This window comes from Streptomyces sp. NPDC046831 (assembly GCF_040645305.1).
Taxonomy (GTDB): Bacteria; Actinomycetota; Actinomycetes; order Streptomycetales; family Streptomycetaceae; genus Streptomyces.
Genome location: NZ_JBEYXZ010000023.1, coordinates 56474 through 111108, shown reverse-complemented (window position 1 = coordinate 111108; position 54635 = coordinate 56474). Strand labels below are relative to the sequence as shown.

Annotated in this window: 55 protein-coding genes and 2 pseudogenes (1 of these 57 cut by a window edge); 32 read left to right on the top strand and 25 right to left on the bottom strand. The window is 73.2% G+C overall.

Going from position 1 to position 54635, the window contains the following annotated elements; genetic code table 11:
- Window positions 1-84, top strand: partial view of a Pycsar system effector family protein gene (locus tag ABZ920_RS20385; protein ID WP_361506595.1) — the final stretch only. Its footprint begins 336 nt before the window's first position; only the last 84 of its 420 coding nucleotides appear in the window; its start codon lies off the left edge, out of view; its stop codon occupies window positions 82-84.
- A 557-nt stretch (window positions 85-641) separates the two neighbouring features.
- On the opposite strand, the gene ABZ920_RS20380 is transcribed toward ABZ920_RS20385, so the two are convergent.
- Window positions 642-1688, bottom strand: coding sequence for a Ku protein (locus tag ABZ920_RS20380; RefSeq protein ID WP_361506592.1), 1047 nt, complete (start codon window positions 1686-1688; stop codon window positions 642-644).
- Window positions 1689-1758: 70 nt separating this feature from the next.
- On the opposite strand from ABZ920_RS20380, the gene ligD reads away from it, so the two are divergent.
- Window positions 1759-2640: a non-homologous end-joining DNA ligase gene (gene ligD, locus ABZ920_RS20375; RefSeq protein ID WP_361506589.1), complete on the top strand. Its 882-nt coding sequence runs from the start codon at window positions 1759-1761 to the stop codon at window positions 2638-2640.
- A gap of 532 nt (window positions 2641-3172) precedes the next feature.
- On the opposite strand, the gene ABZ920_RS20370 is transcribed toward ligD, so the two are convergent.
- Window positions 3173-3976, bottom strand: a complete 804-nt coding sequence (locus ABZ920_RS20370; protein ID WP_361506587.1) for a nuclease-related domain-containing protein — start codon at window positions 3974-3976, stop codon at window positions 3173-3175.
- A gap of 101 nt (window positions 3977-4077) precedes the next feature.
- On the opposite strand from ABZ920_RS20370, the gene ABZ920_RS20365 reads away from it, so the two are divergent.
- The 8 genes from ABZ920_RS20365 (at window position 4078) to ABZ920_RS20330 (ending at window position 12466) form a co-directional block, all read left to right on the top strand.
- The gene (locus ABZ920_RS20365; RefSeq protein ID WP_361506584.1) at window positions 4078-4584 is read left to right on the top strand and encodes a dual specificity protein phosphatase family protein; all 507 of its coding nucleotides are present in this window, start codon (window positions 4078-4080) and stop codon (window positions 4582-4584) included.
- A gap of 567 nt (window positions 4585-5151) precedes the next feature.
- A complete protein-coding gene (locus tag ABZ920_RS20360) occupies window positions 5152-5304 on the top strand; it encodes a hypothetical protein (RefSeq protein ID WP_361506581.1) in 153 nt (50 codons plus the stop codon).
- Between the two features lie 73 nt (window positions 5305-5377).
- Window positions 5378-6742, top strand: a complete 1365-nt coding sequence (locus ABZ920_RS20355) for an FtsW/RodA/SpoVE family cell cycle protein (RefSeq protein WP_361506578.1) — start codon at window positions 5378-5380, stop codon at window positions 6740-6742.
- 231 nt (window positions 6743-6973) lie between these two features.
- Entirely contained in the window at window positions 6974-8431 is a 1458-nt protein-coding gene (locus tag ABZ920_RS20350) for a penicillin-binding transpeptidase domain-containing protein (protein WP_361506575.1), read from the top strand.
- 167 nt (window positions 8432-8598) lie between these two features.
- Window positions 8599-9537 carry a diiron oxygenase gene (locus ABZ920_RS20345; protein WP_361506572.1) on the top strand — a complete coding sequence of 313 codons (939 nt, stop codon included), beginning with the start codon at window positions 8599-8601 and terminating at the stop codon, window positions 9535-9537.
- A 480-nt stretch (window positions 9538-10017) separates the two neighbouring features.
- Window positions 10018-10674: a TetR/AcrR family transcriptional regulator gene (locus tag ABZ920_RS20340; RefSeq protein ID WP_361506570.1), complete on the top strand. Its 657-nt coding sequence runs from the start codon at window positions 10018-10020 to the stop codon at window positions 10672-10674.
- The gene (locus tag ABZ920_RS20335) at window positions 10667-10981 is read left to right on the top strand and encodes a hypothetical protein (RefSeq protein WP_361506568.1); all 315 of its coding nucleotides are present in this window, start codon (window positions 10667-10669) and stop codon (window positions 10979-10981) included. Before ABZ920_RS20340 ends, ABZ920_RS20335 begins: the two co-directional genes overlap by 8 nt.
- Window positions 10982-11161: 180 nt before the next feature.
- The gene (locus ABZ920_RS20330) at window positions 11162-12466 is read left to right on the top strand and encodes a hypothetical protein (RefSeq protein WP_361506565.1); all 1305 of its coding nucleotides are present in this window, start codon (window positions 11162-11164) and stop codon (window positions 12464-12466) included.
- A gap of 229 nt (window positions 12467-12695) precedes the next feature.
- On the opposite strand, the gene ABZ920_RS20325 is transcribed toward ABZ920_RS20330, so the two are convergent.
- The 5 genes from ABZ920_RS20325 to ABZ920_RS20305 are packed head-to-tail and all read right to left on the bottom strand — an operon-like array spanning window position 12696 to window position 18363.
- On the bottom strand, window positions 12696-13958 hold the full coding sequence (locus ABZ920_RS20325) for a styrene monooxygenase/indole monooxygenase family protein (protein ID WP_361506562.1): 1263 nt from the start codon (window positions 13956-13958) through the stop codon (window positions 12696-12698).
- Between the two features lie 29 nt (window positions 13959-13987).
- Window positions 13988-14626, bottom strand: a complete 639-nt coding sequence (locus ABZ920_RS20320; RefSeq protein ID WP_361506559.1) for an ATP/GTP-binding protein — start codon at window positions 14624-14626, stop codon at window positions 13988-13990.
- A complete protein-coding gene (locus ABZ920_RS20315; RefSeq protein WP_361506556.1) occupies window positions 14607-15020 on the bottom strand; it encodes a DUF742 domain-containing protein in 414 nt (137 codons plus the stop codon). The genes ABZ920_RS20320 and ABZ920_RS20315 overlap by 20 nt, the downstream gene beginning before the upstream one ends.
- Entirely contained in the window at window positions 15017-15523 is a 507-nt protein-coding gene (locus ABZ920_RS20310) for a roadblock/LC7 domain-containing protein (protein WP_361506553.1), read from the bottom strand. Before ABZ920_RS20310 ends, ABZ920_RS20315 begins: the two co-directional genes overlap by 4 nt.
- Window positions 15520-18363, bottom strand: a complete 2844-nt coding sequence (locus ABZ920_RS20305) for a nitrate- and nitrite sensing domain-containing protein (RefSeq protein ID WP_361506550.1) — start codon at window positions 18361-18363, stop codon at window positions 15520-15522. The genes ABZ920_RS20310 and ABZ920_RS20305 overlap by 4 nt, the downstream gene beginning before the upstream one ends.
- A gap of 417 nt (window positions 18364-18780) precedes the next feature.
- Between ABZ920_RS20305 and ABZ920_RS20300 the strand changes: the two genes are divergently transcribed.
- The gene (locus ABZ920_RS20300) at window positions 18781-19569 is read left to right on the top strand and encodes a hypothetical protein (RefSeq protein WP_361506548.1); all 789 of its coding nucleotides are present in this window, start codon (window positions 18781-18783) and stop codon (window positions 19567-19569) included.
- A 23-nt stretch (window positions 19570-19592) separates the two neighbouring features.
- On the opposite strand, the gene ABZ920_RS20295 is transcribed toward ABZ920_RS20300, so the two are convergent.
- A complete protein-coding gene (locus ABZ920_RS20295; protein ID WP_361506545.1) occupies window positions 19593-20084 on the bottom strand; it encodes a MarR family transcriptional regulator in 492 nt (163 codons plus the stop codon).
- Window positions 20085-20397: 313 nt separating this feature from the next.
- On the opposite strand from ABZ920_RS20295, the gene ABZ920_RS20290 reads away from it, so the two are divergent.
- Window positions 20398-21216 carry a lysozyme gene (locus tag ABZ920_RS20290; protein ID WP_361506542.1) on the top strand — a complete coding sequence of 273 codons (819 nt, stop codon included), beginning with the start codon at window positions 20398-20400 and terminating at the stop codon, window positions 21214-21216.
- A 218-nt stretch (window positions 21217-21434) separates the two neighbouring features.
- On the opposite strand, the gene lon is transcribed toward ABZ920_RS20290, so the two are convergent.
- Window positions 21435-23876 (bottom strand): endopeptidase La, encoded by a 2442-nt coding sequence (gene lon, locus ABZ920_RS20285; protein WP_361506539.1) that lies wholly within the window; start codon window positions 23874-23876, stop codon window positions 21435-21437.
- 246 nt (window positions 23877-24122) lie between these two features.
- Entirely contained in the window at window positions 24123-24476 is a 354-nt protein-coding gene (locus ABZ920_RS20280; RefSeq protein WP_361506616.1) for a DoxX family protein, read from the bottom strand.
- A 218-nt stretch (window positions 24477-24694) separates the two neighbouring features.
- Here ABZ920_RS20280 and ABZ920_RS20275 point away from each other — a divergent pair, with 218 nt between their 5' ends.
- The 4 genes from ABZ920_RS20275 (at window position 24695) to ABZ920_RS20260 (ending at window position 31457) form a co-directional block, all read left to right on the top strand.
- Window positions 24695-25390, top strand: a complete 696-nt coding sequence (locus ABZ920_RS20275; RefSeq protein WP_361506537.1) for a spermidine synthase — start codon at window positions 24695-24697, stop codon at window positions 25388-25390.
- A 111-nt stretch (window positions 25391-25501) separates the two neighbouring features.
- Window positions 25502-26239 (top strand): response regulator transcription factor, encoded by a 738-nt coding sequence (locus ABZ920_RS20270; RefSeq protein WP_361506534.1) that lies wholly within the window; start codon window positions 25502-25504, stop codon window positions 26237-26239.
- A complete protein-coding gene (locus ABZ920_RS20265; protein WP_361506532.1) occupies window positions 26236-27342 on the top strand; it encodes an ATP-binding protein in 1107 nt (368 codons plus the stop codon). The genes ABZ920_RS20270 and ABZ920_RS20265 overlap by 4 nt, the downstream gene beginning before the upstream one ends.
- Before the next feature lie 281 nt (window positions 27343-27623).
- A complete protein-coding gene (locus ABZ920_RS20260; protein WP_361506529.1) occupies window positions 27624-31457 on the top strand; it encodes a multifunctional oxoglutarate decarboxylase/oxoglutarate dehydrogenase thiamine pyrophosphate-binding subunit/dihydrolipoyllysine-residue succinyltransferase subunit in 3834 nt (1277 codons plus the stop codon).
- A 218-nt stretch (window positions 31458-31675) separates the two neighbouring features.
- Here the strand turns inward: ABZ920_RS20260 and ABZ920_RS20255 are convergent, their stop codons facing one another.
- A complete protein-coding gene (locus ABZ920_RS20255) occupies window positions 31676-31855 on the bottom strand; it encodes a DUF6104 family protein (protein WP_003992906.1) in 180 nt (59 codons plus the stop codon).
- A 252-nt stretch (window positions 31856-32107) separates the two neighbouring features.
- Here ABZ920_RS20255 and ABZ920_RS20250 point away from each other — a divergent pair, with 252 nt between their 5' ends.
- The gene (locus tag ABZ920_RS20250; RefSeq protein WP_361506526.1) at window positions 32108-33016 is read left to right on the top strand and encodes a DUF4097 family beta strand repeat-containing protein; all 909 of its coding nucleotides are present in this window, start codon (window positions 32108-32110) and stop codon (window positions 33014-33016) included.
- A gap of 1 nt (window position 33017) precedes the next feature.
- Window positions 33018-33998, top strand: a complete 981-nt coding sequence (locus tag ABZ920_RS20245) for a helix-turn-helix transcriptional regulator (RefSeq protein ID WP_361506524.1) — start codon at window positions 33018-33020, stop codon at window positions 33996-33998.
- 10 nt (window positions 33999-34008) lie between these two features.
- On the opposite strand, the gene ABZ920_RS20240 is transcribed toward ABZ920_RS20245, so the two are convergent.
- From ABZ920_RS20240 to ABZ920_RS20225, 4 genes are all read right to left on the bottom strand, one after another.
- A complete protein-coding gene (locus ABZ920_RS20240; protein WP_361506522.1) occupies window positions 34009-34572 on the bottom strand; it encodes a Clp protease N-terminal domain-containing protein in 564 nt (187 codons plus the stop codon).
- Complete coding sequence (locus ABZ920_RS20235) at window positions 34572-34781, bottom strand: HTH domain-containing protein (RefSeq protein WP_018571396.1); 210 nt, start codon at window positions 34779-34781, stop codon at window positions 34572-34574. Before ABZ920_RS20235 ends, ABZ920_RS20240 begins: the two co-directional genes overlap by 1 nt.
- 110 nt (window positions 34782-34891) lie before the next feature.
- Window positions 34892-35857 carry a zinc-binding dehydrogenase gene (locus tag ABZ920_RS20230; protein WP_361506520.1) on the bottom strand — a complete coding sequence of 322 codons (966 nt, stop codon included), beginning with the start codon at window positions 35855-35857 and terminating at the stop codon, window positions 34892-34894.
- Between the two features lie 450 nt (window positions 35858-36307).
- Window positions 36308-37531, bottom strand: a complete 1224-nt coding sequence (locus tag ABZ920_RS20225; RefSeq protein WP_361506517.1) for an NADP-dependent malic enzyme — start codon at window positions 37529-37531, stop codon at window positions 36308-36310.
- A 551-nt stretch (window positions 37532-38082) separates the two neighbouring features.
- On the opposite strand from ABZ920_RS20225, the gene ABZ920_RS20220 reads away from it, so the two are divergent.
- Genes ABZ920_RS20220 through ABZ920_RS20210 form a run of 3 tightly spaced genes read left to right on the top strand, consistent with a single transcriptional unit; the run spans window position 38083 to window position 40805 of the window.
- Window positions 38083-39048, top strand: a complete 966-nt coding sequence (locus ABZ920_RS20220) for an ABC transporter substrate-binding protein (protein ID WP_361506514.1) — start codon at window positions 38083-38085, stop codon at window positions 39046-39048.
- Between the two features lie 27 nt (window positions 39049-39075).
- Window positions 39076-40005, top strand: coding sequence for an amino acid ABC transporter permease (locus ABZ920_RS20215; RefSeq protein ID WP_361506511.1), 930 nt, complete (start codon window positions 39076-39078; stop codon window positions 40003-40005).
- Window positions 40002-40805, top strand: a complete 804-nt coding sequence (locus tag ABZ920_RS20210) for an amino acid ABC transporter ATP-binding protein (RefSeq protein ID WP_361506508.1) — start codon at window positions 40002-40004, stop codon at window positions 40803-40805. Before ABZ920_RS20215 ends, ABZ920_RS20210 begins: the two co-directional genes overlap by 4 nt.
- Window positions 40806-40936: 131 nt before the next feature.
- Here the strand turns inward: ABZ920_RS20210 and ABZ920_RS20205 are convergent.
- Window positions 40937-41721 (bottom strand): annotated as a pseudogene (locus ABZ920_RS20205) (class I SAM-dependent methyltransferase).
- A 121-nt stretch (window positions 41722-41842) separates the two neighbouring features.
- Between ABZ920_RS20205 and ABZ920_RS20200 the strand changes: the two are divergent.
- The gene (locus tag ABZ920_RS20200; protein WP_361506506.1) at window positions 41843-42493 is read left to right on the top strand and encodes a CGNR zinc finger domain-containing protein; all 651 of its coding nucleotides are present in this window, start codon (window positions 41843-41845) and stop codon (window positions 42491-42493) included.
- Here ABZ920_RS20200 and sodX read toward each other — a convergent pair.
- Window positions 42376-42810, bottom strand: coding sequence for a nickel-type superoxide dismutase maturation protease (gene sodX, locus ABZ920_RS20195; RefSeq protein ID WP_361506504.1), 435 nt, complete (start codon window positions 42808-42810; stop codon window positions 42376-42378). The two genes, ABZ920_RS20200 and sodX, sit on opposite strands and share 118 nt — an antisense overlap.
- A 145-nt stretch (window positions 42811-42955) precedes the next feature.
- Between sodX and sodN the strand changes: the two genes are divergently transcribed.
- Window positions 42956-43351: a superoxide dismutase, Ni gene (gene sodN, locus ABZ920_RS20190; RefSeq protein WP_361506502.1), complete on the top strand. Its 396-nt coding sequence runs from the start codon at window positions 42956-42958 to the stop codon at window positions 43349-43351.
- Between the two features lie 52 nt (window positions 43352-43403).
- Here sodN and ABZ920_RS20185 read toward each other — a convergent pair.
- Window positions 43404-43950 (bottom strand): annotated as a pseudogene (locus ABZ920_RS20185) (tyrosine-type recombinase/integrase); the annotation flags it as partial.
- Between ABZ920_RS20185 and ABZ920_RS20180 the strand changes: the two are divergent.
- Both ABZ920_RS20180 and ABZ920_RS20175 read left to right on the top strand, forming a co-directional pair.
- The gene (locus tag ABZ920_RS20180; RefSeq protein WP_361506499.1) at window positions 43946-44110 is read left to right on the top strand and encodes a hypothetical protein; all 165 of its coding nucleotides are present in this window, start codon (window positions 43946-43948) and stop codon (window positions 44108-44110) included. The pseudogene ABZ920_RS20185 and the gene ABZ920_RS20180 sit on opposite strands and share 5 nt — an antisense overlap.
- Window positions 44111-44128: 18 nt before the next feature.
- Window positions 44129-44656, top strand: coding sequence for a hypothetical protein (locus tag ABZ920_RS20175; RefSeq protein ID WP_361506496.1), 528 nt, complete (start codon window positions 44129-44131; stop codon window positions 44654-44656).
- A 220-nt stretch (window positions 44657-44876) separates the two neighbouring features.
- Here ABZ920_RS20175 and ABZ920_RS20170 read toward each other — a convergent pair whose 3' ends face one another.
- From ABZ920_RS20170 to ABZ920_RS20160, 3 genes are read right to left on the bottom strand one after another with little or no spacing between them, the layout of a single operon-like run.
- Window positions 44877-45254 carry a hypothetical protein gene (locus ABZ920_RS20170; RefSeq protein ID WP_361506494.1) on the bottom strand — a complete coding sequence of 126 codons (378 nt, stop codon included), beginning with the start codon at window positions 45252-45254 and terminating at the stop codon, window positions 44877-44879.
- Entirely contained in the window at window positions 45251-45946 is a 696-nt protein-coding gene (locus tag ABZ920_RS20165; RefSeq protein ID WP_361506491.1) for a hypothetical protein, read from the bottom strand. Before ABZ920_RS20165 ends, ABZ920_RS20170 begins: the two co-directional genes overlap by 4 nt.
- Window positions 45937-46512 (bottom strand): sigma-70 family RNA polymerase sigma factor, encoded by a 576-nt coding sequence (locus ABZ920_RS20160; protein WP_361506488.1) that lies wholly within the window; start codon window positions 46510-46512, stop codon window positions 45937-45939. The genes ABZ920_RS20165 and ABZ920_RS20160 overlap by 10 nt, the downstream gene beginning before the upstream one ends.
- A gap of 156 nt (window positions 46513-46668) precedes the next feature.
- Here ABZ920_RS20160 and ABZ920_RS20155 point away from each other — a divergent pair, with 156 nt between their 5' ends.
- From ABZ920_RS20155 to ABZ920_RS20125, 7 genes are all read left to right on the top strand, one after another.
- A complete protein-coding gene (locus ABZ920_RS20155) occupies window positions 46669-47151 on the top strand; it encodes an Asp23/Gls24 family envelope stress response protein (protein WP_361506485.1) in 483 nt (160 codons plus the stop codon).
- 75 nt (window positions 47152-47226) lie between these two features.
- On the top strand, window positions 47227-47394 hold the full coding sequence (locus tag ABZ920_RS20150; protein WP_361506482.1) for a hypothetical protein: 168 nt from the start codon (window positions 47227-47229) through the stop codon (window positions 47392-47394).
- On the top strand, window positions 47391-47801 hold the full coding sequence (locus ABZ920_RS20145; RefSeq protein WP_361506479.1) for an Asp23/Gls24 family envelope stress response protein: 411 nt from the start codon (window positions 47391-47393) through the stop codon (window positions 47799-47801). Before ABZ920_RS20150 ends, ABZ920_RS20145 begins: the two co-directional genes overlap by 4 nt.
- Window positions 47802-47853: 52 nt before the next feature.
- Window positions 47854-48582, top strand: coding sequence for a DUF6286 domain-containing protein (locus ABZ920_RS20140; RefSeq protein WP_361506476.1), 729 nt, complete (start codon window positions 47854-47856; stop codon window positions 48580-48582).
- A gap of 32 nt (window positions 48583-48614) precedes the next feature.
- Window positions 48615-49220, top strand: a complete 606-nt coding sequence (gene amaP / locus ABZ920_RS20135; protein ID WP_361506473.1) for an alkaline shock response membrane anchor protein AmaP — start codon at window positions 48615-48617, stop codon at window positions 49218-49220.
- A gap of 196 nt (window positions 49221-49416) precedes the next feature.
- Window positions 49417-49833, top strand: a complete 417-nt coding sequence (locus ABZ920_RS20130; protein ID WP_361506470.1) for a helix-turn-helix transcriptional regulator — start codon at window positions 49417-49419, stop codon at window positions 49831-49833.
- Between the two features lie 4 nt (window positions 49834-49837).
- The gene (locus ABZ920_RS20125; RefSeq protein ID WP_361506467.1) at window positions 49838-50254 is read left to right on the top strand and encodes a VOC family protein; all 417 of its coding nucleotides are present in this window, start codon (window positions 49838-49840) and stop codon (window positions 50252-50254) included.
- 195 nt (window positions 50255-50449) lie between these two features.
- On the opposite strand, the gene ABZ920_RS20120 is transcribed toward ABZ920_RS20125, so the two are convergent.
- The 4 genes from ABZ920_RS20120 to ABZ920_RS20105 all read right to left on the bottom strand — a co-directional run bounded on the left by ABZ920_RS20120 (window position 50450) and on the right by ABZ920_RS20105 (window position 54472).
- A complete protein-coding gene (locus ABZ920_RS20120; protein WP_361506464.1) occupies window positions 50450-50686 on the bottom strand; it encodes a hypothetical protein in 237 nt (78 codons plus the stop codon).
- Between the two features lie 265 nt (window positions 50687-50951).
- Window positions 50952-51575 (bottom strand): GNAT family N-acetyltransferase, encoded by a 624-nt coding sequence (locus ABZ920_RS20115; RefSeq protein ID WP_361506461.1) that lies wholly within the window; start codon window positions 51573-51575, stop codon window positions 50952-50954.
- A 190-nt stretch (window positions 51576-51765) separates the two neighbouring features.
- Complete coding sequence (locus ABZ920_RS20110; protein WP_361506459.1) at window positions 51766-52950, bottom strand: family 2 encapsulin nanocompartment cargo protein polyprenyl transferase; 1185 nt, start codon at window positions 52948-52950, stop codon at window positions 51766-51768.
- 115 nt (window positions 52951-53065) lie between these two features.
- Window positions 53066-54472: a family 2B encapsulin nanocompartment shell protein gene (locus tag ABZ920_RS20105; RefSeq protein WP_361506456.1), complete on the bottom strand. Its 1407-nt coding sequence runs from the start codon at window positions 54470-54472 to the stop codon at window positions 53066-53068.
- Window positions 54473-54635: the final 163 nt, after the last annotated feature.

The window sequence follows — 54635 nt, the reverse complement described above, 5'->3', positions numbered from 1 at the left end:
AAGCACCGGTTCACGCAGGGCTCCCTGGTGCTGGCGGCCGCGGGACTGGTGACGGTCGCGCTTGCGGGAGCGGTCGCCGGGTAGGGGGCGGGCCACCTGCGCCGGCGTCTGGCAGCGGGCGGCTGGGCCCAGCGTTCACGCGTCCGGGTCGAGCAGCCGCTGCTGCACCTGCATGACGAGGTCCAGGAGCCGGCCTTGCCGTATACCCTCGGCCTCCCTCCACGCGTCGAAGCGGGGGCGCAGGTACCGGGTGAGGTGCGTGCCGTGGCGGCGCAGTACCGAGCGCCTGGTGGAGATCTCCTCCTGGACCTCCCTGCGGAGGTCGTCCGTCCAGCCGCGCGCGGTCCTCTTCCGTCAGGGGTGCCCTGAGGGCCGTCACCGCCTCGTCGAGGGTGGTGAGCAGGGGCATGGCTTCTCCGAGGTGTCCGGCAGGGGACGCGATGCCGCACGCCGTTCCGCGCCGGGCCTCCGTGGTCGGCGCGCGGGTCACGTGTCCCCCTGGATCAGACAGCATCCGGCAGCCCTGCCGCCGGCGGACGAGGCGGACGCCGGCCGCCGGCGTCGTACGGGCCCGGGCGGGCGGATGAGCCCCCGGGGCCGCCCGGATCGTGACCGGCGGGCCGGTGGCGTCGTCCGTTTTGCTATGCCGTGCGCTTGCGGGCCGCCGTCTTCTTCGCCGTGCTCTTCTTGGCCGCCGTCTTGCTCGTCGACGCCGACTTCTTCGAGGTCTGGGCCGACGTGGACGCCGACTTCTTGGTGGACGCCGACTTCTTCGCCGTTGTCTTCTTGGCCGTGGACGCCGTCTTCTTCGCCGCCGTGTCCTTGGGGCGCGCGCGGGTGGTCTTGCGTTGCGGGAGGTGTCTGACCTCGGCGTGCTCCGCCTCCTCGGCCGCCTTCTCCCCCACGTCCTCGCCCCTGGACTGCTTCGCCGCCCGGACGCTGTTCTCCAGGGCCGCCATCAGGTCGAGGACCTTGCCGCCCGCGGCGGGCTCGGCGGTCTCGGGGAGCGCCTCACCGGCGGTCTTCGCCGCGATGACCTCCTCGACGGCCTCGCGGTACTCGTCGTGCAGGTCCTCCAGGTCGACCTCGCCGAGGGTGTCCATGAGGGCGTCCGCGAGGTCGAGTTCCTTGTCGCGGACCGTGACGTTGGCGTCCGGGGCGATGCCCTCGGGGGCGCGGACCTCGTCCGGCCAGAGCAGGCCGTGCATGGCGATGGCGTCGCCGACCACGCGCAGCATGCCGAGGCGTTCCCTGCCGCGCAGGGCGAACTTGGCGATCGCCACCTTCTGGCTGCGCTTGAGCGCCTCCCGCAGCAGCGTGTACGGCTTGGCGGCGGGGGCGCCGCTCGCGGCCAGGTAGTAGGCGTTCTCCATCTGGAGCGGATCGATCCGGTCGGCCGGCACGAAGGCCACGATCTCGATCGTCTTCGCGGTCGGCAGCGGCAGGTGCAACAGGTCCTCGTCGGTGATCGGCACGATGCTGCCGTCCGCGTCCTCGTAGCCCTTGCCGATCTCGCCCTGGGTGACCTCGCGGTCCTCCAGTTCGCAGAACTTGCGGTAACGGATGCGGCCGCCGTCCTCCAGGTGGATCTGCCGGAAGGAGATCGAGTGGCTCTCGGTCGCGTTCACCACCTTGATCGGGATGCTGACCAGGCCGAACGAGATGGCGCCGTTCCAGATGGATCGCACGTGCAGCACCTTCCGCGTCGATGAGGGACTGTTTGACGGCTTTGTCGTCATTTCGTGGTTTTCTTATCGTATGGCGCCGATCACAGTGGTGGAGGGGCGACGGCTCGCGCTCAGCAATCTGGACAAGGTGCTGTATCCCGCGACCGGGTTCACCAAGGCCGAGGTACTGCACTACTACGCGACGATCGCGGACGTGCTGCTGCCCCATCTGCGCGACCGGCCACTGTCCTTCCTGCGCTATCCGGACGGGCCCGACGGACAGCAGTTCTTCGTCAAGAACGTGCCGGCGGGTACGCCCGAGTGGGTGACGACCGCCGAGGTGCCCAGGGCGGAGGGGCCGGCGCGGATGGTGCTCGTGCAGGACCTGCCGAGTCTGATGTGGGCCGCCAACCTGGTGACGGAGTTCCACACCCCGCAGTGGACCATCGACTCGCCGGAGGTGGCGGACCGGCTGGTGTTCGACCTCGACCCCGGGCCGCCGGCGACGGTGCTGGAGTGCTGCCGGGTGGCCCTGTGGCTGCGGGAGCGGCTGGCGCGGGACGGGATCGAGGCGTACGCGAAGACGTCGGGGTCGAAGGGGCTGCATCTGCTGGCGGCGGTGCGGGGCGCGTCCAGTGAGCGGACGTCCGAGTACGCGAAGGGGCTGGCGGTGGAGGCGGAGCGGGCGATGCCGGAGCTGGCGCTGCACCGGATGACGCGGAGCCTGCGGCCGGGGAAGGTGTTCGTGGACTGGTCGCAGAACGCGGCGCGCAAGACGACGGCGGCGCCGTACACGCTGCGGGCGCGGGCGCAGCCGTGGGTTTCGGCGCCGGTGACATGGGGGGAGGTGGAGGGGTGCCGGGGGCCGGGGGCGCTGGAGTTCCGGGCGGAGGACGTTGCTCCGCGGGTGCGGGAGTACGGGGATCTGCTGGGGGCGCTGCTGGATGGGGGGCGGGCGGGGACGTTGCCGTGAGGGGGCGTCGCCCGCCTCGGGTGATGCCCGCGGGGGGATGCCGAGCCGGGGGTGACAGTGCCCCCCTGCTCGCCTGGACGTCGGGTGGGGTGCGCGGCCCCGCGTTGACGGGGTGCCGCCGCGCCCACCCGTGCCGCCCTGGCGGCACGACTGCCCGCGGTGGGCGGTGCGGCGGCGCACGTGACCGTCTACGGAGAGCGGTGCCCGCGCTTCCCCGCGGGGACCGGCGAACGCGCCTGCCCGGGGAGCGCGCGTTCACGGTTGCCCGGGGAGTGCGGCGTTCACGGCTGCCCGCGGTGGGCGGTGCGGCGGCGCACGTGACCGTCTGCGGAGAGCGGTGCCCGCGCTTCCCCCCGGAGACCGGCGAACGCGCCTGCCCGGGGAGTGCGGCGTTCACGGCTGCCCGCGGTGGGCGGTGCGGCGGCGCTCACGGGCCGCCGCGGGGTGGGGTGCTGAGGGGTGCCCGCAGGGGGCGGGTGCCTGCCGGTGCCCGTGGTGTGCGGGCAGGCGGCCCGTGGACCCAGGGGTGGGCTCAGACGTGTTGCCAGGTGCCGCGGTCTCGGGCTGTGGCGTGCAGGGCCTCCACGTCCGCCGGTTTCAGGACGCCGCCCAGGCGGGACAGGTTCGGCAGGTCCGTGTCCGTGAGGATGCGGACTCCGTGCGCCGGCGTGGTCAGGCGGAGGTCCGCCGGACCGGCCAGGGCCAGGAGCGGGCGGACCTCCGCCGTCAGGGCGTAGGAGGCCCGGTCGGCGCAGGCGCGGACGCGGCGGAGCAGCGGCTCCGGCCGGCGGCGGCCCGGCGTGACCATCGGGTCGGCGACGAGGACCCGCTGCCTGCGGGCGTACACCGCGTGGACGGCGAACAGGCCGCCGGGGCCGATCACCAGGTGGTGGATGCGGTCGCCGCCGGGCAGCGGGACCGAGTGCAGGGTGCGCCAGCCGGCGCCGTCCAGGCGGTCCAGGGCCTCGCCGACCGTCTGCTCGGCCAGGAGCGCGCGCCGGCGCGGGTCGGGACGCAGGCGGGGAACGGAGCCCGGTTCCCGTTCGAGGGCGATCAGCAGGGCCTCGCCGGGGCGGTTGGGCGCCAGGTCGTCGTCCGGGTGGAGGCTCAGCCGCGCCAGTTCCGCGGGGTTCGGGACCGGGGGCGGGCCGACCGCCACCGGGCCCGTCAGGAAGGGGCCGAGCGCCTCCAGGACCTCGTCCCGGTCGTCCTGGCCGAGCAGGCTCACCCGGGCCGCCTCACGGTCGTACCAGGCGACGTTCCTGCCGTCCGCCCGGCAGACGTACAGACGCTCCTGACCGTGGCGCCAGGCCGGTATGACGCGCAGCCCGCTCATGCATCATCACCCCACGACCATGGGAACAGGAGGGGTGCTCCGGGGGCAAGGACCGGGCTACCTTTGAGGCAGTCCCAGAGGGGCACTCACGGGAGGCGCCGTTGCGTACCCGCAGGAAGCAACCCGACGTACCGGCTCCGGACAGCGCGTGGAACGAGATCGTGCCGGGGCTGTGGATGGGCGGGCACCAGTTCAGGGGTCACTCGGGGCATCTGGAGTTCGCCGTCGTGGGCGGTGAGTTCGATCTCGTGCAGACGCTCCTCAGGCTGCCGGGCCACGGGCCGGACCCCGGTGTACAGCACCAGGTGTGGCCCATCCCGGACGGGCCGCTGGACGGCACCCAGCTCGCCGGGGTGATGCGGCTGGCCCGGGCCGCCTGCGACGCGCTGGCGGCCGGCCGCCGGGTACTCGTGCGCTGTTACCACGGGTACAACCGCTCGGGCCTCGTCGTCGCGCACGCCCTGGTCCGGCAGGGCAGCTCCTGCAACGACGCGATCGGGCTGATTCGCGCGCGACGCTCGCCCTGGGCCCTGCACAACGAGCTCTTCGTCGACTATCTGCGCGCCGGGCTGCCGACCGCCCGGCTGCTGGAGGAGCTCAGCGAGTGAGCGGGCGGGCGGGCCCCGGGCCGGCCACCCGCGGTGAAGCCGGCCTGCGTACGGTCCGTGTGACGGTGCCGTGCCGCATGCTCCACGCCCCCACCACCCGAGCGACGACCGCACCGCTGATTCCCGCGCTCCCTCGCCCCGGGTACGGCCGCACCGCTGATTTCCCACGCTCCCTCGCCCCGGGAGCATGGCCGCGCCGCCGACTTCACGCGCTCCCCCACCCTGGAGCAGGGCCGCACCGCTGATTTCCCACGCTCCCCTGCCCCGGGTACGGCCGCACCGCCGTGCGCTCCCCGCACCCGGGCGTCGGCCGCACCGCTGATCCCCCACGTTCCCCAGGCCAGGCGTCGGCCGCACCGCCGACCTCCCGCGCTCCCCATACCCCCGGGCGACGCCTGCGCACCGCTGACTCCCGCGGTTTCCGCCGCTCGCTCGAAAGGCTCAGCCGCCCCCCTCCCACCGGCGGACAGCGCCGCCTCCGATGGCGGGGCATCACGGCTTTCCGCCCCGGTGCGCCCTTAATCTGGCGGTTGGTCAGGTTCGCCCGCCTCTGGTGGAGGTACACCCATGTCGCTGCGCTGCCCTCTCACCCGTCCGGTCCTGGCGGCCGTCACCGGTGCCGTCGTCACCGCGGCCACTGTCGCGCCCGCCGTCGCCGACGGCGCCTGGGGCTCGGCGCGCCGCATCCGGCACCTCGGTCCCGCGCCGCGCTGGTGCTGACGGCCACGGCGGGCGGGACGGACGCGGCGGAGGCGACGACCGCCTCGGGTGCGTCTCCAGGCGGGTGCCCCATATGAGCCAGGCCGGAACCGCCGGTACGGCCGCGGACCCGCCCCGGCCCGCCGCCCCCCGCCTCCCCCGGCGCCGCGGCATCGAGCTCGCCCTCATCGTCGTGGCCGTCCTGCTGCCCGTGTACGGCTACTGCGCCGTGGGCCTCGCGCAGTACGGCCGGGTGCCGCCCGGGGCGGCCGGGTACGGTGCCGGACTCGGCGGTCTCGCGCTGCTCGCGCACGTCGCGGTGCGGCTGCGGGCGCCGTACGCCGATCCGCTCCTGCTGCCCATCGGGGTGCTGCTCAACGGCCTGGGCCTGGTCCTGATCTACCGGCTGGACCTGGGCACGCCCGGCACCCGGGCGGCGCCCGCCCAGCTCGTGTGGTCCACCCTCGGCGTCGGCCTGTTCACGCTGGTCGTGCTGGTGCTGCGCGACCACCGGTGGCTCCAGCGCTACTCCTACCTCTGCGTCGTCGCCGCGCTCGCGCTGCTGACGCTGCCCATCCTCTTCCCGGCGGTGAACGGCGCCCGCATCTGGATCCGGATGGGCGGCTTCTCCATCCAGCCGGGCGAGTTCGCGAAGGTGCTGCTGGCGGTGTTCTTCGCCGCCTACCTGGCCGCCAACCGCAACGCGCTGGCCTTCGCGGGCCGCCGGCTGGGGCCGCTGCGGCTGCCCACGGGCCGCGTGCTCGGCCCGATCGTGGCGATCTGGCTGCTCAGCGTCGGGGTCCTGGTGCTGGAGCGGGACCTCGGCACCTCCCTGCTGTTCTTCGGGCTGTTCGTCGTCCTGCTGTACGTCGCCACCGGACGCACCGGCTGGGTCGCGGTCGGGCTGCTGCTGGCCGCGCTCGGGGCGGTGGCCGTCGGCTGGCTGGAGCCGCACGTGCACAGCCGCATCGAGGACTGGCTGCACCCCCTCGCCTCGATCGAGGCGGGCCGGGGCCCCGACCAGGTGGCCCAGTCGCTGTTCTCCTTCGCGGCGGGCGGGGTGCTCGGCACCGGTCTCGGTCTCGGCCACTCCCCCCTCATCGGGTTCGCGACCAAGTCGGACTTCATCCTGGCCACGGCCGGCGAGGAACTGGGCCTGGCCGGGCTCTCCGCGGTGTTCCTGCTGTACGCCCTGCTCGTCGAGCGCGGCTACCGGACCGGCCTCGCCCTGCGCGACCCGTTCGGCCGGCTCCTCGCGGTCGGCCTCGCCTCGATCGTGGCGCTCCAGGTGTTCGTGATCGCGGGCGGGGTGACGGGGCTGATCCCGCTGACCGGCATGGCGATGCCGTTCCTGGCCCAGGGCGGCTCCTCGGTCGTCACCAACTGGGCGATCGTGGCGCTGCTGATCCGGGTGAGCCACGTGGCCCGCCGGGAGTACGACGGGCACCTGGCGCCGTGAGCGGGGGCTTCGCCGTCGGTGGGCGTGCGCGTGGGGGCCTCGCGGGCGGTCGCCCGGCGAGCAGCCGCCTCGCGGGCGGCGGCTCCCCGGCCCGTGGCTGGCTGACCCGCGTCCCGGTCCGGGGGCCGGCTCCGGAATCGGAGACTCCGTGACCAGTGACCCCCGAACCGGTGACCGCGGGACCAGTGCCCCCCGGACCTGTGCCTCCGCGACCAGTGAGGAGACCGTGCCGTGACCCGGTACATCCGACACGCCACCGCCTTCTGCCTGCTGCTCCTGGTGGCGCTGCTGGTGCACACCGCCTGGCTCCAGGTCGTCCAGGCCCCGGCGTACGGTGCCAACCCGGCCAACCGCCGTCCCACCATCGCGCGTTACGCCCAGCCCCGGGGCCAGATCCTGGCCGGCGGCCTGCCGGTCACCGGGTCCCGGGACACCCGGGAGCAGCTGCGCTACGAACGGACGTACACGGACGGCCCGTTGTACGCGCCGGTCACCGGGTTCGCCTCGCAGCGGTACGGGACGACGTTCCTGGAGGACACCGAGGACGAGGTGCTCTCCGGCGCGCACCCGATGCTGTCGGCGTTCCGGCTGTTCGACGGCCTCACCCGCGCGCGGCCCCCGGGCGGCGACGTCGTCACGACCATCGACCCGGCGGCGCAGCGGGCGGCGTTCGAGGGGCTCGGCGGGCGCAAGGGGGCGGTGGCGGCGATCGAGCCGGCGACGGGCCGGGTCCTGGCGCTGGTGTCCACGCCGTCGTACGACCCGGCGGAGCTGTCGGGGAACGGGCCCGCGGTGGTGGCGGCGTGGGACCGGCTCAACCGCGATCCGGAGCAGCCGATGCTCAACCGGGCGGTGCGGCAGACGTATCCGCCGGGTTCCACGTTCAAGGTGGTCACCGCGGCGGCCGCGCTGGACACCGGTGTCGTCACGGACGTGGACGCGCCCACGAGGTCGCCGGACCCGTACACCCTGCCCGGCACGACCACGCGCCTGGCGAACGAGGCCGACGGCTGCGAGAACGCCTCGCTGCGGCACGCCTTCGAGTGGTCGTGCAACACGGTGTTCGCCAAGCTGGCCGTGGACGTGGGCGTGCACGACATGCGGCGCACGGCACAGCGGTTCGGCTTCAACGACAAGGGGCTGGCCATCCCCTTCCCGGTCGCGCCGAGCACCTTCGACTCGCGGGTGGACAGGGCGCAGCTGGCGCTGTCGTCCATCGGGCAGTACAACACGCGGGCCACGCCGCTGCAGATGGCGATGGTGGCGGCGGCGGTCGCCGAAGACGGCCAGGTGCGTACGCCGTACCTGGTGGAGCGGACGACCCGCAGCGGCGGCGGCACGGTGTCGACGGCCGGGTCCCCGCCGGCGCGGCAGGTGATGCGCCCCGCGACGGCCGTGCGGCTGCGGGAGCTGATGACCGACGTGGTGGACGAGGGCACCGGGATGAACGCGGCGATCCCGGGCGCGGTGGTGGGCGGCAAGACCGGCACGGCCCAGCACGGGGTCGGCAACTCCGGAACGCCGTACGCGTGGTTCGTCTCCTGGGCGCAGGGCGAGGAGGACATGGACCCGAGGGTCGCGGTCGCCGTGGTCGTGGAGGACGCGTCGGCGCGGCGGGGCGACATCAGCGGCGGCGGGACGGCGGCGCCGATCGCGCGGGCGGTGATGGCGGCGGTGCTGGGTTCGTAGCCCGGGCCGCCCGGCGCGCATACCGCCCGGCCCTCGGGTAGACGCGGAGTCAACAAGTCGTGCGCAGGGGATTGACGAGCTTGCTGACAGGCAGTCTCATAAAGGAACCGCCGGGTGACAACAGGCGCGGCGCCCGGACACATCCCCGTACGACGAGGTGGACAGCCATGACGACCGTGACGGAAGCCGACGCGCTCGCAGGCCTGCGCGACGCGCTCGGCCTGCTCAAGGACCGGGAGCAGGTGGCCGAGCGGCTGCTCGTCTCTTCCGCCAAGCACTCCTTCGACCCGGACGAGGAGCTGGACTGGGACGCGCCCTTCGAGGAGGGCAAGTGGTTCTGGCCGCCGGAGCTGGTGTCGCTCTACGGCACGCCGATGTGGAAGCGGATGAGCGAGGAGCAGCGGATCCTGCTCTCCCAGCACGAGGCCGCGGCGCTCGCCTCGCTCGGCATCTGGTTCGAGATCATCCTCATGCAGCTGCTCGTCCGGCACATCTACGACAAGGCGGCCACGAGCGCGCACGTGCGGTACGCCCTGACGGAGATCGAGGACGAGTGCCGGCACTCGAAGATGTTCGCCCGGCTGATCTCGCGCGGCGGGACGCCCTGGTACCCGGTGAGCCGCGCCCACCAGAACCTGGGGCGGCTGTTCAAGACGATCTCCACCACGCCGGGCTCCTTCACCGCCACGCTGCTCGGTGAGGAGGTCCTCGACTGGATGCAGCGGCTGACCTTCCCCGACGAGCGGGTGCAGCCGCTGATCCGCGGGGTCACGCGCATCCACGTCGTGGAGGAGGCCCGCCACGTGCGGTACGCCCGCGAGGAGCTGCGGCGGCAGATGATGACCGCGCCGAAGTGGTCGCAGGAGTTCACGCGGGTCACCTCCGGCGAGTTCGCCCGGGTGTTCTCCGTCGCCTTCGTCAACCCGGAGGTCTACACGAACGTCGGCCTGGACAAGCGGGAGGCCATGGCCCAGGTCAAGGCGAGCGGGCACCGCCGGGAGGTCATGCAGACCGGCGCCAAGCGCCTGACCGACTTCCTCGACGACATCGGCGTGCTGCGCGGGGTCGGCCGGCGGCTGTGGCGGTCGTCGGGGCTGCTGGCCTGACGGCGGCCGGCCCACGACGGACCCGCACCGCCGCTGCGGCGGACCCGCGCGGGGTCGGCCGGCGGCTGCGGCGGTCGTCGGGGCTGCCGGCCTGACGGCGGCCGGCCCACGACGGACCCGCACCGCCGCTGCGGCGGACCCGCACCGGGCGCCGGTCCGGGCGCCCCCGGCGGCACGACCGGCGCCGGGACCCGCGCCGGCGCAGGCACCCACCGGCGGAAGAGCCGGCGCAGGCACCCACCGGCGGAAGAGCCGGTGCAGGCGCCCACCGGCGGAAGGGCCGACGGAGGCACCCACCAGCGCCCGGACCGGCGCCGGGACCCACTCCACCGGCCCGACCGGCGCCGGTCCCTGCTCCGGCCGCGGGCCGGCGGCGGCGCCCGCCCGCGCGGCCCGGCCGGCACCGACGCCCCCGCGGGCGCCCGTCCCGCCGCGGCCGGGCACCGCACGGCCCGGGGGTCACCGATTACGCTGCCGGTCATGACCCCTCAGGCCCCCACTCCCGCCTACCGGAGGCTGAGCGTCGAGGAACGCCGGGCCCAGCTCCTCGACGCGGCCCTGTCCCTCTTCGCGCACCGCGCGCCCGAGGAGGTCTCCCTGGACGACGTCGCGGAGGCGGCCGGGGTCTCGCGTCCACTGGTCTACCGGTACTTCCCCGGCGGCAAGCAGCAGCTGTACGAGGCCGCGCTGCGCTCGGCCGCCGAGGAGCTGCGGCACTGCTTCGACGAGCCGCGCGAGGGCCCGCTCGTTCCCCGTCTCACTCGCGCCCTGGACCGCTACCTCACCTTCGTCGCCGGGCACGACGCCGGTTTCGCCGCCCTCCTGCAGGGCGGCAGCGTCGTCGAGACGTCCCGGACCACCGCCATCGTCGACGGCGTGCGCCGGGCGGCGGCCGAGCACATCCTCAGCCATCTGAAGGTCGCCGACCCCGGTCCGCGCCTGCGCATGACCGTGCGGATGTGGATCACGGCGGTGGAGGCGGCCTCCCTGATCTGGCTCGACGAGGGCAAGCAGCCGCCCGCCGACGAGCTGCGGGACTGGCTGGTCGAGCAGTTCGTGGCCGTCCTGACGGTGACCGCGGGGCGGGACGAGCAGACCGCCTCGGTGGTGCGTGCCCTGTCCTCGGCGGATGGCTGACACTGGTGGCGTGAAGAGCGAAGACACCCCCTTCGAGGGCGGGCCCATGGACGGCCGCGTGCTGCCCGTGCTGCTCGGGCCCACCGGGCATCCGCCCAGGACCTACCGCATCCCCGTGCCGGACGCCGCGGGCGGCCCGCCGACCGTCCTGGTCTACCGACGGGTGCCGCGCGGCCAGGGCGGGAAGCTCGGGCTGCACCGGGGGTGGAAGTACGCGTACGACCCCGACGGGAGGGCGGGCGGCCGGCTGCGGTGGCCGTGGTCGAAGCCGAAACCGGGGCAGGAGCAGGAGTACGAGCAGGAGTAGGCACAGGAGCAGGGGCCGCCGGGCGGCAGGGGACCGCGTTCCGCGCCGGACGGCAAGCCGGGTGACCCTGGAGAGTGACCGCGTTGCGCCATCTGGCGCACCTTCGGCGCACACAGTCGGTTCATACGTCGAAATTCACGGTGTGGAGCGGAAGGGCCGCTGCGCACCGGAGGTGATGACGTGTCAGGAAGGGTGCTGCGCCTGGTGTGTACGGCGGCGGTGGCGGCTCAGACCGCCCTCGCGCCGGTGTCCGCCGCGGCCGTACCGGAGCCCCCCGCGCCGGCACAGCGGTCCACGGCCGCTCTGCTGACGGATCTTCAGCAGCTCTTCCGCCAGGCCGAGCAGGCCACCAAGGCCTACGACGCCGTCGCGAACCGGCTGGTGAGGCAGTGCGCCGAGACCGACCGGGTGGACGCCGCGCTGACCCGCGCCCGGCTCTCCCTGGAGGAGAGCCGCGAGGCGGCGGGGCGGCTCGCCCGGCAGCAGTACCAGGGCAGCACCGGCCTCTCGCCGTACCTCCGGCTGCTGCTCGCCCGCGACCCCCAGCACGCGCTGGACGAGGGGCACGTCATCGGGCAGCTCGCGCGGCAGCGGGCCGAGACGGTGCGGCGGCTGACCGGCGACGAGCGAACGGCGAGCGGACTCGCCCGTCAGGCGCGCACGGCCCTCGACGGACAGCTCGTCCTGGCCGGCCGGGCGCGCACGGCGCGCGACGAGGTGCGGGCCCGCCTCGGTGACGTGGAGAGGCTGCTGGCCTCGCTCAGTCCCGCGCAAGTGTCGGCCCTCGCCGCGTTGGACCAGAAGGGCACCTCCGGGACGCAGCGCGGGCCCGTCACCGCCGGGACGCCCGGCGCTGCGCCGGCTCCGGCTCCGGCCCCGGCCCCGGCCCCGGCCTCGACTCCGGCCTCGACCCCAGCCCCAGCCCCAGCCCCGACTCCGGCCTCGACCCCGACCCCTGCCCCAGCCCCGACTCCGGCCCCAGCCCCGGGAAGCCCGGCGATCGTGCGCTACGCCCTGCCGGAGATCGGCGAGCCGTACCAGTGGGGGGCCAAGGGACCGACGGCGGCCGACTGCCCGGGGCTGACCTGGCAGGCCGGGGGCCTGGCGGGCGTCCCGGGGCCCACAGCGGGTCCGGGCCAGGCGGGCGCCCCCGGTCCCGGAGCGGGCCAGGGGCAGCCGGCGCGGCAGATGCCCCTCGGCCAGTTCGGGCCGGGTTACCTGGTCGTGTACTTCCCCGAGGCGACGCGGGTCGCGCTGCGTCTCGGCGACGGACCGATGGCGCAGGGCCCGCAGCCCGGACCGGTGACGCCCGGCCTGCAACCCGGACCGGTGGCGCCGGGCCCGCAGCCGGCTGTGCCACCCCTGGCCGCGACCCCGGCACCCGGACCGGTGGCGCCGGTCCCGCAGCCGGGTTCAAAGCCGACGGCGCCGCCCCTCGCCGCGAACCCCGCGCCCGGGGCGGTCCGGCCAGGCCGGGGCAGGTAGCCACCCACCGCAGCGGAACACGTCGCCAGGACTACCGCGGCCCCCGGCGACAAGCGCCCCCGGGACTGACCGCGGGCCCCGGCGGCAAGCGCCCCCGGAGCTGACCGCGGCCCCCGACGGCAAGCGCCCCCGGAGCTGACCGCGGCCCCCGGCGGTACGCGGGCCCGCGGGCGGTACGCGCCGCCAGGGGGCTGCCCGCAGGCGCCCGAGAGGGGCCGGGAACGGCCTCCTACGCGGCGCCCGCGCCGGACACCTCGGCCAGGTAGGCCTCGGTCTTGGCCGGGTCGTAGAAGAAGCTCTCGAAGTCGGCCGGGTCGTTGAAGGCGTTGGCGAAGCGGTCGGCGACCGGCTGGAGCTGGCCGGCGGCGCCGATCAGGTTCAGCACGTGCTCCGGCGGCGGGGCGAGCATGGCGTTCGTCCACTTGGTGACGTGCTGGGCGGTGGCCCAGTAGCGGTCGAACGTCTGCTGCATCCACGCCTCGTCGAAGGGCTGGTCGCCGCGTTCGAGGATGGAGGCGAGGTAGGCGGCGGCGCACTTGGACGCCGAGTTGGAGCCCTGGCCGGTGATCGGGTCGTTGGCGACGACGACGTCCGCGACGCCGAGGACCAGACCGCCGCTGGGCAGGCGGCCGATCGGCTTGCGGACGGTCGGGGCGTAGCGGCCGGCGAGCGTGCCGCCCGCGTCGGTCAGTTCGACCTTGGTGGCCCGTGCGTACTCCCAGGGCAGGAACTTCTCCATGAGCTCCAGGGTCAGGGCCAGGTGCTCGGAGGGGTCCTTGACGCCGTTGAAGACGTCGAGCGGGCCGCCGGGGATGCCCTCCCAGAACAGGATGTCGGCGCGGCCGGAGACGGTGTAGGTCGGCATGACGAACATCTCGCCGACGCCGGGGACCAGGTTGCAGCGGACCGCGTCGAACTCCGGGTGCTCCGGGCGCGGGCCGAGGCCGTGCACGTAGGCCACCGCGAGGGCGCGCTGCGGCTCGCTGTAGGGGGAGCGGGAGGCGTCGCGCTCGAACATCGACACCAGCTCGCCCTTGCCCGCGGAGACGAGGACGAGGTCGTAGGTGCGGGCGAAGTAGTCGAGGTCGCCGACCGCCGCGCCGTGGATGACGAGCTGGCCGCCGCGCTGGGCGAACGTCTCCATCCAGCCGGCCATCTTCACCCGCTGGTCGACCGACTGCGCGTACCCGTCGAGCTTGCCCACCCAGTCGATCGCGCGCTGCGAGGGGCCCGGGTCGAAGGAGCCCGGGGCGGCGACCGAGACGCCGAGCCCCTCGATCCTCGGGGCCTGCGACTCCCAGAAGTTCAGCCCCAGGTCGCGTTCGTGCTGCAGTGCGGTGTGGAACATGCACTGCGTCGACATGACCCGGCCGGAGCGGATCTCGTCCGCCGTCCGGTTGGACATCAGGGTGACCTCGTACCCGTGCGACTGGAGGCCGAGGGCGAGCTGGAGGCCGGACTGGCCGGCCCCCACGACGAGTATCTTCCGCATGCGGGTGGTGTCTCCTAGGGAGTGCTGGACTACTCGGGGGTTTCCTCGAGTGCGTGGCCCACGAGGGACAGCAGGACCTCGATGACCGACATCCTGCGCCGCGCGTCCATGATCATGACAGGTATGTGCGCGGGGATCGTGAGGGCCTCGCGCACGTCCTCCGGCTCGAACCGCTCGCTGCCGTCGAAGTGGTTGACGGCGACGACGTACGGCAGCCGGCAGCTCTCGAAGTAGTCGAGCGCGGGGAAACAGTCCTTCAGGCGGCGGGTGTCGGCCAGCACGACCGCGCCGATCGCGCCGCGCACCAGGTCGTCCCACATGAACCAGAACCGCTGCTGGCCCGGCGTGCCGAACAGGTAGAGCACCAGTTCGTCGTCGAGCGTGATGCGGCCGAAGTCCATGGCCACGGTGGTGGTCAGCTTGCCCGGTGTGGCGGTGAGGTCGTCGGTCTCCTCGCTGGCCTCGGTCATCAGCGCCTCGGTCTGCAGGGGCGTGATCTCCGAGACGGAGGTGACCAGCGTGGTCTTGCCGACGCCGAAGCCGCCGGCCACCACTATCTTCGTGGCGATCGGGGCGCGGGTGCGGTCCGTCTGCCAGGGCCGCAGGTGCTCCTCCTCGTCGAGGAGCGGGGAGACGCCGCGAGCGGCGTCAGAGACGGCGGAGTCCACTCAGCACCCTTTCCAGCAGAGCGCGGTCCGGCCGGCCCACGCCGTGGCCGGTACCGGTTCCGTACACACGGATCTTTCCCTGGTCCGCGAGGTCGCTGAGGAGGACGCGGACCACGCCGAGCGGCATCTTCAGCAGCGCGGCGATCTCGGCCACCGTGCGCATGCGGCGGCAGAGTTCGACGATGGCCCGCATCTCCGGCATGACCCGGGTGGTGAGGGAACCGTTCGTCAGTTCCTTGCGCTCCTCGGGGGCCTCCAGCGCCGCGACGAACGTCTCCACGAGGAGGACGTGGCCGAAGCGGGTGCGGCCGCCGGTGAGCGAGTAGGGCCGGACACGGGCGGGTTTGCGGTCGCCGCCGCGGACCGGGAGGTTGTGTTTGGGCGTACTGCTCATCGGGCGCTCTCCGCCGACTCGGACTCCAGGGACTTCCTCAGCTCGCTGCGGAGCTCCGGCGTCAGCACGTGTCCGGCACGGCCCACGAACAGCGCCATGTGGTACGCCACGACGCTCATGTCGCACTCGGCGGAGCCGTGCACGCCGAGCAGCGAGCCGTCGCTGATCGACATGACGAACAGGCTGCCCTCGTCCATCGCGACCATCGTGTGCTTGACGCCGCCGTAGGCCATCAGCTTGGCGGCGCCGACGGTCAGGCTGCCGATGCCGGAGACGATGGTGGCGAGGTCCGCGGACGAGCCGCGCGGGCCGCTGCGCCGTTCCCCGGCGGCGGCCTCCCGTGCGACGGCGTGGTGGCCGGGGTCCGAGGAGAGCAGGAGCAGGCCGTCGGAGGAGACCACCGCGACCGAGAGGATGCCGGGCACCTCCTCGACCAGGTTGGTCAGCAGCCAGTGCAGGTTGCGGGCCTCACTGCTCAGTCCGAAGGTACTGGGCGCGGTCAACTGCTTGCCTCCTCGACTGTGCCCCCCGTGGCTTCTTCGACGTCTGCCGGTCCGGCGGCGGGCACCCGGTGCTGGGCCGTCTTGTCGGCGATCTCCGCTTCGACCTCGCGGTAGCCGGCCTGGGCGCCCTGGCGGAAGCCGCCGAGGCGCCGGCGCAGTGCCTCGGCGTCGACGGAGCCGGTGCGCTTGCGCGGTGCCGACGGCGGGGCGGTGATCTTCGGGGTCCGCTTGGGCAGCCCCTTGTCGGTGACCGGCTCCTCCGGCTCGTCGGCGGCCCGCTCGTGCGCGTCCGGTCCGATGGCGTAGGCGTCGGCCGTGGTCTGCGGCCGGGCCGCGTCCCGGGGACCGGTCGGGTCCGCGGGTCCGGCCGTGGCCGGAGTGTCGCTGGTGTCGTCGGTGTCCGGTGCGCCGGCGGGTGCCGGGGGCGCGGTGGCGCCGTCCGCGGCGGACGTCTCGGTGGAGGCTGCCGGGATCAGCAGCTCCATCGTGGTCTCGGCCGGGGACTCGGGGCCGGCCTGCGGCTCGGGCCGGCGCGGGGCGGGCACGTCCGCCGTGCGGGCGGTGTCCCGCTGCGGCAGCGCCGCGGCCTCCGAGCGCTCCACGGCCTTCTCGGCCAGCGCCACCAGCGGGTCGCCGCCCTTGCCGCGCCCGTACAGGACGTTGGAGTTGACCTCGGCGTCCGCGCCGGGCAGGGAGTAGGCCTGCGCGCCCCCGGCGACCGGCCCGGACGCCGGGACGGCCTTGTCGGGCGCGGCGGCGAGCAGCGACTGCGGTACGACGACGACCGCCGCGACGCCGCCCTGCTTCTGCTCCCGCAGCTGTACGCGCACCCCGTGCCGGTGGGCGAGGCGGGCCACCACGTACAGGCCCAGGCCGAGGCCGTCCTCGCCCTCCTGGTCGTAGGGGGCCTCCGGGTCGAAGTCGGCGAGGCGCCCGTTGAGGCGGGTCATCCGCTCCGCGGTCATGCCGATGCCCTCGTCCTGGACGGACAGCATGACCTCGCCGTTCTCCAGCAGCCAGCCGGAGACCTCGACGGGCTGCTCGGGCGGCGAGAAGGAGGTCGCGTTCTCCATCAGCTCCGCCAGCAGGTGGCTGAGGTCGTCGGCGACGAACCCGGCCACGTGCACGTGCGGTGGGAGCGCGGCGATGCGGACGCGCTCGTACCGCTCGATCTCGCTGACCGCGGCGCGGACGACGTCCACGAGCGGGACGGGACCGGCGCTCTGCTGGACGTGCTCGGTGCCGGCGAGGACGAGGAGGTTCTCGCTGTGCCGGCGCATGACCGTGGCGAAGTGGTCGAGCTTGAACAGGGTGGACAGGCGGTCCGGGTCCTGCTCGCGCTCCTCCAGGCCCTCGATGACGGACAGCTGCCGCTCCACGAGGCCGAGGGTGCGCAGCGCGAGGCTGACGAAGGTGCCGCCGATGCTGGTGCGCAGCCGGTCCAGGTGGGCGGACGACTCGGCGAGCTGGGCGCGCAGCTCCTCGCGGGCGTCGGCCATCTTCTGGCGCTGGCCGACCAGGTGCTTGCGGTCGGCCTCCAGGGTGGCGACGCGCTCGGCCAGGGCGGCGGCGTGCGCGTGCAGAGCGTTGACGGAGCGCACGACCTGCGCGAACTCGTCGTTGCGGCCGTTGAAGGCGACCGGCTCCTGCGCGGCGGGGTCCTCGGCGCCGGCCAGCCGGGCGGAGCCGATGCGCAGCACGGCGAGCGGGCGGGTGAGCGTGCGGGCCATCGCCGTGGCGATGCCGACGGCGACGAGCAGCAGCGCGCCGAGGAGGGCGACGCGGATCTCCAGCGCCGTGACGTCGTCGTCGCGGAGCGCGGCGAGGTCCTTGGTGCGGTGGGCGTAGAGGGAGGACTCCACGCCGCGCATCAGCTCGACGCGGGCGGTGAGGGCGGCGTCGGCCTTCCTGGTGCTGGTGCGCAGGTCCTTGCCGGAGAGCGTGGGCTCGTCGGTGAGCGAGGCCAGGTACTTCTGCGCCGCCTCGGCCTCCGGTCCGGTGACGGTGGAGTCGTACGACGTGCGGGCCGCCTCCGGCGCGGAGTCGCGGAAGCCGGCGAGGGCGGCGTCGGAGCGCACCCGGGCCTGCTGGGCGGCGGCGCTGAGGGCGTCGCGCTCCTCGGCGTCGTCGTCCGACGAGGAGGTGGACGCGGGCAGGCCGGTGACGGGGTCGACGGCCGGGTCCGCCGAGCCGGGCACGCTGAGGGCCGCGAGGAGCAGCCCGCGGGCCGCCGCGGCCTGCTGGACGGCGGTGTCCAGCTCCGCGAGGGCGTGCGCGCCGGAGCCCGCGCGCGGGGGCATCCGCTCGGCCAGCTGTTCGGCGAGCCGGTGCAGTTCGGCGATCGTCCGCGAGTACGCCTGGTGGGTCTGCAGGGCGGTGCTCTTGCCGGTGAGCGCCGACCGGCGCACGGAGGCGATGCCGTCGAGGTCCGTCCGCAGCCACGCCGGGGCGCCGGTGTCGGCGCGCAGCTCCTCGACCTGCCGGTCGACGCGGGTGCCGCGCTGCTCGCTGGGCGCCTTGGACTTGGGGCGGCCGGCGGCGACGTAGGAGGTGACCTCGTCGCGCTCGTCGGCCAGTGCGCCGGCGAGGGCGAGGGCGCTCTGGGTCTGCTCGGCGAGCGTCACCAGGTCCTGGGAGTCGCTCAGCTGCCCGGAGGCGGCGAGCACCGAGGGCGCGCCGGCACCGGCTATGGCCGCGGCCACGACGGCGACGGCGGCGATGAGCCGGTTGCGGACGTGGGTGGGACGGCCCTTGCCGACGGGGGGCGCGCCGGGCGTGTGCTCCGAACCCCCCGCGGAGGCCGTCTGCTTGCCTGTGCGCCGAGGCCGCGTCATCTGCACCGGTGCTCGCATTCCTGTACTCGTGTACTCATGGGCCCGGGCGGCGCCCCGTCAACTGGTGCCGACTGGTGCGTACGCCCTCCCCCAGCACTCGACCACTGCTCGAGCAGGGGCGACCCCCATCGGTTCCCGACCCTCCCAGTGTCGGTGGGCGGTGGTCCGGCATCATCGGACCCGCCACCCGAAGGAGTGAACATCGGAGGGGAGTTGGCGGGCAAGTTCTCCTGAAGCGCGTGACGGCCTTGCGCCTGGCGCCGGTTGGACGTCGGCGGCAGGCTTTGGCAGTATTCGCCGCCACGCATTCCCGGAGCGCGTCAATTGCCCCAAAAAAGGCGTCTGACCTGCGCGGCAGCGCCAATTCGCCCACCGTTACCAGCCTTTCGCAGAATGTGTGAAGGGCTCGTGCAGACTGGCCGGATGCGCACTGAGGTTGTTTCCGATCCCGGCACCGGGGAGCGCCCCAACGAGGACTTCGCGAGCGTCGCGCTACCGGCCTGTGGGCAGGGTGGTTGCCTTGTCGTGCTGGACGGGGTGACGCCGCCGAGGACCACCACGGGGTGTCTGCATTCGGTCCCCTGGTTCACCGCGCGACTCGGGGGCGCACTGACCGAACTGACCGTTTCCTGCCCAGATCTGACGCTCCCTGAGATCCTGGCGCGAGCGGTCGCGCGGACCGCCGGAGCCCACGTGATCACTTGTGACCTTTCTCACCCGCGCACCCCTCAGGCGACGGTGGCGCTGGCCCGCTGGTCGGCCACCACGGTGGAGTACCTGGTCCTGTCCGACGCGGCGCTGCTGGTGGAGTCACCCGGCGGTGCGGTCGCCGCCGTGCTCGACGACCGGCTCGCCCGCGTCCCGCGGGCCTTGCTCACCGACGCGGCGCTCGTCGACGCCACGCTCCGCAACCGGGAGGGCGGCTTCTTCACCGCCGCGGCGGACCCCTCGGTGGCGGCCCGCGCGGTGACGGGCAGCGTGCCGCGCCACGAGGTCCGCTCCCTGACCGCGCTGAGCGACGGGGCCGCGCGCTGGGTGGAGACGTTCGGCGCGGGCGACTGGGCGGACTGTGCCGCCGTCGTCCGCGAGGAGGGGGCGCGGGCGCTCGTGGAGCGCGTGCGGGTGCTGGAGCGGGCCGACCGGGAGGAGCGCCGGCACCTGGGACGGGCCAAGCCGCACGACGACGCGACGGTGGTGTTCGTGGAGCCGTGACGGTGCCGGGCCGGGCGGGCCGGTCACTTCTCCATGCCGAGGTTCAGCTCGTGCAGCAGCCGGGCCAGTTCCGCCACCTCGCGGCGGTCCCAGTGGGCGAGCTGGCTGACGTACCGGGCCCGGCGGGCCTCGCGCACCTGGCCGACGCGGCGGCGGCCGTCCTCGGTGAGGGCCACCAGCCACGCCCTGCCGTCCGCCGGGTCGGGTTCCCGGGCGACCAGGCCCAGGTCCTCCAGGGCGCGCAACTGCCGGGACATCGTGGCCTTGCCGACGCCGATGTAGGCGGCGAGGTCCGTGGCGCGCTGGCCGCCGTGCTCCTCCAGCCGGACGAGCAGCCCGTACGCGGCGGACTCCAGGTGCGGGTGGACCTCTCGGGCCATCTCCCCCTGGTTGGCCCGGGCCCGCCGCAGCAGCACGGTCAGCTCGCGCTCCAGGGACAGGAACTCCGGATCCGTCCCGTGCGGCGACGCCCCGGACGCGACGCGGCGTCCCTCGCCGTTTCCGTCTTCCCGCACGTCAGTCAGCCCCTGCTTGTCGTCGTCCGTCGTGGTCCGGGTCCGTCGTGGTCCGGTTTCCCGGTGCTGAAAGTTTCCGCCACCCGCCGCCATCGCCGCAGCTCCCCCAGTATTTCGCAGGCTTAGACCAACGGCAGCCTCCGGCCCCCCTTCCCACGGCCGTGTCTACGTGCGTAGCTTCATGACCAGGCAATGACTGGCATGCCCACGCCGAGCACATCTCCCGGCCGGTCCGGCGCCGGCCGCTCTCCCCACACCGGGCACGCCCGCGCGTTTCCCCCACCGAGCACCACCGAGCCCTCGGAGGCACGTCATGCCCGTGCACAGATCCGGAACGGCCCGCCTGCGGCGTCTCGCCGTCGCCGGGACCCTGCTCGCCGCGTTCTCCTTCCTGACCGCCCTCCCCTCCTCCGCCGCCACCACGCCCGCCCGCGGTTCCGCCTCCATGGGCATGGGCGTCGTGGCGCACGACGGCAGCGACGGCACACCCGCCGGCGGGAGGGCCACCCGGACCGAGGGGGTCGACGTCAGCGGTCACCAGGGCAACGTGGCCTGGTCGACGCTGTGGAACAGCGGCGTCCGCTGGGCGTACACGAAGGCGACGGAGGGGACGTACTACACGAACCCCTACTTCGCCCAGCAGTACAACGGCTCGTACAACGTCGGCATGATCCGCGGCGCGTACCACTTCGCGACCCCGGACACCACCAGCGGCGCCGCCCAGGCCGACTACTTCGTCGACCACGGCGGCGGCTGGTCCCGCGACGGCAGGACGCTGCCGGGCACGCTCGACATCGAGTGGAACCCCTACGGCGCCGCCTGCTACGGCAAGACGCAGAGCGGCATGGTCGCCTGGATCGCCGACTTCCTGAACACCTACAGGGCGCGCACGGGCCGGGACGCGGTCATCTACACGGCCACCAGCTGGTGGACCCAGTGCACCGGCAACTACGGCGGCTTCGCCGCGAACAACCCGCTGTGGATCGCCCGCTACTCCACCGACCCGGGGACGCTGCCGGCGGGCTGGGGCTTCTACACGATGTGGCAGTACACCTCGTCGGGCCCGACGGTCGGCGACCACGACAAGTTCAACGGGGCGCTCGACCGGGTGCAGGCACTCGCCCTCGGCTAGGACCCCGCCCTGCGGCCCGGAGCCGCGGGCCGGCGCGGCGACGGAGCGCCCGCCCGGTGCTGCGCCGTCCTCGAGGACGTGCGCTCCGCCGGGACGGCGACTCGCCCGCCGAGCCGCCGTCACCGCCGCCCGGCCGCCCGCGCGCAGTCCCGCGCGAACAGGGCGAAGGCCCGGCGTCCCGCGCGGGACCCGGGCCCTTCGCCGTCCCGCGGCGTCCGTCACGCCGCCACGGGAACCTCCGGCGCCGCGTCGCTCGTGGCGGGCGCGAGCGCCAGTTCCAGGACCTGGCGGACGTCGGTGACGGCGTGGACGTCGAGCTTGTCCAGCACCTCCGCCGGGACGTCGTCCAGGTCGGGCTCGTTGCGCTTGGGGATGATCACGGTCGTCACCCCGGCGCGGTGGGCGGCCAGCAGCTTCTGCTTCACCCCGCCGATGGGCAGCACCCGGCCGGTCAGCGACACCTCGCCGGTCATCGCCACGTCCGTGCGGACCAGGCGGCCCGAGAGCAGCGAGGCGAGCGCCGTCGTCATCGTGATGCCCGCGCTCGGCCCGTCCTTGGGCACCGCGCCCGCCGGGAAGTGGATGTGTACGCCCCGGTCCTTCAGGTCGCCGACCGGCAGTTCCAGCTCGGCGCCGTGGCTGCGCAGGAAGCTCAGCGCGATCTGCGCCGACTCCTTCATCACGTCGCCCAGCTGACCGGTCAGGGTCAGCCCGGCCGCGCCCGTCTCCGGGTCGGCCAGCGACGCCTCCACGAAGAGCACGTCACCGCCGGCTCCGGTGACCGCCAGGCCCGTCGCCACGCCCGGCACCGCCGTGCGCCGCTCGGCCGGGTCCTGGGCGGACTCGGGCACGTGGTGCGGCCGCCCGATCAGGTCGCGCAGGTCGCCCGCGGCGACCGTGAGCGGAAGCTCCCGCTCCCCCAGTTCGTGCTGGGCCGCCACCTTGCGCAGCACCCGCGCGATGGACCGCTCCAGCGTGCGCACGCCCGCCTCGCGGGTGTACTCGCCGGCGAGCCTGCGCAGCGCGCCCTCCTCGATCACGACCTCGTCCGCGCTCAGGCCCGCCCGCTCAAGCTGGCGCGGGAGCAGGTGGTCACGGGCGATGACGATCTTCTCGTCCTCGGTGTAGCCGTCCAGGCGGACGACGTCCATGCGGTCGGCCAGCGCCTCGGGGACGGCCTCCAGCACATTGGCCGTCGCGAGGAACACGACGTCCGAGAGGTCGAGCTCGACCTCCAGGTAGTGGTCGCGGAAGGTGTGGTTCTGCGCGGGGTCCAGCACCTCCAGCAGGGCCGCGGCCGGGTCGCCGCGGAAGTCGGAGCCGACCTTGTCGATCTCGTCGAGGAGCACGACCGGGTTCATGGACCCGGCCTCCTTGACGGCGCGCACGATGCGGCCGGGCAGCGCGCCGACGTACGTGCGCCGGTGGCCGCGGATCTCGGCCTCGTCGCGGACGCCGCCGAGGGCGACGCGGACGAACGTGCGGCCCATGGCGTGCGCCACGGACTCGCCGAGCGAGGTCTTGCCGACGCCGGGCGGGCCGACGAGCGCGAGCACCGCGCCGCCTCCCCGTCGCCCGCCGCCGTCACGGCCGCCGACCACCCCGAGGCCGCGGTCGCCGCGGCGCTTGCGCACCGCCAGGTACTCGGTGATGCGGTCCTTCACGTCCTCCAGGCCGGCGTGCTCGGCGTCCAGGACCGCCCTCGCGCCGCGGATGTCGTAGGCGTCCTCGGTCCGCTCGTTCCACGGCATCTCCAGGACCGTGTCCAGCCAGGTGCGGATCCAGGAGCCCTCCGGCGACTGGTCGGAGGCGCGCTCCAGCTTGTCGACCTCCTTCAGGGCCGCCTCGCGGACCTTCTCGGGCAGGTCGGCCGCCTCGACGCGGGCCCGGTAGTCGTCGGACTCCTCGCCGTCCTGGTCGCCGTTGAGGTCGCGCAGCTCCTTGCGGACCGCCTCCAGCTGGCGGCGGAGCAGGAACTCGCGCTGCTGCTTGTCGACGCCCTCCTGGACGTCCTTGGCGATCGTCTCGGCCACCTCCTGCTCGGCGAGGTGGTCGCGCAGCTGCTGGGTGGCGAGCCGGAGGCGGGCCACCGGGTCGGCGGTCTCCAGCAGCTCGACCTTCTGCTCGGTGGTCAGGAACGGCGAGTAGCCGGAGTTGTCGGCGAGGGCGGAGACGTCGTCGATGGCCTGCACGCGGTCGACGACCTGCCAGGCGCCGCGCTTCTTCAGCCAGCTGGTCGCGAGGGCCTTGTACTCCTTGACCAGCTCCACGACCTGGCCGGGCAGCGGGTCAGGCGCGGTCTCGTCGATCCTCGTGCCCTCGACCCACAGCGCCGCACCCGGGCCGGTGGTCCCGGCGCCGATCCTGACGCGGCCGCGGCCGCGGACCAGGGCGCCCGGGTCGCCGTCGGCGAGCCGGCCGACCTGCTCGACCGTGCCCAGCACGCCGGTCTTCGCGTAGGTCCCCTCGACACGTGGCACCAGCAGCACCCTGGGCTTGCCGGGTTCGGACCGGGCGGCGGCCTGGGCGGCCTCCACCGCGGCCCGTACCTCGGAATCGCTCAGGTCCAGCGGCACCACCATCCCGGGCAGCACGACCTCGTCGTCGAGCGGCAGCACAGGCAGGGTGAGCGGTGTGAACGCTGCGGACTCAGCAGCCATGATCTCCCCTTCGGCAGTCAAGTTGAGCTATGCCGACTCAATGCTCGGGAGTCCGCCATTGTTCCCAGAGTCTTGTTCGCTCTGGGCGATCGGCTGCGGACCTTGCGCACACAGGGCGCAATGGGGTCACAACGACCGGTCGGGAAGGACCTCGGCCGGGGCTTCCTCACCCGGCGCAGCCACCGGGACGGCGGGTCTGTTCCCGCGGCCGCGTCCCAGCCGGCCGGGCGCCGGCGGCCCGCCCGCTCAGCCGGCGCGGCAGACCGGGTCCAGGCCCAGCGCGGCCACCGCCAGGACGAAGAACACGGACCACGGGCCGAGGTGGCGGTCGCCGGCCCGCAGGTGCACGGCGAGGGCGCCGAGGAAGTACAGCACCAGCCCCGCGGCGGCCGGTGCGCCCAGCACCGGCACGGCCAGTCCGGCGAGCAGGCCCAGGGCGCCCGCGGCCAGGAGCGCGCCCAGGGGGCGCATCCAGGAGCGGGGCACGCCCAGCCCGTCGGCCTGGCCGGTGGCGCAGGGGTGTCCGGCGAAGTCCGCGGCGGCGGCCGGACCGCCGGCGAGCGAGGCGAGGAGCGTGACGGTGACGTAGGCGGCGTGCAGGGGGACCTCCTCCTGGGGTGAGCGGAGCCGTTCACCTCCCGGACGGGCCGGGAGGCCCGCGATGTGACATCCCGCGCGGCCCGGCGCCGGCTCGCCGGACGTAACCCACGGGCAGGGCGGCGGCCGCGCCGCGTACCCGCACGGCCGCCCTCGGGTCCGTCCGGCCCGCCCCCCGCAATTCAGGGGGCGGCCGCGTCCCGTTGCGGCAGGATGCCCTCATGACTGCGTCCTACGACACTCCTGTGGTGCTGGACCGTCGCGAGGGGCCCTACGGCGAGGTCGCGCTGCGCCGGCACGGACCGCTGCTGCAGATCATCGCCAACGGCTGTTTCCTGATGGACACCTCCGACGGCCGCTCGGAACGCCATCTCGTCGACGCCGCGGCCGCCGCGCTCGCCGCGCGCGGCGCGCCGCCCGGGCGCACGACGCCGGACCTGCTGATCGGCGGCCTGGGCGTCGGCTTCTCACTCGCCCACGCGGCGGCCGATCCGCGCTGGGGACGGATCGCGGTCGTCGAGCGCGAGCCCGCCGTCATCGACTGGCATCTGACCGGCCCGCTCGGCGAGTTGACCGCCGCGGCCCTCGCCGATCCACGCACGGACATCGTCGAGGCCGACCTGGTCGCCCACGTCAGTAAGACGTCCGCCAGGTACGACGCCCTGTGCCTCGACATCGACAACGGGCCCGGCTGGACGGTCACCGAGGACAACGAGAGCCTCTACGCGCCGGCCGGACTGGCAAGCTGCGCAAGGGTGTTGAGACCGGGCGGCGTGCTCGCGGTGTGGTCGGCGCAGCCGTCTCCGGAATTCGAAGGAACCTTGCAGAATGTCGGATTCCAGCAGGTGCGCACCGATGAGATCCCCGTTGCCCGGGGCGTACCGGACGTCGTGCACCTCGGCGTTCGACCTGGATAGCAAAGGCGCGGGCACTCCCCGTACCCTGCTTGCCTGACGCCGATCATTCAAGCGTCAATCGCAGTCAAGGGATCACCCCACTGATCCCGGAGAGCACTTCAGGGGCGGGCGATGGAGCAGACACACACCTCCCACAGCGGCACGACGGCCAGCCCGGGCGCGCAGCGCCGGGTCCTGGTGGTCGAGGACGACCCGACGATCGTGGAGGCCATCGCCACCCGCCTGCGCGCCGAGGGATTCCTCGTGCAGACGGCCGGGGACGGGCCGTCCGCCGTGGACACCGCCGAGGCCTGGCAGCCCGACCTGCTGATCCTCGACATCATGCTGCCCGGCTTCGACGGCCTGGAGGTCTGCCGCCGGGTCCAGGCGCAGCGGCCGGTGCCGGTGCTGATGCTCACCGCGCGGGACGACGAGACCGACATGCTGGTCGGGCTCGGGGTCGGCGCCGACGACTACATGACCAAGCCGTTCTCGATGCGGGAGCTGGCCGCGCGGGTGCACGTGCTGCTGCGCCGCGTGGAGCGGGCCGCACTGGCCGCGGCCACCCCCCGCTCGGGCATCCTGCGCCTGGGCGAGCTGGAGATCGACCACGCGCAGCGGCGGGTGCGGGTGCGCAGCGAGGACGTCCACCTCACGCCCACCGAGTTCGACCTGCTGGTCTGCCTGGCGAACACCCCCCGCGCGGTGCTCTCCCGTGAGCAGCTGCTGGCGGAGGTGTGGGACTGGGCGGACGCCTCCGGCACCCGGACCGTCGACAGCCACATCAAGGCGCTGCGCCGGAAGATCGGCGCCGAGCGGATCCGCACGGTGCACGGCGTCGGGTACGCGCTGGAGACCCCGGCGCCATGAGCGACGGGCCGGCCACACGGAGGGACCCGGGCGAGCCCTGGGGTGGTGTCCGCCCGTTCTCGATCAAGACGAAGCTGGGCGCGCTCGTCGTCATATCGGTGCTGATCACCACGGGTCTGCTGATGATCGCGGTGCGCACCGACACCGAGCTGCGGTTCATCACGGTCTTCTCGATGATCGCCACGCTGCTCATCACCCAGTTCGTCGCCCACTCGCTGACGGCGCCGCTGGACGAGATGAACACGGTGGCCCGGTCCATCTCGCACGGCGACTACACGCGCCGGGTGAGCGAGAAGCGCCGTGACGAGCTGGGCGACCTGGCCCAGACCATCAACGTCATGGCCGACGAGCTGGAGGCCCAGGACCGCCAGCGCAAGGAGCTGGTCGCGAACGTCTCGCACGAGCTGCGCACCCCCATCGCGGGCCTGCGCGCGGTGCTGGAGAACATCGTCGACGGGGTCACCGAGGCCGACCCCGAGACCATGCGCACGGCCCTGAAGCAGACGGAGCGGCTCGGCCGGCTGGTGGAGACGCTGCTGGACCTGTCCCGGCTGGACAACGGCGTCGTCCCGCTGAAGATGCGGCGCTTCGAGGTGTGGCCGTACCTGTCGGGCGTGCTGAAGGAGGCCAACATGGTCGCCTCCGCGCGCGCGGGCATCGCGTCCGGGTCCGGCAGCCACACGCGCACCGACGTGCACCTGCACCTCGACGTCTCCCCGCCGGAGCTGACCGCGCACGCGGACCCCGAGCGCATCCACCAGGTGGTGGCCAACCTCATCGACAACGCGGTCAAGCACAGCCCGCCGCACGGCCGGGTGACGGTGAAGGCGCGGCGCGGGCCGCAGCCGGACTCCCTGGAGCTGGAGGTCCTGGACGAGGGGCCCGGCATCCCGAAGTCGGAGTGGCACCGCGTGTTCGAGCGGTTCAACCGGGGCGCGGTACGCCGTCCGCACGGCCCCGGCAGCGACGGCGGCACCGGGCTGGGCCTGGCGATCGCCCGCTGGGCGGTGGACCTGCACGGTGGCCGGATCGGTGTGGCCGAATCCGAGCGTGGTTGCCGGATCCTCATCACCCTTCCGGGGTCTTCATCTACGTCGAGTTGACGTAGGGTTCGAACCGGAGCCACAAGATCCACGAGCGTTCCCGCAGGCGGACACGTGTGATCAGGCACGGGACCGCCGTTTTCTCAGGCCAGGCCCCTGCCGAGGCTTACCTTCCGCTGGGCATCCACGCTTGTTTCCCGCCATTCCAGGCCCCAAAACGCAACTCCCGATGTGACTTACACGACGATGAACGGGCCCGACCTGACCTTCCCCCCTCGGGGGGCGTAGCCTGTATCCCCGCTGTCCATTGCCTTGTGAAGCGGAAGAGGGCGGTTGCCGCCGTGTCGCCACAGTCCAGTAACCCGAGCTCCCCCAGCCTTCGGCCGGGAGGCGCCCCTACGACCGACGACCAAGCCGGGAAGAACCCCGCGGCCGCGTTCGGTCCGAACGAGTGGCTCGTCGACGAGATCTACCAGCAGTACCTCCAGGACCCGAACTCCGTGGACCGGGCCTGGTGGGACTTCTTCGCCGACTACAAGCCCGGGGCCGCTGCCTCGGCTCCGGCGGGCACTGCGGCCGCGGGGGCCGCAGAGACCACCACCACGGCTCCGGCGGCTCAGGCCGCCCCGGCTCAGGCCGCCCCGGCGGCCCCCGCCGCGCCCGCGCCGGCCGCTCCGGCGCAGCCCGCCGCCGCCGCGCCCGCCCCGGCTCCCGCGAAGCCCGCCGCCGCCCCGGCCGCGGCGCCCGCCAAGCCCGCCGCCGATAAGCCGGCCGCCGCGAAGGCGGAGCCCGCCGGCGCGACGAAGGAGGGCCCCGAGCTCGTCACGCTGCGTGGTCCGTCCGCCGCGGTCGCGAAGAACATGGACGCCTCCCTGGAGCTGCCCACGGCCACGTCCGTGCGCGCCGTCCCGGTGAAGCTGCTGTTCGACAACCGCATCGTCATCAACAACCACCTCAAGCGGGCGCGCGGCGGGAAGATCTCCTTCACGCACATCATCGGCTACGCGATGGTCCAGGCCATCAAGGCGATGCCGTCGATGAACTGGCACTACGCCAAGAAGGACGGCAAGCCCACCCTGGTCAAGCCGGACCACGTCAACCTCGGCCTGGCCATCGACCTGGTGAAGCCCAACGGCGACCGCCAGCTGGTCGTCGCGGCCATCAAGAAGGCCGAGACGCTGAACTTCTTCGAGTTCTGGCAGGCCTACGAGGACATCGTCCGCCGTGCCCGCGACGGCAAGCTGACGATGGACGACTTCACCGGCGTCACCGTCTCCCTGACCAACCCCGGCGGCCTGGGCACCGTCCACTCGGTGCCGCGCCTGATGCCCGGCCAGTCCGTGATCATGGGCGTCGGCTCCATGGACTACCCGGCGGAGTTCCAGGGCACCAGCCAGGACACCCTGAACAAGCTCGGCGTCTCCAAGGTCATGACGCTCACGTCGACCTACGACCACCGGGTCATCCAGGGCGCCGCCTCCGGCGAGTTCCTGCGCCAGGTCGCCAACCTGCTGCTCGGCGAGAACGGCTTCTACGACGACATCTTCGAGGCCCTGCGCATCCCCTACGAGCCGGTCCGCTGGCTGAGGGACATCGACGCCAGCCACGACGACGACGTCACCAAGGCCGCCCGCGTCTTCGAGCTGATCCACTCCTACCGGGTCCGCGGCCACGTCATGGCCGACACCGACCCGCTGGAGTACCAGCAGCGCAAGCACCCCGACCTGGACATCACCGAGCACGGCCTCACCCTGTGGGACCTGGAGCGCGAGTTCGCCGTCGGCGGCTTCGCCGGCAAGTCGATGATGAAGCTGCGCGACATCCTCGGCGTGCTGCGCGACTCGTACTGCCGCACCACCGGCATCGAGTACATGCACATCCAGGACCCCAAGCAGCGCAAGTGGATCCAGGACCGGGTGGAGCGCCCGCACACCAAGCCGGAGCGCGAGGAGCAGCTGCGCATCCTGCGCCGCCTGAACGCGGCGGAGGCCTTCGAGACCTTCCTGCAGACGAAGTACGTCGGCCAGAAGCGCTTCTCCCTGGAGGGCGGCGAGTCCGTCATCCCGCTGCTGGACGCGGTGCTCGACTCCGCGGCCGAGTCCCGCCTGGACGAGGTCGTCATCGGCATGGCCCACCGCGGCCGCCTGAACGTCCTGGCCAACATCGTCGGCAAGTCCTACGCGCAGATCTTCCGGGAGTTCGAGGGCAACCTCGACCCGAAGTCGATGCACGGCTCCGGCGACGTGAAGTACCACCTGGGCGCCGAGGGCACCTTCACCGGCCTGGACGGCGAGCAGATCAAGGTCTCGCTGGTCGCCAACCCCTCCCACCTGGAGGCCGTCGACCCGGTCCTCGAGGGCGTCGCCCGCGCCAAGCAGGACATCATCAACAAGGGCGGCACGGACTTCACGGTCCTGCCGGTGGCGATCCACGGCGACGCGGCCTTCGCCGGCCAGGGCGTGGTGGCCGAGACCCTGAACATGTCGCAGCTGCGCGGCTACCGCACCGGCGGCACGGTCCACATCGTCATCAACAACCAGGTCGGCTTCACCGCGGCCCCCGAGTCCTCGCGTTCGTCGATGTACGCCACGGACGTGGCCCGCATGATCGAGGCCCCGATCTTCCACGTCAACGGCGACGACCCCGAGGCCGTCGTCCGCGTCGCGCGGCTCGCCTTCGAGTTCCGCCAGGCGTTCAACAAGGACGTGGTGATCGACCTCATCTGCTACCGCCGCCGCGGTCACAACGAGTCGGACAACCCCGCCTTCACCCAGCCGCTGATGTACGACCTGATCGACAAGAAGCGCTCGGTGCGCAAGCTGTACACCGAGTCCCTGATCGGTCGCGGCGACATCACCCTGGAAGAGGCCGAGCAGGCCCTGCAGGACTACCAGGGCCAGCTGGAGAAGGTCTTCACCGAGGTCCGCGAGGCCACCTCGCAGCCGGCCGCCGGCGAGGCCCCCGGCCCGCAGGAGGGCTTCCCGGTCAGCGTCGACACGGCCGTCTCCACCGAGGTCGTCAAGCGGATCGCCGAGTCCCAGGTCAACATCCCCGACCACATCACCGTGCACCCGCGCCTGCTGCCGCAGCTGCAGCGCCGGGCGGCCATGGTCGAGGACGGCACGATCGACTGGGGCATGGGCGAGACCCTCGCCATCGGCTCGCTGCTCCTGGAGGGCGTCCCGGTGCGGCTGTCCGGCCAGGACTCCCGCCGCGGCACCTTCGGCCAGCGCCACGCGGTCATCATCGACCGGAACACCGGCGAGGACTTCACCCCGCTGCTGTACCTGTCCGAGGACCAGGCCCGCTACAACGTCTACGACTCGCTGCTCAGCGAGTACGCGGCGATGGGCTTCGAGTACGGCTACTCGCTGGCCCGCCCGGACGCGCTGGTGATGTGGGAGGCGCAGTTCGGCGACTTCGTCAACGGCGCGCAGACGGTCGTGGACGAGTTCGTCTCCTCCGCGGAGCAGAAGTGGGGCCAGACCTCCGGCGTCACCCTCCTCCTGCCGCACGGCTACGAGGGCCAGGGCCCGGACCACTCCTCGGCCCGCCCGGAGCGCTTCCTCCAGCTCTGCGCGCAGAACAACATGACGGTCGCCATGCCGACCTCTCCGGCGAACTACTTCCACCTCCTGCGGTGGCAGGTGCACAACCCGCACCACAAGCCGCTGGTGGTCTTCACCCCGAAGTCGATGCTGCGCCTGAAGGCCGCGGCGTCGAAGGCGGAGGAGTTCACCACGGGCCGGTTCCGCCCGGTCATCGGCGACGCGTCGGTGGACCCGGCCGCGGTGCGCAAGGTCGTCTTCTGCGCCGGCAAGGTCTACTACGACCTCGACGCCGAGCGGAAGAAGCGCGGCGTGACGGACACCGCGATCATCCGCATCGAGCGCCTGTACCCGCTGGCGGGTGCCGAGCTCCAGGCGGAGATCAAGAAGTACCCCAACGCCGAGAAGTACCTGTGGGCCCAGGAGGAGCCGGCCAACCAGGGCGCCTGGCCGTTCATCGCCCTGAACCTCATCGACCACCTGGACCTGGCGGTCGGTGCGGACATCCCGGCGGGCGAGCGGCTGCGCCGCATCTCCCGCCCGCACGGCTCGTCGCCGGCCGTCGGTTCCGCGAAGCGGCACCAGGCCGAGCAGGAGCAGCTCGTGCGCGAGGTGTTCGAGGCCTGAGCCGCTGAACGGCCCGCCCGACGGCGAGGGCCCGGCCCCGGAGATCTCCGGGGCCGGGCCCTTTCGTCTGCGTGTGCGCGCGAGGCAGACGCTGGGGGGCTCGGCCCGCTCGTCCCCCTCGGCCTGCCCGGCTGCTCGCTGATCGCTGCTCGCCCGGTCGGCCTGCCTTGGCCTGCCCGGCCTGCCTTGGCCTGCCCGGCCTGGTCGGCCTGGTCGGCCTACTCGTCGTCCTCGTCGTCGAGGCGGGCCAGCCACGTCGCCAGCCGCTCCACCGGCACCTCGAAGTCCGGGTTCAGATCGACGAACGTCCGCAGCTGCTCGGCGAGCCACTCGAAGGTGACCTCCTCCTCGCCACGCCGCTTCTCCAGCTCCTCGATGCCGCGGTCGGTGAAGTACATGGGGTTGTTCTCCTGCGTTCGTACGGGTGGCCGTGCGGCCGTGCCCACCAGCCTACGGAGTCACCGGCGGCGCCGTCAGGGCCCGGGGCGGAGGCGCCCGGGGCCGGCCGGCCACCCGATCGGGCGCCTTGACTTCCCCCGTCTGCGATATATCGTGAATCTCAGGAGACGCGATATGGCGTGTACGCCGGCCGTCCGGCCCGTACCCGGTCCTGTGGTCCCGCGCGTCCGGCTCCCCGAGGAGGTCTGTCCATGTCCGAGTGGTCCGTCGCCGAGCCCAGCAAGCTCGCCTTCGACGAGCCCGTGACCGAACTCCACGTCCGCATCGTCAACGGAACGGTGAACGTCGTGGGCACGGACCAGGGTCCCGCGCGTCTGGAGGTCTCCGAGATCGACGGCCCGCCCCTGGTGGTCACCCAGCAGGGGGGCACCCTGACGGTGGCCTACGACGACCTGCCCTGGAAGGGCTTCCTCAGATGGCTGGACCGCAAGGGCTGGCGGCGCGGCGCCGTGGTGTCCCTGGCCGTCCCGGCGCACACCCGTGTCGAACTGGGCGTGGTCGGCGCCGCGGCGACGGTCTCCGGCATCGACGGGCGCACCGAGGTGCGGGGCGTCTCCGGGGACACCACGCTGGTGCGCCTCACCGGGCCGGTCCGCGCGGAGACCGTGTCGGGGAGCCTGGAGGCGCAGGCCCTCTCCGGCGACCTGCGGTTCCAGTCGGTCTCCGGAGACCTCACGGTCGTCGAGGGCACGGGCTCCTCGGTGCGGGCCGACTCGGTGAGCGGTGCGATGATCGTCGACCTCGACCCGGCCGACGGCCCCACCGACGTCGCCCTGACGAGCGTCTCGGGTGAGATCGCCATCCGGCTCCCCCACCCGGCGGACGCGGAGGTGGAGGCGAACACGGCCAGCGGGACGGTGACCAACGCCTTCGAGGATCTCAGGGTCGGCGGCCAGTGGGGCGCCAAGCGGATCACCGGCCGGCTCGGTACGGGCAGCGGGCGGCTCAAGGCCACCACCGTCTCCGGCTCGATCGCCCTGCTCCGCCGCCCACCGGCCGAGGACGATCCCTGGGACCTGGGGGACCATTCCGCCTCCGGTCCGGGCGAGGGACCCTCCGGCGCCCCGGCCGACGGCACGACCGACAAGAAGGTGCTCTGACATGCCTCCCGTCTTCGCCCACGGCCGCCTCCGCCTGTACCTGCTGAAGCTGCTCGACGAGGCCCCGCGCCACGGCTACGAGGTGATCCGGCTGCTGGAGGAGCGCTTCCAGGGGCTCTACGCACCGTCGGCGGGCACCGTGTACCCGAGGCTGGCCAAGCTGGAGGCCGAGGGCCTGGTCACGCACACCACCGAGGGCGGCCGCAAGGTGTACGCCATCACGGACGCGGGCCGCGCCGAACTGGCGGGCCGCAGGGACGAGCTGGCCGATCTGGAGCTGGAGATCCGGGAGTCGGTCGCCGAGCTCGCCGCCGAGATCCGCGCCGATGTGCGCGGGGCCGCCGGCGACCTGCGGCGCGAGATGCGGGCCGCCGCGTCCCAGGCGCGTCAGGGCGCCGGAGAGCAGGGCGAGAGCGGCGACCGGGAGGGCTGGCGCGCCGCCAAGGAGGAACTGCGCCGCGTCAAGCTGGAGTGGAAGGAGCAGGCGCGGCGGGCCAAGGACGAAAGCCGGCGGGCCCGGGAGGAGGCCCAGCGGGCCCGGCGCCAGGCCAAGGAGGCCCAGGACCGGGCTCAGGAGGAGCTGCAGCGCATCGCCCGGCGGGTCCAGGAGCAGGTGCAGGACCACTTCGCCCGCGGCGACTGGCCGACGGGTGTGCGCGAGGGGCTGACCGAGCTGGCCAAGGAGTTCGGAGACTTCGGCAAGGACGCCTTCGGCCGTGCGGCCGGCACGCCCGGGGCGGGCGCCGAGTACACGCAGACGCCGGAGGACTTCCCGGCCGGGTACGAGCCGGCCTGGGCCCACGAGGACTTCACCGGCGACCCGGCCCGCGACCTGGACCGGCTCCTCGACCGCTTCCGCGACGACATCCGCGACGCGGCCCGCGACCACGGCGTCACGGCCGGCCAGCTCCGTGACGCCCGCCGGCACCTGTCGACGGCGGCGGCGCACATCGGGGCGGTACTGCGCGGACCGAAGGGGTGAGGGCCGGCTGTCAGCCGGCCTGCGTCCCGGTCCCGCCGTACAGCACACGGGTCACCGACGCGTAGGTCACCCCGTGGTCGGCGAGGATCTCCGCGGGCACACCGGGGCGGGCCGTCAGGGCGAGCAGGAGGTGCTCGTCGCCGATGCGGCGGTCCCGGCGGCCCACGGCGGCGCGCAACGCCCCCTGCAGGATCTCCTTCGCGCCGCGGCTGAAGGGACGCCGGCCGGGCGACGGGACCCCGCCCTTCCGGTCGGCGGACATCGCCCCGGGTCCGTGCGCCTGCTCCACGCGGGAGACGATCTCCGAGACGTCGATGCCGAGGCCGGCGAGGGCTTCGGCATCGGCCCGGGTCAGACCCGCCCGCCGCCGCGCCTCGGCCAGCTCCCGCCGTACGGACTCCCTGTGCTTCTCGAGCCCGAGCGCCGCCAGCGCGAACGAGGCCCGGCTCGCCTCCCGGTCGAGCAGCGCGAGCAGCAGATGCCCGGCGTCCACGGACCGCGCCCCCGCCTGTTCCGCGTGCCGGGACGCCTCCTGCACGACGGCCCGGGCGTCCTTCGTGAACCGTTCGAACATCACTGCCTCCCGTACTTCTTGTGCACGGCCTGCCTGCTGACGCCGAGTTCGGCGGCGATCTCCTGCCACGACCAGCCCTGGTTGCGCGCGCTGCGCACCTGCACCGCCTCCAGCTGCTCCAGCAGCCGGCGCAGCGCGGCGACGGCCCGCAGCCCGACCCGCGGATCGCGGTCGCCCGCGCGCTCGGCGAGATCCGTTGCTTCGGTCATACCGTCAACCTACATTGACACCCGGCACCCGTCAACCCTGGTTGACATGTTGGACGGACGAACGGCGGGCCCGGTAGGGGAACCCGGACCCGCCGCCGGACGGAGAACGCTCAGGAGGTGGTGAGCACGATCTTCCCGAACTGGTCGCCCGCCGCGAGCCGCTCGAAGCCGTCGCGCGCCCGGTCGAGCGGCAGCACCTCGTCGATGACGGGACGGACACCGGTGGCCGCGCAGAAGGACAGCAGGTCCTCCAGCTCGTCCTTGGTGCCCATCGTCGAGCCGACCACCTTCAGTTCGAGGAAGAAGATCCGGGTGAGCTCGGCGTGGGACGGCCGGTCACCGCTCGTCGCGCCGGAGATGACGAGCGTGCCGCCGGGCTTGAGGGACTTGACCGAGTGCGACCAGGTCGCCGCGCCCACGGTCTCGATCACGGCGTCCACCCGCTGGGGCAGCCGCGCGCCCGACTCCAGCGCCTCCACGGCGCCGAGTTCCAGGGCCCGCTTGCGCTTGGCCTCGTCCCGGCTGGTGGCGAACACCCGCAGGCCGGCCGCCTTGCCGAGCACGATGGCGGCCGTGGCGACACCGCCGCCGGCGCCCTGCACCAGCACGGAGTCTCCGGGGCGCACACCGGCGTTGGTGAACAGCATGCGGTAGGCGGTGAGCCAGGCGGTGGGCAGGCAGGCGGCCTCCTCGAAGGAGAGCTCCCTGGGCTTGGGCAGGACGTTCCACGTCGGCACGGCGACCTGCTCGGCGAAGGTGCCCTGGTAGCGCTCGGTGAGGATGGAGCGGGGCTCCTTCGGGCCGACGCCGTGGCCGCTCTGGCCGATGACGGAGTGCAGGACGACCTCGTTGCCGTCCTCGTCGACGCCGGCGGCGTCGCAGCCGAGGATCATGGGCAGGGCGTCCTCGGACAGTCCCACACCCCTCAGCGACCACAGGTCGTGGTGGTTGAGGGAGGCGGCCCTGACGTTGATCGTGCTCCAGCCGGGGCGGGCCTGAGGGGCCGGGCGCTCCCCCAACTCGAGGCCGGTCAGCGGCTGGTCGCGGTCGATTCGGGCGGCGTAGGCAGCGAACATGACCTTGACGATAGGCGGGGCGCCGGGCCGGCGGAACCAGGGACACCTGTGACACACGTCTTCTTGCCAACGGCCACGCCGCGACCCGGCGGCGCACATGGTCCTCCCGCACCGGCCCCGCGCGCTGCGGCAGCGCTGCGAGCCGGCGGCGCGCCGGCGCCCGGCCTGCTCCGCACCGGCCCTGGAGCGCGCCGGCCCTGGAGCGCGCCGAGCACGCACGTCGGCCGCCCGCCCGGCCGGTGCGCGGCAGGCCGGGCGCCGGCACCGGCATCGGATGCCGAGCCGCACACCGGGGGCGCCGTGCCCCACAGCCCGGCGCCGGCTGGGACGCACCCCGCCCCCACCCGCCGGGCGAAGCCGCCCGGCCGTTCCTGCGCGAGGCCCCCCACCGACAGCACAAGGGCCCCGCCCGGACGGGCGGGGCCCTTGCCAGGACCGGGGCTGACGGGGTCAGCGGCGGGCGACGCCCTCCGCCCGGGCCGCCGCGGCCACGGCGGCGGTGACCGCGGGGGCGACCCGCTCGTCGAACGGCGACGGGATCACGTAGTCCGCGGCGAGGTCGTCACCGACGACCCCGGCCAGCGCCTCCGCCGCCGCGATCTTCATCCCCTCGGTGATCCGCGAGGCCCTCACCTGCAGGGCCCCGGCGAAGATACCCGGGAAGGCGAGCACGTTGTTGATCTGGTTGGGGAAGTCCGACCGCCCGGTCGCCACCACGGCCGCGTACTTGTGCGCGACCTCGGGGTGCACCTCCGGGTCCGGGTTGGCCATGGCGAAGACGAAGGCCCCCTCGGCCATCGACGCCACCGCAGCCTCGGCGACCGTGCCGCCGGAGACGCCGATGAAGACGTCGGCGCCGGCCAGCGCCTCCTCCAGGGATCCGCTCAGGCCCGACTTGTTCGTGAAGGAGGCCAGCTCGCGCTTGACCGGCGTCAGATCGTCCCGGTCCGCCGAGACGACGCCCTTGCGGTCGGCCACCGCGACGTCGCCGATGCCCGCCTCCACCAGCATCCTGGCGATCGCGACACCCGCCGCGCCCGCACCGGAGATGACCGCCCGCAGATCGCCGAGCGCCCTGCCGCTCAGCCGCGCCGCGTTGCGCAGTGCCGCGAGGGTGACGACCGCCGTGCCGTGCTGGTCGTCGTGGAAGACCGGGATGTCCAGCCGCTCCTGCAGCCGGCGCTCGATCTCGAAGCACCGGGGCGCCGAGATGTCCTCCAGGTTCACGCCGCCGAAGGACGGGGCCAGCCGGACCACGGTCTCGACGATGTCGTCGACGTCCGTGCAGTCGAGCGCGATCGGCACCGCGTCGACGCCGCCGAACTGCTTGAAGAGGATGGCCTTCCCCTCCATCACGGGGAGGGATGCCCGGGGCCCGATGTCCCCGAGACCGAGGACGGCCGTGCCGTCGGTCACGACGGCGACGACGGACGACTTCCACGTGTACTCGTCGACCAGCTCCGGCTGCTCGGCGATGGCGGTGCACACCCGCGCGACGCCGGGCGTGTACGCCAGGGACAGGTCGTCCTTGTCGCGGACGGGCACGGTGGCCTGCACGGCCATCTTGCCGCCGCGGTGCAGCGCGAACGCCGGATCGAAGGAATCGAGGGGCTCGGCCCCGCTCTCCCCGTCCGTACTGCTGTCGCTGCGAGGATTGACGATCTCCGCTGCCACTTGGTTTTACCCCTTAAGTGTTCATGGTTTGAGGGTGGCCACTCCTGGTTGAGGGGTGGGCGGGCACCGCGTACGGCCCTGGTCGGTGATCGTGACGGGCACCTACGCGACGGGCGCGCCGCACACGCGCCCTGAGCCCCGGATGAGGGGTGTAAAGAACCTTCTTACCGGACGGACAGCGCCGACGACGAGTCCATAACGCCAAGGTCACATGACGACCACCCGACAAGTAGCTCAATATGGGGACACGCCGTCGGCAAGCGCTGGGAAACGCGCCAAGAGAACGCAAACAACGCGTCGCCGCCGACCGTTGCGTGAGATGCGCCGAAGATCTTCCGGCATGGAGGAGGCGTCCCCGCAGATGGTCCGGCCCCTGGGGGTCACTTCATCGCGGGTCGGAGTTCACCCGTTATCCGATTTTGACATAGTCGGCCCCCTGAATGGCGCAGCTCAAATGGCAAGATGCGGTCATTCACACGAGGTCGCGACACCCGAAGGTGAGTGTTCTCGTCGACCCATCGGCACGCCACCCATCCGCCGGAGGAACCACCATGACCGCACGCTCCACCCGTCGTCCGACCGCTGCGCACTCCCGGCTAGCTGCGGTGGGTGCGCTCGCGGTCGCAGGCGCCCTGATACTCACCGGCTGCGGTGACCAGACGGACAAGGGCGGCGACACCGGCAGCGCGAACGCGTCGTCGGCCTCCGCGCCGCTTGCCGACAAGCTCCCCAAGGACATCCGCGACGCCGGCGTCATCAAGGTGGGCTCCGACATCTCCTACGCGCCGGTCGAGTTCATGCAGAGCGGCAAGCCCGCCGGCATCGACCCGGACGTGGCGGCGGCCCTGGGCAAGCAGCTCGGTGTGCGGTTCGACTTCCAGAACGGCAAGTTCGACCAGCTCATCGTCGGCCTGCAGTCCAAGCGGTTCAACATCGTCATGTCGGCCATGAACGACACGAAGGACCGCCAGAACGGCATCGACTCCAGCAACGGCAAGAAGGTCGGCAAGGGCGTCGACTTCGTCGACTACTTCACCGCCGGTACCTCGATCCTCGTCCAGAAGGGCAACCCGAAGGGCATCGGCTCGCTGGACGACCTGTGCGGCAAGGTGGTGGCCCTGCAGAAGGGCACCACGTCCGAGGGCGTCGCCAAGGCGCAGAGCCAGAAGTGCACCAAGGACGGCAAGAAGGCCATCACGCTGCAGACCTTCGACACCGACCCCGAGGCGCTGCTGCGCCTGAAGCAGGGCGCGTCCGTCGCGGACCTCAACGACTTCCCGGTCGCGGCCTACAACGCCAAGACCTCCGGCGGCGGCAAGGACTTCGAGGTCGTCGGCGAGCAGATCGAGGCCGGTCCCTACGGCATCGCCGTCGCCAAGGACAACACCCAGCTGCGCGACGCGCTCCAGGCCGCGATGGACGCGATCATCAAGAACGGCGAGTACCAGAAGATCCTGCAGAAGTGGAACGTCACGGACGGCGGCGTCACCGAGGTCACGATCAACGGCGGCTCCTGAGCCTCGCGCAACCGAAGGGCAGTCACCGTGACTGACACTGTCAACAAGGTCCCGGCCCCGCCGGTGCCGCCGGAGCAGATCAAGGCCGTTCCCGTGCGTCACTACGGCCGCTGGCTGGCCGGGGCGGCGGTCATCGCGATCCTGGCGCTGATCGTGACCGCGTTCTCCAACGCGGAGATCAACTACGGCATCATCCCGGACTACCTCACCGACGGCACCATCCTGTCCGGCGTCTGGCACACGCTGTACATCTCCGTGCTCGCCATGGTGCTCGGTCTCGTCCTGGGCGTGGTCCTCGCCGTGATGCGGATGTCGTCGAATCCGGTCACCAGCAGCGTGGCCTGGCTCTACATCTGGTTCTTCCGCGGCACACCGGTCCTGGTGCAGCTCCTGCTCTGGTACAACATCTCCCTCGTCTTCCCGATCCTCAACCTGGGGTTCTACAAGGACGAGATGAACCAGGTGATGACTCCGTTCCTGGCGGCTCTGCTGGGTCTCGGCCTGAACGAGGCCGCCTACATGTCGGAGATCGTCCGGGCGGGCATCCAGTCCGTCGACCAGGGCCAGACGGAGGCCTCGCACGCGCTGGGCATGACCCAGGGCAAGACGCTGCGGCGTGTGGTCCTCCCGCAGGCCATGCGCGTGATCGTGCCGCCGACCGGCAACGAGTTCATCAACATGCTGAAGACCTCGTCGCTGGCGTACGCGGTGCAGTTCAACGAACTGATCAAGCGGTCCACGGACATCTCCAGCACCTCGCTGGCGGTGGTCGAGATGTACTTCGTCGCGTCGATCTGGTACCTGATCCTCACCAGCGTCTTCTCCGTCGGCCAGTACTACCTGGAGCGCCGTTACGCCCGCGGTTCGACGCGCAGCCTGCCGCCGACCCCGTTCCAGCGCCTGAAGAGGAACCTCCGCCTGTTCGGTTCGTTCCGCCGCCCGGAGGTGGCCCGATGAGCAGCAGCCTCAGCAAGGACGTCGTCCGCAGCACCAGCGGCGCGCCCATGGTCAAGTCGGAGGGCGTGCACAAGTCCTTCGGGCCGGCGCACATCCTCAAGGGCATCGACCTGGAGGTGAACCCGCGCGAGGTGTTCTGCCTGATCGGCCCGTCCGGTTCCGGCAAGTCCACCTTCCTGCGGTGCATCAACCACCTGGAGAAGATCAGCGCCGGCCGGCTGTGGGTCGACGGCGAACTGGTCGGCTACCGGCAGAAGGGCGACCGGCTCCACGAGCTGAAGGAGAGGGAGGTCGCGGCGCAGCGGCGGGACATCGGCATGGTGTTCCAGCGCTTCAACCTCTTCCCGCACATGACGGCGCTGGAGAACGTCATGGAGGCGCCGGTCCAGGTCAAGCGCGAGTCGAAGGCGGTGGCCCGCGAGCGCGCCCAGGCCCTGCTGGACCGCGTCGGCCTCGGCGACCGCACGGGCCACTACCCCGCCCAGCTCTCCGGCGGTCAGCAGCAGCGCGTCGCCATCGCCCGCGCGCTGGCGATGCAGCCGAAGCTGATGCTCTTCGACGAGCCGACCTCGGCCCTGGACCCCGAGCTCGTCGGCGAGGTCCTCGACGTCATGCGGGACCTGGCGGAGGACGGCATGACGATGATCGTCGTCACCCACGAGATGGGCTTCGCCCGCGAGGTCGGCGACTCGCTGGTGTTCATGGACGACGGCGTGGTGGTCGAGTCCGGCCATCCGCGTGAGGTCCTGACGAACCCTCAGCACGAGCGGACGAAGTCCTTCCTGTCCAAGGTGCTCTAGCGGTTCGCCGCCGGCGCCGGCGCAGACGGAAGGGGCGGTACGGATCCTCCGTACCGCCCCTTCCGCTCACCGCGTCCCGGCCCTTCCGCTCGCCGCGTCCCGGCCCGTCCGCTCACGGGCCGGGCCCCGGCCTACTTCAGGGCCAGCAGCAGCGTGTCCGACGGCGAGCACCACACCGGCCGCGCCTCGGCGAAGCCCTTCTCGCGCAGGACGTGCGCGTGCCACGCCGCCGAGGGCATGTCACCGTCGGCGTGCTCACCGTAGATTTCGAAGCGGCGGGCCGTCGGCCCGGCGAGGACGGGGTCCTGGGCGGCGAGCTGCCACCACTCGGTCCAGTCGAAGGCTCCGGCCCGCCTGGTTTGCTCCACGCGGGCGTGCCGCAGGGCGCGTTCCGCCGCGTTGATCCGGGGCGTCGACTCGTCGATCATGCGGTCGGCGTTCATGAAGACGCCGCCGTCGCGGACGAGTCCGGCGACCGGCCGTAGAGGGCCTTGAGGGGTTCGCTGTGCAGCCAGTGCAGGGCCGTGGCGGTCAGGACGGCGTCGTAGGAGTCGTGCGGCAGCCGCGCCGGCCAGTCGGGGTCCTTCAGGTCGGCCGTGACGAGGGTGACCCGCTCGTCGCCCGCGAAGGTGCCCTGCGCGATGGCCGGCAGCGCCGGGTCGAGGTCGACGCCCGTGCCGGTGGCCCCGGGGAGGCGCGCGAGCAGCCGGGCGGTGATGCTGCCGGTGCCGCAGGCAAGGTCGAGGACGCGCGGCGCCGTGCCGACGAGGGCCTCCACCATGTCGAGCATGATCCGGAACCGTTCCTCGCGGTCCGGCATGTACCACTCCTGCTGCCGGTCCCAGCTGTCCTGCCAGGCCTGCCAGTCGGCCCCCGCGGTGCCGGCGGCTCCCGTGCCCGTGCCCGTGTCCGTCATCGTCTCCCCTCCCGCTCGTACGTCACGCCGCAGCCGTCACGCCATACGTAATAGGCTGGGACCACGACCGGCTGTTACCCACCGCATCCCTGACCGTAGAGCGCCTCCGTAAGGACTACAAGTGGAACTGGCCTATTACTCGGATTACGCGGTACGTCTCGTCAACAGCGAGGAGCCCGCCCGGGGCAAGGACACGCTGACCTCGGTCGAGGCCGTCCGGGACCTGTTCGGCGGCAACGCGTCGGCCGCCCGTCGCGCCACGGACGCCGACGTCACGCGCTTCCGGTCGGTCCGGGCCCGGCTGCGCGCGGTGTTCGAGGCGGCCGACGAGGGCGACGAGACCCTCGCGGTGGACCTGCTGAACTCCCTGCTGCTGGAGTTCCCGGTGAGCCCGCAGATCTCCGGGCACGACCACCGGGACGAGGACGGCCGCCCGCTGTGGCACATGCACCTGGCGGACCACCCGTCCAACGCGACCGCCGGCTACGCGGCCATAGCGGCGATGGGCCTGGCCTTCCACCTCACCGAGTACGGCGTCGACCGGCTCGGCCTGTGCCAGGCCGCACCCTGCCGCAACGCCTACCTCGACACCTCGACCAACCGCTCCCGGCGCTACTGCTCCGACCGCTGCGCGACCCGCGCCAACGTGGCCGCCTACCGCGCCCGCAAGCGCCTGGAGGCCGACCGCCCGGCCAGAACGGGCCGGGCGGCCGAAAGCGCCCAGCGCACCCGCGCCAGCGGTGAGAGCCGGCCGGCGCCGGGCGGCCGGTAGCGGAAGCGGACCTTGCCCAGGACCAGGTCCTCGGGCACGGTTCCGTAGTCGGTGCTGTCGCCCCCCGCGTACGCGTTGTCCCCCAGCACCCACCAGCCGCCCTCGCGGCGCTCCGCTGCGCGCTTGACGACGAGCAGGTCCTGCTGGAACGGGTGCCGCAGGACGACGACGTCGCCCGGGCGGATCCGGGCTCCGTACTGCACCACGAGCCGGTCGCCGTGGTACAGCGTGGGCACCATGGACGGCCCGGTCACCTCGGCCAGCCCGAAGGGCAGGACCGCACCCGCGCGGCCCGTCTCGCGCGACGACTCCGGCATCACCGGGCACCTCCCCTGGTCTTCCTCCACCAGTCTCCGTCTCGCCCCGGACTTTTGCCCTAAGCCCATGGGGGCACTCGCGAAAACAGGTCGTGCAGGGAGTAATGTCCCACCTGAGAAGACGATCACGAGGAAGGAATGCTCCATGCTTTCCCGCCTGTTTGCCCCCAAGGTCAAGGTCAGCGCGCACTGCGACCTGCCCTGCGGTGTGTACGACCCGGCCCAGGCCCGCATTGAGGCGGAGTCGGTGAAGGCCATCCAGGAGAAGATGGCCGGCAACGACGACCCGCACTTCCAGACGCGTGCCGCCGTCATCAAGGAGCAGCGCGCGGAGCTCGCGAAGCACCACGTGTCCGTGCTGTGGAGCGACTACTTCAAGGCGCCGCACTTCGAGAAGTACCCGGAGCTGCACCAGCTCGTCAACGACACCCTGAAGGCGCTCTCCGCGGCGAAGGCGTCCACCGACCCGGCCACCGGCCAGAAGGCGCTGGACTACATCGCCCAGATCGACAAGATCTTCTGGGAGACCAAGAAGGCCTGATCTTTACCCAGGCCCTTTGACCCGCGCTTTCGCGGGTCAAAGGGCCTGGCTGTCCGCACCCGGCCCGCGGGCCGCCGACCACGGCGTCCATGACGGCCCGGGTGCGGTCTTCTTCGCCCGGCCACAGGTGGGCGTAGCTACGCACGGTGATGACGGTGGACGCGTGGCCGAGGACGATCTGCACCTGTTCGACGCCCGCCCCGCCGGCGATGAGCGCGGAGGTGAAGACGTCGCGCAGGCCGTGGGTCACCATGTGCTGCGGCTGGACGGGCTTGCGCCCCTCACGCTCGGCAGCCGCGTTCTCCCCGCCTGGAGCGCCCTGCGAGCACAGTTCCACTCCGCCTGCCAGCGGCGGTAGTTGAGGGCTCCCCCCTCCTCCATGGTGAACAGCCACTCCCTGGGGGGCGGGCGGCGAGGTGCGCGAGGAGAGCATGGGTGACGACCTCTCCGGCCGGCACCGTACGTGGGGACTTGGCGGTCTCAGGCGGACCGATCTTCCCCGACTGGAGTCGCCGCCGCTCGACGCGGATGGTGCCGGCCTTGAGATCGACGTCCCACACCTTGAGGTTGAGCAGCTCGCCTATGCGCAGGCCGATGCGGCGAGCGACGAAGGATGGTTCCACCAAGGGCGACAACCGGTTCTCCGTACGGTTGACCGACGGCGACGACCATGAGACCGGCGGTCGCGGGCTCGACCAGATGTACACCCTCAACCGCGTGCTGGACGGCGACGCCTTCTACATCAAGGTCACCAACTAGCAGAAAGGCAGCGGCCCCATGGCGCTCCTGGCCGAATACCGTTGCAAGGCCACACCGGCCCGCCGCGTCGTGGAGGTCTACGACGCCGATGCCGATCTCAGCGATGACGACGCCATGGCCGCTGCCCGCAGGCAGGTGGTCGCCGGCAACGGCTACCACCTTTACCTCCTCAGCCTGCAGCCCGACATCGAAGTCGAGGTAGCCATCCGCGTCTGGGACATCGCACCCCACCCGCCCGCCGAGGCCGAAGGCCACGTTGCTGTCAGCATCGAGTCGGAGACCGGCGTCCTCGTCGTCAACCAACTGGAATACGGCCCGGCAGGGGAGATGACCCTGCCCCGCCCCGGCGTGTACGAAGGCCACACCTGGTGGGAGAACCGGCAGGCGACAGCCGACTACTACGCCACGACGCTCGACCACCCCACCGACGACACCTTCGAGGACCACCTCACCCAGGCGTGGAACAACCCCCCGGTCACCGAGCGCTACGTGGTGGACCTCGCCTACATCCGCGAACCGGAACCCGTCGACGACGAAGATCTGTAAGCCGGGCAATCCGCGCACAGTCCGCAGGACACCCAGCCGGGACCGTCGTACGCCATCGCCGGCCATCAGGAAAATACCGGCTCAACGACCTGCGGCAAGCATCACCGCGGGTCACCGGCCCGGCCTGTCAGTAGGGTGCGGTTTTTCTTCGCCCGGCCGCGGGTGGGCACGGTGCGTCGGCAACGAGGACGGGTAAGGGCCAGCCCGGTGAGCGCCGTACTCAGGGCGGGTCGTGGTGGGTGGTGACGGCGGTCACGGTGACCGCGACGGTGACCGGCTCGGCGCCGCCGTGGGCGGCGAGGTGGGAGGTGACGGCGGTGCGCACCCGGTCGTGGACGTTCCTGGCGGTGTCCAGCACCCGGTGGCCCGCGGTCAGGACGCAGCGCACCTCGATGTGCCATCCCGGGCCGTCCGGCGCCCGGTCGGCGCGGATGCCCGCCTCGGGCGGGATGGTGCGCGGCGTGGGGTCCCTCCCTGTGGGCGCGACGGCCGCCGCGAGGCGGTGGACGGGGCGGGGCTGGAGACCGGCCGTACCGGGCACCGCGAGGGCCGCCTCGGCCGCGATGCCGAGGAGAGCGGACGGGCCGGCGGCAGTCACCCCGCACCACCGCCCGCAGGAGGGCCGGAGCCCGCGGGAGGGCCGGAGCCCGCGGGGCCGGGCGGCGGCCAGGGCTCCAGCACGTCGACGACGGTGATGTCGACGGCCGTCACGGCCACTCCCAGGTCCTGTCCGGCCGAGTGCAGGACGGACCGGCGCACCTGACGGACCCGGTCCGGCAGCGGGCGGTCGAGGGCGGCGGCCACGGTCATGGTCACCCGCACGTCGGCGCCCTCGGGGACGAGCCGGCAGGTCGCCGCCCGCGCGCCGGGCACCGTGTCCGCGGCCCGCCGCAGCACCTTCGCCGCGGCGCTCTCGGCGATCCGCAGGTCCCGCTCCGGGTCGGGCAGCGGCAGCAGCGGTCCGGGCCGGACCTCCGCTTCGACGACGTCCATGACGCGGTCGGCGAGGGTGTCCAGGCCCGGCGGGGCCTCGGCGCGCAGGGCCCGGGTGGCCGCGTTCACCGCGGCCAGTTCCCCGACGGCCGCTCGGCAGTACGGACAGGACCCCGTGTGCGGGTCCGCGGCCGGTGCCGCGTCCCTCGCCTGCTCCCAGGCCCGGCTGAGGAGGCGGCCGCAGGGCAGTACCTCGTCACCCGGGAACGGGGACCCGCCGGCGGCGGCCGCACCGGTCCGGGACCCGTCGGCTCCGGAGAATTCCGGGGGCCTGGCGTGCGGGTCGTCTAGCGCCATGGGTCCATCGCCTCCTGGAGGGACCGGCGTGCCCTGAACAGTCTGCCCCGCACGGTCTGCTCACTGGTCCGTGTCACGTGGGCGATCTCCTTGTAGGTCAGGCCCTGCAGTTCCCTCAGCAGCCAGCAGACCCGCTGCCCGGCGTCCAGCTCGGCCAGCGCGCGGACCAGCGCGGCCGTGGCCGCGTCCTGCTCGGCGCACCGGGCGGGCTGGCTCCAGGCGTCGCCCGCCGCCGGTTCGACGACCGTCTCCAGGGACAGGGGCGGCGGCCGGCGACGCCGGACGGTGAGGCAGCGGTTGACGGTGATCCGGTGGATCCAGGTGCGGAACTCCGCGCCGTGGCGGTATTCCGGCAGTCGCCGCCAGGCGCTGACGAAGGCGTCCTGCACGGCCTCCTCGGCGTCCTGGGGGCTGTCGAGCATGCAACGCGCCAGGACCAGCAGCGACCGGCTGTGCCGCCGCACCAGGACGGCGAAGGAGTCCGTGTCCCCCTCGGCCGCCCGTACGGCCAGCAGCCGGTCCGGCAGATCGGCCTCCAGCGGTCGGAAACCAGTGCGTTCGGTCATGGCGCTCCCGCACAAGTCTCGGAAGCGGGCGAGTACCCCCTCACCGTCCTGTGACGCACGTCACAGCTCACGGACGTGAGAGATGTGCCGCCCGGTGTGTCCAACGTGGCGACGGACACCACGCCGGTGTCCGGCCGACCGAGCGAGGCGAACGCCATGACGGACAACATCACCAGCGTCGGCGGGGGCGACAGGCCCGACACGGGTGTGAGCGCGCTGAAGGGCCGCACCGGGGCCGGGGCTCCGGCCGAGACACGCGGCAGGACCACCATCGCGGACGGCGTGGTGGCCAAGATCGCGGGCATGGCCACACGCGAGGTGCCGGGCATCCACAGCCTGGGAGCGGGGATGGCCCGCGCCCTCGGCGCCGTGCGGGAACGCGTTCCCGGGACGGGCGGCGGCCTCACCCGGGGGGTGAAGGTGGAGGTCGGCGAGCGCCAGGCCGCGGTCGATCTGGACGTCGTCGTCGAGTACGGCGTCTCCATCGTCGACGTCGCCGGCGTCGTGCGCACCAACGTGATCAGCGCGGTGGAGCGGATGACGGGGCTGGAGGTCGTCGAGGTGAACGTGGCCGTCGACGACGTCCACCTGCCCGACGAGGAGGAAGAGGCCGCACCGGAAGAGGGCCGCGTGAGGTGATCCACCGTCGCGTCCCGGGCTCTTGCGGACCCCGCGCGGACGACGACCTACCTGTGCGAGACGGGTGAGTGCGTGATGAACACAGCGACGACGGGCCTGGCGGCCGGCATGGCCCTGGGTTTCGCCGGCTACTTCGGCGGCTTCTGGGCGTTCCTGCTGGTTCTGGTCCTGGGCGTGGCGGGGCTGATCGTCGGCCTCGCCGTGCAGGGCGACCTCGACCTGCGTGGCCGGAGGCAGCGGTGAGGACCCGGCCGGGTCCCCCGCTCCCCGGGGAAGGGCCCGGCCCGCCCGCGCGGGACACCGGCCTGCCTCCTCCGGCCGAACGGGGCGCCACCGTCATCCCGGACCGGGTGGTCGCCCGTATCGCCGCGCAGGCCGCACGCACGGCCCAGTCCCGGCGCGGGGCCGTGCCGCCCGGCCGGGGCGGACCGGCGAGGCCCGGCGCGACGGCGGCCACCCGGACCGGTTCCGTGCGCCTGCACCTGTCCCTCGACCTGCCCTATCCCACCGACATCCCGCACGTCTGCGAGCGGATCCGGCACGACGTCGCCGAACGGGTGGCTGAGCTGACCGGCCTGGAGGTGGGCGAGGTGACCCTCACCGTCCGGCGGCTGGTGAGCGCCGCCGAGACGGGGGGACGGGTCGGCTGAGCCCGCCGGCGGCCCCGGCCGCCGGACACGCCACGCAGAAGGAGGACCGGCCATGACATCCGACCCGGGACCTCCGGCTCACGGCTCCGCGCCGTCCGCGCGCCGGGCCGCGGTGCCGCTGACGAAGGACCCCGAGGAACCGAGGGAGCCGGCGGAGCCCGCTCCGCCCGACCCCGACACGCCGACTCCACCCGGCCCGACGGCCGGTGAGGGCGGCGGACGCCACCGGGGAGGCCGCCGGAGCCACCGCCCGTGGTCCGCGCGCCGGATCCCGGCCGCCCTGGCCGCCGCGGTGGTGCTCGTGGCGGCGGGCGCGGCGCTGATCGACGTCGTCGCCGTACGGGCGGGACGCCGTGCCTCGGCCTGGCGGCGGCAGCTGGCCGGCGAACTGGCCACCCGGCCCGTGGACGACCTGTGGATGCTCACGGGAGCCGCGGTGGCCGCCGCTCTCGGCGTCTGGCTGATCGTCCTGGCCCTCACCCCCGGTCTGCGCCACCAGCTGCCGCTGCGCTCCCCCGCCGGCTGCCCCCGGGTGCGGGCCTCCCTGGACCGCGACGGCGCCGCCGACCTGCTGCGCGACGCTGCCCTGCGGGTGCCGGGGGTCAGCGACGCGCACGTCCGGGTGCGCCGCCACCGCGTCAAGGTCCGCGCACGCGCCCGCTTCCGTGACATCCGGCAGGTGCGGGACGACCTCACCGCCGTCCTCCGCGACGAGCGCGACCGGCTCGCCCTCGCCCGCCCGCCCCGCATGGTCGTACGGGTGCGGCGACGCAGGAACTGACCGAGAACCCCCGAGCCGGAAAGGCCCGCACCATGACGCCGCGTCTGCTCAACCGCTGCCTGCTGGCCCTCGCCGGACTGGTCCTGCTCGGCGGCTGCCTGCTGGTCCTCTCCGCCGGGTTCGACGTCTACCGGCGACAGGGCCTGGTCCCGCCCCCCGGGTGGCCCCTGACCACGGCGGACGACGTCCTGCTCAGCTCCACCGACCGGATCCGCTGGAGCGGCCAGGGCTGGTGGTGGTGGCCCGCGGTCATCGCCGCGCTCGCCGTTGTAACCCTGCTGGCGCTGTGGTGGCTGCTCGCCCAGCTGCGCCGGCGCCACCCCGGGACACTGCCCGTCGGCGGCACGTCCCCGCAGGAGGGCGTCGAACTGCGCGACCGCGCGCTGAGCGACGCGATCGCCGCCGAGGCCGGTGCCCTGCCGGGGGTCGAGCACGCGGCCGTCCGCATCACCGGCCGGAGCGCCCGCCCCCGCACCCGCGTCAGGCTCACCCTCACCCCGCAGGAGGCCCCCGGCGCCGCCCTCGAAGCCCTCTGCGAGGGCCCGCTGCGCACCGCCCGCCGGTCCACCGGCTCCCCGGACATGCCCACCGAGGTCCGCCTGCAGGTCGCCCGCCACGGGCCGCACCGCGCGGAGTGAGGAGGCGGCGGGCGGGCGGCGGGGCCGTCCCGGGTGCGCGTCCGCGTCCCGTCCCGCCCGCCGAGCCGCCCGCCGGCACGACCCGCACTCCGGGTCGGCAGGGAACGCGCCACGGGCACAGCGGCCCGTGCACGCCGACGTGCTCGTTCCGGGCCGATCCGGCGCCGGCGGGGCGTCGTCGTGCCATGCTGGCCGGGTGACGCCAGAAGACCTGGTACGGCTGCGCCGGGCCCGTGACCGCATGGACCGCGAGTACGCCGCCCCGCTGGACGTGACCGCGCTCGCGCGTACCGCGCTCATGTCGCCCGGCCACTTCCAGCGCAGCTTCCGGGCCGCCTACGGGGAGACGCCCTACAGCTACCTGATGACCCGCCGGATCGAGCGTGCCAAGGCGCTGCTCCGGCGCGGCGACCTGAGCGTGACCGAGGTCTGCATGGCGGTCGGCTGCACCTCGCTGGGGTCGTTCAGTTCCCGCTTCACCGAGCTGGTGGGCGAGACCCCGAGCGCCTACCGGGCGCGATCGCACGAGGACGGTGCGGCGATCCCGCCCTGCGTGGCCCGTGCCTTCACCCGCCCCGGGCGGGCGGGCCCGCGCGCCGCGGGCCTAGGTTGAAGGCATGGACCTCAAACTCCGCCAGTGTTTCATCGCCGTGGACGACCACGACAAGGCGCTCGCGTTCTACCGGGACGTGCTGGGCCTCGAGGTGCGCAACGACGTGTCCTTCGAGGGGATGCGCTGGGTGACCGTCGGGTCGCCACTCCAGCCGGACGTGGAGATCGTGCTGGAGCCGCCCGCCGCCAACCCGGACGCCTCCCCCGCCGACAAGGAGGCCATGGCAAGACTGCTGGCCAAGGGCGTGCTGCGCGGGGTCATCTTCACCACCGCCGACTGCGACGCGCTCCACCAGCGGGTGCGCGAACAGGGCGGCGAGGTCGTCCAGGAACCGATGGACCAGCCCTACGGCGTGCGCGACTGCGCGTTCCGGGACCCCGCGGGGAACCTGCTGCGGTTCATGGAGCGTTCCGGCGGCTGAGGAACGGCCGCTGCACCTGCTGAGGTCCCCCGAGTGCTCCGATTCCTCCTCGGGGCGGGTGCCCGACGCCCCCGTCGTCGGTCGGCTTCCGGGTCCGGGGGCGTCCCTCGGCTTCCGCCCAGCCCGCCGCCGGCCCGCCCTCCGCTCTCCGGTGCCCACAGGGACCGGTCCCCGACGGCCGGGGCGCGCGGTGCTTCAGGGCTGCTTCGGGGACGGCTGGTCGGCGGACCGGCCGGGGGCAGGTCGGGCGGCGGCGGAGGAGCCGGGGTCCGGGACGGCGGGGGCGGAGGCGGGGCCTTCGTACGCCGCGCACCCGGTGTTCCGGCACGGCCCGGGCTTCCACACCGGCACCCACGCGCCCAGCGTCTTGTGACGCCGGACGACCGTCTCCACGGGCTGCCCGCAGGACGGGCAGACGTGCTTCTCGTCCATGTCCTCAGCGTAGAACCGGCGGCCACGGGGCGCCGCCCGACGCACGTCGCCGCGGTAGCGGCTGCTCCCGGAGCGCCCGGCGCCCACGGCATCCGGGACGGTGTGCGCCCGGCGCCCACGGCATCCGGCTGTCCGCCCGGCGCGGTGGGCCGCTGGGGCCGGTGAGCGCAGGACCGTGGCGACGGCGGCTCAGCGGCAGGGTGCGTACGCCGCCTCCGCCGGCGACCGGCCCCGGACGTTCCGCGGGGGCGTTCCGGCCGGTGTCTCAGACCCGCGGCTCGCGCCACATCGGCCACATCCGCGGACCGTCGGGCAGGTCCAGGGTGCGGTCGGTGAAGGCGAAGCCGAGGCGCTCGTACAGCCGGGCGCTGCGGGCGCTGCTCGCCTCCAGATAGGCCGGCAGCCCCGCGCGGTCGCAGCGGTCGAGGACGTGCCGGACGAGTGTGGTGCCGAGGCCCTCGCCCTGGCGGGCGGGTGCGACGGCGATCATCCAGAGGTACTCGTGGGCGCGGCCAGCGGGGTGCGCCTCGGCCGTCAGCCGGGCGATCCGTTCGACGCGCTCGTTCGCCGGGTCGACGCCCTCACGCAGCCGTACGGCGTCGTCCACCTCCCCGGACGCGCCACCGGACGCGCCGCCGTCCTCCGCATGGTCGCCGGCGGGCACGGACAGCCACAGCGCGCACGCCGACCCGTCCTCGGTGATGTCGATCCGGCCCTCGGCGAACACGATGTCGGTGAAGGCGGCCATCAGCCGGTGGTGCGTCGCACGGCGGTGCTCCCGCTCCGGGAAGACCCAGCTGCTCACGGGGTCGTCCTGGAAGGCCTCGTCCAGCAGCCGCACGACCAGTGCGCGGTCGTCCTCGCCGGCCGCGCGTACCGCCACACCCATCTGTCCGCCCCTTCAGCTCAAGCCGCCTGCCTCTGACGGGAGTTGAGCCTACTGGGTGCCGATCGAGGGAGCGGGTCCCGCACACCGTGGGGAAGTGCGGGACCCGCCGGTCCGGCGCCACTGGCGGCCGTACGGGGTCAGGGACCGTACGGTCCCGGTGGCACCGGGGTCCTCGGTGCCGGCGCCGGGGTCAGCTGGTGCGCCGGGTCACGAACTCGGCCAGGGCGAGCAGGCCGCCGGCGGCCTCCGGGTCCGGGACGGCACGGGCCAGCTCGTCCAGGGCCCGGGCCATCCGGTCGGCCGCCTGGTCCTGCGCCCAGTCCCGCCCGCCGGCCCGTTCCACCGCGCGTGCCGTGCGCTCCGGTTCTCCGTCCTCCTCCCGGTAGGGCTCGGCGTACAGCTCGGTGAGTTCGGCGGCCGCCGGGGTGCCGGAGGTGAGCGCGGCGACCACCGGCAGGGACTTCTTGCGGGCGATCAGGTCGGCACCGGCCGGCTTGCCGGTACGGCCCGGGTCCCCCCATATGCCGATCACGTCGTCGATGAGCTGGAAGGCCAGCCCGGCCTGGCGGCCGAACGCGTCCAGCGCCTCGACGTCCTCCCCCGCCGCCCCCGCGTACAGCGCGCCGACGGCGCAGGCGCAGCCGAGCAGCGCGCCCGTCTTGGCCTCGGCCATGGCGAGCACCTCGGCGAGCGTGACCTCGCCGGGTGCGCGTGTCTCCAGAGCGGTGTCGGCCTGCTGGCCCGCGCACAGCTCCACCACGCAGGCCGCGAGCCGGGCGGCGGCCGCCCGGGACGCCGGGTGGGGATCCTCGGCGAGCACACCCAGGGCGAGTGCCTGGAGAGCGTCCCCGGCGAGGATCGCGTCGGAGTCCCCGAACACGGTCCACACCGTGGGCCGGTGGCGACGCGTCGCGTCCCGGTCCATCACGTCGTCGTGCAAAAGCGTGAAGTTGTGGACCAGTTCCACCGCGGCCGCGGCCCGTACCGCCGCCGCCCGTGGTCTCTCCCCGCCGAGCGCCGCCGCCGCGGCGAGGACGAGCGCGGGCCGGACAGCCTTGCCCGCGGGCGCCGCCGACGGTGTGCCGTCCGCCTCTTGCCAGCCGAAGTGGTAGGACGCGATCCGGCGGATCTCACCGGGCAGCGACTCGACGGCCGACCGGAGTGCGGGGTCCACCGCCTCCCTGGCACGGTCCAGGATCACCGCCGCGTCCTGCGCGTCGCCGGGTCCGTCCGGACCGGTGCCGGCGACCTCGACGGAGCGCGGTGGCGCCCCGGCGGGTGATGCGGGCGGTGGCGCTCCCGCCGGACGCGGCACCATGGCGGGACGGGGCTTGGGAATGGGGCGCTGCGTGGTCTCCGTCATGAACTCGGCCATGGCGTCCCCCTCGGAGAGTCCGCGGACGGTGGCGCTTGCGGTGCCGGCACTCGGGGCGTACTCCCGGGATCTACCCGTCCCGGCCGGCGGGAACACCGCGTACGGGCGGACGGTGTCAGCTCCAACGCCCGACCTCGACGTTCTCCAGGACGCCGAGCGCGTCCGGCACCAGGACCGCCGCCGAGTAGTAGGCGGTGACGAGGTACTTGATGACGGCCTGTTCGTTGATGCCCATGAACCGGACGGACAGGCTCGGTTCGATCTCGTCCGGGATGCCGCTCGCCCTCAGGCCGATGACGCCCTGGTCCTGCTCGCCGGTGCGCAACGCGATGATCGAACTGGTCCGGGCCTCGCTGACGGGGATCTTGTTGCACGGGAAGATGGGCACGCCCCGCCAGGTGGGGATGCGGTTGCCGCCCATGTCGATGGTCTCCGGGACCAGTCCCCTCCGGTTGAGCTCGCGGCCGAACGCGGCGATCGCCCGCGGGTGGGCGAGGAACAGTTTGGTGCCGCGCCGCCGGCTGAGCAGTTCGTCCATGTCGTCGGGGCCGGGCACGCCGTCGTGCGGCTGGATGCGCTGGTCGTACTCGCAGTTGTGGAGCAGCCCGAACTCCGTGTTGTTGATCAGTTCGTGCTCCTGGCGCTCCTTCAGCGCCTCGACGGTCAGGCGGATCTGCTGCTCCGTCTGGTTCATCGGCTGGTTGTAGAGGTCGGCCACGCGCGAGTGGATGCGCAGGACGGTCTGGGCGATGCTCAGCTCGTACTCGCGGGGGCTGGCCTCGTAGTCGACGAAGGTGTGGGGGATGTCCGGCTCGCCGTTGTGGCCGGCGGCCAGCTCGACCTCCTTCTCGCCGTACTTGTTGGTGCGCTGCGCGGGGATCGAGCGGAGCCTCTGCAGGTGGTCGCGCAGGGACTGCGAACGCTCCGCGACCTGCTCGAAGTCCTGACGGGACAGGACGAGCACCGTGCACGCGGTGTCCGCACGGGCCGTGTACTCCCAGATGGCGTCCGGGTCGAGCAGCGCCTGCTCGCCGAAGTGGGCCCCGTCGGCGAGGACGCCGAGGACCTGGTCGTCCCCGTACGGCCCGGTGCCGATCTTCTCGACCCTGCCGTGCGCCAGCAGGAAGACCTCGTCGGCCTGGTTGCCGAACGAGGCGATCACCTGTCCGGCTCCGATGGCCCGCTGCCGGCAGCGCCGGGCGAGCTCGGAGAGCACCTCCTCGTCCTCGTACGCCCGCAGCACCGGCAGTTCGCCGAGCTCCGCGGGGATGACCTCGACCCGTTCGCCGGTCTTCACGAAGGTGATGCGGCCGTCGCCGACGGCGTAGGTCAGCCGCCGGTTCACCCGGTACGTGCCGCCCTGCACGTCGACCCAGGGCAGCATGCGCAGGAGCCAGCGCGAGCTGATCTCCTGCATCTGGGGAACGGACTTGGTGGTGGTGGCCAGGTTCCGCGCGGCCGCGGTGCCGAGGCTCTGCTGCGGCCGGCCCTGCTCCGTGCGGACCTCTTCGCCTACCGACATAGAGAATTGCCCTCCCGGTCATGCCCGGCGCTTCAGAAGCCGGGCATCGATGTGCGTGAGCAAGCCTTCCATCACGGAGCGTGCCCGTGCCATTACCCGAAAGAGCGGGAATGGATCACCACCGCCCAGGGCAGGACGGCGCCCCGCCCGGGAGGCGGAAGGG

Coding starts and splice junctions, on each gene's coding strand:
- ABZ920_RS20275 (WP_361506537.1), top strand. CDS start 24,695: ATGACTGCGTCCTACGACACTCCTGTGGTGCTGGACCGTCGCGAGGGG.
- ABZ920_RS20165 (WP_361506491.1), bottom strand. CDS start 45,946: ATGGCGCTAGACGACCCGCACGCCAGGCCCCCGGAATTCTCCGGAGCC.
- ligD (WP_361506589.1), top strand. CDS start 1,759: ATGGCGCCGATCACAGTGGTGGAGGGGCGACGGCTCGCGCTCAGCAAT.
- ABZ920_RS20340 (WP_361506570.1), top strand. CDS start 10,018: ATGACCCCTCAGGCCCCCACTCCCGCCTACCGGAGGCTGAGCGTCGAG.
- ABZ920_RS20240 (WP_361506522.1), bottom strand. CDS start 34,572: ATGTTCGAACGGTTCACGAAGGACGCCCGGGCCGTCGTGCAGGAGGCG.
- ABZ920_RS20270 (WP_361506534.1), top strand. CDS start 25,502: ATGGAGCAGACACACACCTCCCACAGCGGCACGACGGCCAGCCCGGGC.
- sodN (WP_361506502.1), top strand. CDS start 42,956: ATGCTTTCCCGCCTGTTTGCCCCCAAGGTCAAGGTCAGCGCGCACTGC.
- ABZ920_RS20115 (WP_361506461.1), bottom strand. CDS start 51,575: ATGGGTGTGGCGGTACGCGCGGCCGGCGAGGACGACCGCGCACTGGTC.
- ABZ920_RS20315 (WP_361506556.1), bottom strand. CDS start 15,020: ATGAGCAGTACGCCCAAACACAACCTCCCGGTCCGCGGCGGCGACCGC.
- ABZ920_RS20370 (WP_361506587.1), bottom strand. CDS start 3,976: ATGAGCGGGCTGCGCGTCATACCGGCCTGGCGCCACGGTCAGGAGCGT.
- ABZ920_RS20220 (WP_361506514.1), top strand. CDS start 38,083: ATGACCGCACGCTCCACCCGTCGTCCGACCGCTGCGCACTCCCGGCTA.
- ABZ920_RS20290 (WP_361506542.1), top strand. CDS start 20,398: ATGCCCGTGCACAGATCCGGAACGGCCCGCCTGCGGCGTCTCGCCGTC.
- ABZ920_RS20255 (WP_003992906.1), bottom strand. CDS start 31,855: ATGTACTTCACCGACCGCGGCATCGAGGAGCTGGAGAAGCGGCGTGGC.
- ABZ920_RS20265 (WP_361506532.1), top strand. CDS start 26,236: ATGAGCGACGGGCCGGCCACACGGAGGGACCCGGGCGAGCCCTGGGGT.
- ABZ920_RS20140 (WP_361506476.1), top strand. CDS start 47,854: ATGACATCCGACCCGGGACCTCCGGCTCACGGCTCCGCGCCGTCCGCG.
- ABZ920_RS20360 (WP_361506581.1), top strand. CDS start 5,152: ATGTCGCTGCGCTGCCCTCTCACCCGTCCGGTCCTGGCGGCCGTCACC.
- lon (WP_361506539.1), bottom strand. CDS start 23,876: ATGGCTGCTGAGTCCGCAGCGTTCACACCGCTCACCCTGCCTGTGCTG.
- ABZ920_RS20125 (WP_361506467.1), top strand. CDS start 49,838: ATGGACCTCAAACTCCGCCAGTGTTTCATCGCCGTGGACGACCACGAC.
- ABZ920_RS20160 (WP_361506488.1), bottom strand. CDS start 46,512: ATGACCGAACGCACTGGTTTCCGACCGCTGGAGGCCGATCTGCCGGAC.
- ABZ920_RS20300 (WP_361506548.1), top strand. CDS start 18,781: ATGCGCACTGAGGTTGTTTCCGATCCCGGCACCGGGGAGCGCCCCAAC.
- ABZ920_RS20180 (WP_361506499.1), top strand. CDS start 43,946: ATGCGGCGAGCGACGAAGGATGGTTCCACCAAGGGCGACAACCGGTTC.
- ABZ920_RS20150 (WP_361506482.1), top strand. CDS start 47,227: ATGAACACAGCGACGACGGGCCTGGCGGCCGGCATGGCCCTGGGTTTC.
- amaP (WP_361506473.1), top strand. CDS start 48,615: ATGACGCCGCGTCTGCTCAACCGCTGCCTGCTGGCCCTCGCCGGACTG.
- ABZ920_RS20235 (WP_018571396.1), bottom strand. CDS start 34,781: ATGACCGAAGCAACGGATCTCGCCGAGCGCGCGGGCGACCGCGATCCG.
- ABZ920_RS20105 (WP_361506456.1), bottom strand. CDS start 54,472: ATGTCGGTAGGCGAAGAGGTCCGCACGGAGCAGGGCCGGCCGCAGCAG.
- sodX (WP_361506504.1), bottom strand. CDS start 42,810: ATGCCGGAGTCGTCGCGCGAGACGGGCCGCGCGGGTGCGGTCCTGCCC.
- ABZ920_RS20155 (WP_361506485.1), top strand. CDS start 46,669: ATGACGGACAACATCACCAGCGTCGGCGGGGGCGACAGGCCCGACACG.
- ABZ920_RS20345 (WP_361506572.1), top strand. CDS start 8,599: ATGACGACCGTGACGGAAGCCGACGCGCTCGCAGGCCTGCGCGACGCG.
- ABZ920_RS20230 (WP_361506520.1), bottom strand. CDS start 35,857: ATGTTCGCTGCCTACGCCGCCCGAATCGACCGCGACCAGCCGCTGACC.
- ABZ920_RS20325 (WP_361506562.1), bottom strand. CDS start 13,958: ATGCGGAAGATACTCGTCGTGGGGGCCGGCCAGTCCGGCCTCCAGCTC.
- ABZ920_RS20335 (WP_361506568.1), top strand. CDS start 10,667: ATGGCTGACACTGGTGGCGTGAAGAGCGAAGACACCCCCTTCGAGGGC.
- ABZ920_RS20110 (WP_361506459.1), bottom strand. CDS start 52,950: ATGGCCGAGTTCATGACGGAGACCACGCAGCGCCCCATTCCCAAGCCC.
- ABZ920_RS20175 (WP_361506496.1), top strand. CDS start 44,129: ATGGCGCTCCTGGCCGAATACCGTTGCAAGGCCACACCGGCCCGCCGC.
- ABZ920_RS20355 (WP_361506578.1), top strand. CDS start 5,378: ATGAGCCAGGCCGGAACCGCCGGTACGGCCGCGGACCCGCCCCGGCCC.
- ABZ920_RS20245 (WP_361506524.1), top strand. CDS start 33,018: ATGCCTCCCGTCTTCGCCCACGGCCGCCTCCGCCTGTACCTGCTGAAG.
- ABZ920_RS20120 (WP_361506464.1), bottom strand. CDS start 50,686: ATGGACGAGAAGCACGTCTGCCCGTCCTGCGGGCAGCCCGTGGAGACG.
- ABZ920_RS20250 (WP_361506526.1), top strand. CDS start 32,108: ATGTCCGAGTGGTCCGTCGCCGAGCCCAGCAAGCTCGCCTTCGACGAG.
- ABZ920_RS20210 (WP_361506508.1), top strand. CDS start 40,002: ATGAGCAGCAGCCTCAGCAAGGACGTCGTCCGCAGCACCAGCGGCGCG.